Consider the following 56,274-nt stretch of genomic DNA (forward strand, 5'->3'; position numbering starts at 1 on the left):
ACCCACGCATAACACCAGAATTAAGCCGACCCGCGAAGCGGGTTCGGCTTGAATGAATTGTTATGCGCGCCAAGGTAAACCCGAAGCCCGCGACTCGCAACGGGTCCGGAAAGCCAGGGAGCACGGACAAAGCATCCGCCAACACGGGGCGGGTCGAGGCCAGCAAAGACCGAAGCCGACAGTGCCGCAAGTCCGAAGGTCATGAAGCTATCCTTTGCCGCGCGGCACGAACGCGATGCGTCCGAAGCCGAGTGAAGCGAAGTGCGGAACTGCCAGTCGTCCGGATGAGTCAGCGAGCGACCAACGCCGAAGTCAAAGGTGCGGCGGAAGTCGCAGCATTACCGAAGCCGACAACACCAACACACCTACCCACGCATAACACCGGAATTAAGCCGACCCGCGAAGCGGGTTCGGCTTGAATGAATTGTTAGACCGCACCGCGCCTACCAAGGCAAGAACGGTCACTCCGACAGCTAGCCAGAAGCCACCTTTCACGGCGCCCCACAACTGCATGCTGGCGAAGTACAAGCCTACACAGAACACGATTGATGCAAAAAAGCCTAACCACGCACGACGATAGAGCAGAAGCACTGCAAGGGCTCCGATAGCGCAAGTCGCGGCCCATAGCATCTTTGCCCAAACGGCAATCCCCCACATGGCTAGGAACTCAGGGGTTGCCGGAAAGAATTTGAAGAACAGGTCAAGTGTAACCAGAAGGTGCATGGCAATCAGGAGCGCTAGAAACAATGCGGCTAGTCGGCTTGCGAATGGCGTCTTGGCTTGCATGTCTCTCCTGTGCGGTCTAACACCTGAATTAAGCCGAGCCGCGAAGCGGCTTCGGCTTGAATGAATTGTTAGGCGCGTATGTAAGCTGACAAGACAGCGCCGGGCAAACCGAAGATGAATCCGAAGTAGGGCAAGACGAAACCAGCAATGATTGGCCTTGACTCAACTTTTAGAAGTTTCCAGCGATAGGCTAGGCGAAACGCAAGAGTGTCTGGGAAGCCAATGATTGAGGAGTCGTCAAGGAGTTCTTGCACGTTTCTATCTGGCGGTGGTTTCAAGAAAAGCCGCACGCGTGCCGCGCATGAAATGAAGAACAAGGCAAGTGCTATGGCGAGCACATAGCCCTCTGCGGCGCCACTGACGTCGATTCCTCTGATCACAATGCCGGGACCTTCATTTGCTAGCGCCTAACACCAGAATTAAGCCGACCCGCGAAGCGGGTTCGGCTTGAATGAATTGTTAGGCCTCTCCACCGGGAAGGCCCGCCGCTATAAGCTTAAGCCTTGCGACCGCGTCAGTGGAACCAAAGCGGCCAGCCGCACGATAGCTCTCTTTTACCGCGTCAGTGTCGGAGCAGATCTTGGCAAGAATGGTGTCTGCCACTTGCTGATGGAGGGCAATGCGCGCGGCGTACTTGGCAAGCACGGCTTGACCTGGCTGATCCGACTCGTGGCCGTCCAAGGCAAATGACCAATAGAAGTTGTCGTACTCGGCGCAGAATTCAGCGAACGACGCGTGTCCAGCAGCACACTCGCGCACCAGGTCATCAGCGCGATCTAGGGCTGCAAGGAGATCCATCTCTGTCGGGTAAGAGTTCATTTCTTGAGAGGCCTAACACCTAGTAGACCCCATACATGGGGTGATAACGCCGAGTATTGAACCTTGGCGGAGGGGCGTCAATCGCGGGTTTCATTTGTGACATCAATGTCTTGCGCGAGCGCGCTCCCGTATCGGCTGTTGCTGGCCCGGGCGTTATCGGAACTCGTCGGGAGGCGGGATTATCAGGGGCTTGATGGGGTGATAACGCCGATTACCCCGGGAGTGCGGGTGCCCGATGGAGGTGGGTCCGTGTGCGGCAAGCCTCACTCGCTGGGGGCGGGCATGGCGCTGGGCACGTGGTGGGCGGCGAGGAAGGCGCGCAGGGAAGCCGGCTTCACGGGCTTGGTGAGGAGGCGGTAGCCGCGTTCGCGGGCGTCGCGCTTGAGTTCGTCGCGGCCGTCGGCGGTGAGCAGGGCGCCGGCGACGGGACCAGGACTGGCGGCGCGCAGGGCGTCGAGGGTGGCCAGGCCGTCGAGGCGGTCGTGCAGGTGGTAGTCCACCAGCATCACGGACGGGCCCTCGGCGATCTTCTCCAGGGCTTCGTCGACGGTGGTGGCGGTGATGACGTCCACCTGCCAGCGTCCGAGCAGGGCCTGCATGCCGTCGATGATCTCGCGGTCGTTGTCCACGCAGAGCACGCGCAGGCCGGCCAGCGAATCGCTGGCCAGAGTGTTGCGCCGCGCGGACGCGCGTCGTTCGATCACCTGCGTGCCGCGTGGCACGATGATGCAGAACATGCTGCCGCGATCAACGGTACTGCGGGCATCCAGCTCGTGCTGAAGCAGGCGCGAGATGCGCTGGCAGATGGACAGGCCCAGGCCCAGCCCGCGTTCGCCCCAGTCGAACGGCTGTTGGTAGCGGTGGAACTCGTCGTAGATCTGCCGCATGTGGTTCTCGGGAATGCCGGGGCCGGTATCCCAGACCTGCAGGGCGACCCGTTCTCCCTGCGCGCGCATGCCGATGACGATGCGGCCTTCGCGCGTGTACCGCAGTGCGTTGGCGAGGAAGTTCTGCAGCACGCGACGCAGCAGGCGACGGTCGCTGCGCACGGGGATGGCACGCGCATGAACGCGGAGCTTCAGGCCGCGGCCGGCCGCGACCGGGGCGTACTGCGCCGCCAGCTCGCGCATCAGTTCGCCGGCATCGAAGTCGGTGATCTGGGTCTGCAGCCCGCCGGCATCAAGGCGCGACACGTCGAGCAGGCCGTCCAGCAATTCCTCGGCGGCGCGCAGGGAGGCATCGACGCGTTCGGCCAAGTGCTGGCGCTCCTGCGCCTGTGCATCGGTGCCCTGTTCGCTGTCGCGCAGGGCGCTGACGAACAGGCGCGCGGCATTGAGCGGCTGCAGCACGTCGTGGCTGATCGCCGCCAGGAAGCGCGTGCGCGATTGCTGCGCGTGTTCTGCGGCCTTGCTGCGCTCGGCCACGCGCTGTTCCAGCGTTTCGTTGGTTTCCAGCAGCAGCGCTTCGGCGTGCTTGAAGTCGGTGATGTCGTTGTAGCTGGTGACGTAGCCGCCGCCCGGCAGGGGCTGGCCGCGCATCTCGATCACCTGGCCGTCGGCGCGCACGCGCTCGAAGATGTGCGGTGAACCGGCGCGCATGTAGCGGATGCGCTTGTTGATCTGCGCATCGATGTCGCCCTCGCCCAGCTCGCCGCGCTCGGCGTTGTAGCGGATCAGGTCGGCGACGGGACGGCCGACATAGAGCATGCCGTCGGGATAGCCGAACATCTGCTGGTAGCGCCGGTTCCAGGCGACCAGGCGCATGTCGGGATCCACCACGCTGACGCCGGCGCTGATGTTCTCCAGCGTGGTCGACAGGATCTCGCGGTTGAACCGCAGTTCCTGGCCGGCCTGATCGAGCACCGCCACCACTTCGCCCAGCTCCATGCCCGAGCCGCGCAATACGCTGGTCAGCACGAGGCGCGCGGAGGCGGCGCCGATGGCGGCGGCGAGCAGGCGCTCGGTGAACTGCACCCAGGCGCGGTCGGCCGGGACGTTGGGCTGGTACTCGCGTCCCAGCGCCTGCGCCTGTTCGGCGAATGCGCGGCGCGCATGACGCTCGCCGACCACGCGCTCGGCCAGCGTGCACAGATCGCCGACGCGCACGCTGCCGGGCCATTCGCCGGCGACCAGCGCCGGGCGCTGCGCGTACGGGTCGAGGAACGGCGCGGCACGCAGCCGTTCGTCCACGCCGGGGCGCGAGCGCGCGGACACGATCATCATCGCGCCGGTGTTGACCAGCAGCGACCAGAACGTACCGTGCGTCAGCGTGTCCCAGCCGCTCAGCCCGAACAGCTGCTGCGGGCGCAGCCAGCGGATGCCGAACGGGCCGTCGTGCAGCCACAGCACGTCGAACCAGCCGGCCTGGGTCATGGTCGGCAGCAGCAGCGTGTAGATCCAGGTGGCGAAGCCGAGCACCATGCCGACCTCCACGCCGCGCCGGCTGGCGCCGCGCCAGTACAGGCCGCCGATCAGTCCCGGCGCGAACTGCGCGACCGCCGCGAACGCCATCAGCCCGTACGACGCCAGCGTGCTGTCGTTGCCGCTGCTGCGGTAATAGCTGTACGCCGTCAGCGCCAGCAGCAGGATCGCCACGCGGCGGATCCACAGCACGCGCGAGGCGACGTCCGCTTCGGCGTGATGCTGCGCCCACCCGCGACGCAGCAGCAGCGGCATGACCAGGTCGTTGCTGACCATGGTGGCCAACGCGATGCTGGCCACGATCACCATGCCCGTGGCGGCGGAGAATCCGCCCACGTAGGCGACGATGGCCAGCGCGGTGCGCCCTTCCGCCAGCGGCAGCGCCAGCACATAGCTATCGTCGGCCACGCTGGTGCCGCCGAACAGCGTGGCGCCGGCGGCGGCGATCGGGACCACCATCAGCGAGAACAGCGCCAGGTAGCCGCCGAACAGCCAGCGGGCCTTGCGGATGTCGCCCACGTCGCTGCATTCCACCACCGCCACGTGGAACTGGCGCGGCAGGCAGACGATGGCCAGGAAGCCGAGCAGGGTCTGCGCGATGAAACCCACCGGCGGCGCGTTCTCGAACAGCGTGCGCGCGGAGTCGGTGACGCGGAAGGTGTTCTCGCCCAGCCACAGGTAGGCGAACACGCCCACCGCGATCATCGCCACCAGCTTGACCACCGATTCCAGCGAGATCGCCAGCATCATGCCGTGGTGGTGTTCGGTGGCATCGACCTGGCGCGTGCCGAACAGCGCCGCGAACAGCGCCATCAGCAGCGCGACGTACAGTGCGGGATCGGTGAAGAAGCCGTGCGTGCTGTCGCCGCCGTCGCCGCTGAGCACGCTCAGGCTCATCGCCACGGCCTTGTACTGCAGCGCCAGGTAGGGCACCACGCCGATCAGTGCGATCACCGTCACCAGCGCCGCCAGCCGGCGCGAGCGGCCGTAGCGCGAGGAGATGAAGTCGGCGATGGAGACCGTGTTCTCGCTGCGCGCGATCAGCGCCAGCCGCTCGATGATGCGCCAGCCGAACAGCAGCAGCAGGACCGGTCCCAGGTAGATCGGCAGGTAACCCAGGCCGTTGCGCACCGCGCTGCCGACCGCGCCGTAGAACGTCCACGACGAGCAGTACACCGCCAGCGCCAGGCTGTAGACCACCGGGCGCAGCCACGGACGGTCGGGATACATCGGTCGGCGGTCGCCCCACCACGCCACGCCGAACAGCAGCGCGGCGTAGCCGACGGACACCAACAGCAGGATCCAGCTGGAAACCAACGCCCTCTCCCCGGGGCCCGACCCGTCGCCGAGTGTACCGGCTGCCGCGCGTCGCGGCGGCGGGTCAGGGCGCCGGGACTGCCAGCAGTTCGCGCACGGCCGTCTCGGCCTGGCCGCGCAGTTCGGGGATGGCGATGCTTTCCCAGACGCAGCCGATGCGCAGGCTGCCGAGGATGAAGATGCGCGGCTGCGGACGGCCCTCGGCATCCACCATGCGGCCGTCGCGCGCCGCCTTCAGGCCGATGCCGTGCGGTCCGGGCTGTGCGTGGCCCCTGCCGAGCAGGTCGTGCAGGAGCGGGTTGCGCATGGTCTGCGCACGCATCTCCACGCCGGTGGCGTTGACCACGTAGTCGACGTCGAACTCGTCGGTACGGCCATCGCGGGTATGCGTAGTGATGCGCAGGCGGCGGCCTTCGTCCATCACCGTGTCCAGCCGGCCGCGGTGCAGGCACAGCTGGCCGCGGTCGAGCAGCGCCTGCAGCGTGGCATGCACCTCCGGCGCGATGCGGTGGCGGTGCACGTCCCACTGGCGCACGACATGGCGCAGGAAGCGGCGCTGGTCGGGCAGCGACATCGACTGCCACAGCGCCTGCACGTGCGGACGGATCCGTTCCATCGCCGCCTGCCACGGCAGCCCGTCGGCGACGGCCTGTTTCGCCGCTGCGCGCAGGAAGCGCATGCGCGCGCGCAGGTCCATGACCTGCAGCGGGGCGGGATCGAAGGTCGCCGCGCCGCCATGGCAGTGCGGCAACGGCAGCAGGGCGTGGCGCGACAGCACGTGGATCGTGCCGGTGTGGCCGTTGTCGTGCAGGCTCAGCACGGTATCCACCATGCTCAGGCCCGAACCGACGATGCACAGCTCGGCGTCGACCGGGATCGCCTTCACCGCATCGAAGTCCCACGCCGCCAGCGAACGGCCAGCCGGCAGGTGCGGTGCGCCGCGTGCCGGCAGCGGCTTGGGCGTGTTGCCGACCGCCATCACCACGCCGTTCGCGTGCAAGGCCCCGTGTTCCGCCAGGTGCAGCGTCGCGCCGTCGTCGCGTGCCTCCAGCTCGCATACGCTGTCGCGGATCACCTGCAGCGAGGCGGGGCTCGCGGCGATGGCCTCCTGCAGTCGCGTGCGCAGGTACTCGCCGTAACGGCGGCGTGCGATGAAGGCGTGCGCCAGCGTCTCCCGATCCGCGCCGCCGGGCGGCGTGGTGGCGACCACATAGTCGAGGAAGTCCGCAGGACGGTCATCGAAGGCGCTCATGCGCGCGGCCGGCACGTTGAGCACGTGCTCGCCGTAGGTCGTCGCATAGGCGACGCCCTGCGCCAGCACCTGGCGCGGTTCGATCATCACGATGCGCAGCGGCGTGGTGGCCAGGCGCAGCGCCTGCATCGCCGCCAGCACGCCGCCGGCGCCGCCACCGATGATCGCGAGGTCGCAGGACGGCGGGGGCGTGTCGATCGTAGCGGTCATGGCGCCATTGTAGGCGAACGGCCCGCGGCGTCCGTGCGACGCGATGCCGCTACATCAGCGAATCCGCCAGCCGCGCGACGCCTTCGCGGCTGCGCTGCCAGCCGGGGCGGCGTCGCCACGCATCGCGGTCCACGTGGTCGGCGTGGGCCAGGTACTCGGCCTCGATCGCGCGGATGCGCGCCACCACGTCCGCGTCGTAGCAGACCAGGCCGATCTCGGCATTCAGCGCGAACGAGCGGATGTCCAGGTTGATCGAGCCGACCAGGGCGATGCCGTCGTCCACCGTCAGGTGCTTGGCATGCAGGAAGTGCGGCCGGTACAGTGCGATCTTCACCCCGCAGGCCAGCAGCTCGTCGTAGTACGACTGCTGCGCCCACGCCGTCAGCGTCTGGTTGTTGGTGGCCGACAGTACCAGCTGTACATCCACGCCCGACAGCGCGGCGATGCGCAGGGCGCTGAGCGTGGCATCGTCCGGTACGAAGTAGGGCGTGGTCAGCACCACCTTGTGGCGGGCGAGATGGATCAGCGCATTGACGGTGTCGCGCGCGTTCTCGAACGGATACGCCGGGCCGCTGGGCAGCAGCTGCGCGGCGACGTCCTGCGGCTGCACGCCGAGGTCGGGCTGCACGATCAGGCGCTCGCCGGTCTCGAGGTACCAGTCGCTGGCGAACACGCCTTCCAAGTGGGACACCACCGGTCCCTGCACGCGTGCGACCAGCTCGCGGTTCGGATGCCCGGGCACGAACACCGCATCCGCCAGGTTCTGCGAGCCCACGTAGCCGATCCGGTTGTCGATCACCGCCACCTTGCGGTGGTTGCGCAGGTCCATGCGCCCGCTGCGGCGCCACTGCAGTCCACCCGGCAGCATCGCATGCACCTGCACGCCGGCCGCACGCAGCCGCGCGGTGTAGGCGCGCAGCCCGCGCTTGGCCCCGACCGCATCGAGCAGCAGTCGGCAGGTCACGCCGCGCGACGCGGCGCGGCACAGCGACGCGGCGACGGCGTCGCCCACCGCATCGTCGAACATCAGGTAGTAGAGCAGATGGACCTGCTGCGTGGCGCCGTCGATGTCCTCGAGCAGGGCGCGCAGCGAGGCCTCGTAGTCGTCCAGCAGCACCACCGCGTTGCCATGCGTGGGCATGAAGGCGCCCTGGCGTTCGATCAGCGGCGCCATCTCGGCGGCGGCGCCGCCGTGCGGCGTCCAGCGCAGCGCGCTGAGCGGGCGCTGCTCCTCGCGGATCACATCCGACGCGCGCGCCTGGCGTTCGATCCGCTCGCGCGAAAGCCACGGGTGGCCGAGCAACAGGTACAGCGGCAGCCCGAGTAGCGGGACGAAGCCGACCAGCAACAGCCAGCTGCGCGCGGCCGCCGGCGTGGTCCGGCTGGGAATCCACCACAGCGCCGCAAGACGGATCAGCCAGTCGACGATCAGCAGGGCGGTGCCGTAGGACCAGTCCATGGGGTGGGGGTGTTTGGGGAGGGGGTGGCCGGATTCTGCGTGCAGGAGCGTACAAAGGAAAATCCGGCTTCTCACGGTGGCAGAAACCCCCGCTCTATTCCTTCTCCCCGTGCGCGGGGAGAAGGTGCCCGGAGGGCGGATGAGGGGCAGCTTTCGACTCGCCGAAGCCGGAAAGCAGAAAACCCCGCCGGGGCGGGGTTTTCCTTGAGGCGCTGGATGAACCGCCATGCGGCGGTTGAAAAGCGCTTCCCGCTTTCGCGGGGATGACCTAGTGGCAAAGGCGTTCGCTTCGCGAACGCGCCACTAGGTCACTTGATCTTGCCTTCCTTGTAGATCACGTGCTTGCGCACGACCGGGTCGTACTTCTTGATTTCCATCTTGCCCGGGGTGTTCTTCTTGTTCTTGTCCGTCGTGTAGAAGTGGCCGGTGTTGGCCGAGGAGATCAGACGGATCTTGTCGCGCTTGGATGCCATGGTCGGTTACTCCTCAGATCTTCTCGCCGCGCGCACGCAGCTCGGCCAGGACGGAGTCGATGCCGTTCTTGTCGATGGTGCGCAGCGCGTGCGCGGACACTTTCAGCTTGACCCAGCGGTTTTCGCTGGCGACCCAGAAGCGGCGCTCGTGCAGGTTGGGCAGGAAACGACGACGGGTCTTGTTGTTGGCGTGGCTGACGTTGTTACCCGTCATCACACGCTTGCCGGTCACTTGGCATACGCGGGACATACGCACCTCGATAGATATTCTGTCGCCCATAGCCTGGGAGACGGCGGCCCCACCGCGAGCCAGCGCGGTGCACGAAACGGGCGGAATTTCCGCTGTCGGGAGCAGGCAGGAGACGTGCTTCCTGACCTGCACGGTCATGGACCGGACACAGCTAGCCGCGCATTATGCCGGCGTTTCCCTTGCCCCGCAAGCACTTAGGCGTCCCGCCGGACCGCGGGGGTGGTGGGCCAAGGCCCACCCTACGGGGCCTACGAGGCCACGTTGCAGCCGCCGATGGCCTGGCCGGCCCTGGTCTCGGCGATGCACGGCGCGGATCTGGCTTTCCGCGGCGCAGGTCGGGCCCTGGCCCGACATCGGAGTGCTTCGGGGTCCGCAAGGCCGGACGGGCATGGTGGGCCGAGACCCACCCTACGAGGCCGTGTCGCAACTGACGATGGCCTGGCCGGCCCTGGCCTCGCCGATGTACGGCGCGGATCTGGCCTTCCGGAGGCGTAGGTCGGGCCTTGGCCCGACATCGGAGTGCTTCGGGGTCCGGAAGGCCGGACGGGCACGGTGGGCCAAGGCCCACCCCGTGGTCACGGCGCCGCGGTAGCTGCCTTGCCCGGGCCTGCCTTGCTCTCGGCGATGAAGGCACGGATCTGTTCCTCCAGCACCGGCAGGGTCACCGAGCCCTGCTTCAGCACGGCGTCGTGGAAGGCCTTGATGTCGAATTTCGGGCCCAGCGCCTGCTCGGCCTCGGCGCGCAGGCGGACGATGGCGATCTCGCCCAGCTTGTAGCTCAGTGCCTGCGCCGGCCAGGAGATGTAGCGGTCGACCTCGGTGGTGACTTCGTGCTCGGACAGGGCGGTGTGGTCGCGCAGGTAGGCCAGGGCCTGCTCACGCGTCCAGCCCTTGTGGTGCACGCCGGTGTCGATCACCAGGCGCGCGGCGCGCCACATCTCGTAGGTCAGGCGCCCGAAGTCCTCGTACGGCGTCTCGTAGATGCCCATCTCCTTGCCCAGCTTCTCGGTGTACAGCGCCCAGCCCTCGCCGTAGGCGGAGATGTAGTTGTCGCGGCGGAACGCCGGCTGCTCGCCCTGTTCCTGCGCCAGCGCGGCCTGCAGCGAGTGGCCCGGCGAGGATTCGTGCAGGGTCAGCGCCGGCAGGTTGTAGAGCGGGCGCGAGGGCAGGTCATAGGTGTTCAGCCAGTACGTGCCCAGGCCGCCGCGGCCGGCGGTCCAGAACGGGGCGATGTCGGCCGGCACCTCGACGATGGTGAAGCGCCCGCGTGGCAGCGTGCCGATGTATTTGCCGACCTCGCCGTCGACGCGCTTGGAGATCCACGCCGCGCGCTCGAGCAGTTGCTGCGGCGTCTTCGCGTAGAACTGCGGGTCGGTGCGCAGGAAGGTGAGGAACTCGGCGAACGTGCCCTTGAAGCCGGTCTGCTTGATGACGTCCTGCATCTCGGCCTGGATGCGCGCGACTTCCTTCAGGCCGATCTGGTGGATCTGCTCGGCACTGAGGTCCAGCGTGGTGTACTCGCGGATCTGCTGGGCGTAGAACGCCTTGCCGCCCGGCATGGCTTCGGCCGCCAGCGTGGTGCGCGCCTGCGGCACGTATTCGTTGCGGAAGAACGTCAGCAGCGTGCCGAATGCGGGCACCACCTGCTGGCCGATCGCGTCGCGCACTTCCTTTCGCAGCGCTTCCTGCTCCGCCGCCGGGATGCTGGCGGGCATTTTCTTGTACGGCGTGTAGAACGTGGACTGCTCGGGATCCTTCAGGTCGGCGACGGCGGCGATCGACACGTCGCGGCCGTCCAGCACCGCGCGCGGCACCGTGAAGCCACGCTTCAGGCCGCGGCGCATGTTGGCGATGTGCTGGTCGAAGTAGCGTGGCACGTCGCGCAGGCGCGCGGCATAGGCGCGGTAATCGTCGGCGGTCTTCATCGGCCGCCGCGCCATGAACGACAGGTTCGACCAGAACGACGAGTCCGAATTGAACGGCATTTCGTACGCGCCCAGGCGCACTTCATCGGCCAGGTTTTCCACCTGCGGCCGGTAGATCGCCAGGTTGATGCGGTTCTCCGGCGACAGCTGGCTCGCGTCGATGGCGTCGAGGTCCTTCAGTACCTGCTCCCAGACCTTCAGGCGCGCCTGCTGCGCGTCGGCGCCGACGTCCGGCAGCCGGCGCCGGTTGCCGGTGGTGTCCGCGTCCTCGTCGGCCTGGCCGGTCTGTTCCTGCCGCCATTTCCATTCCTTCTCGTACAGCGCCTGGAAGCGCTGGTCGGCATCGGACGGAGCGAAGGCGAGCGCGTGTAGCGGAGCCAAGGCGAGCAGCAGGGCGGCGGTGCGGAGGTTCAAGGCGGGCCATCCGGTGGAAGCGGAAAGCGGATGGTAATGCAGGGGCGCGATCAGCGCTTTTCTGTAGGAGCGACGTCAGTCGCGACCGCGGGGCACCAGCACCGGGATGCCTTTATCGATCGCGTTGACGCGGGCGATATGCCTCGGTTCTACCGCGTGGTCCAGGGAGGCCGGCAGCGGAAGGGTGCGGTCGCGACTTACGTCGCTCCTACAACAAGCACAAGCCTCACGCCTTCGGACGCAGGCGTTCCAGCACGCCGTCCAGCGTGTCCAGGTCGGTGTACTGGATGATCAGCTTGCCCTTGCCGCCGCGGCCGTGGGCGATGGTGACGCGGGTGCCGAGGGTCTCGGAGAGTTCGGTTTCCAGCGAGGCGATGTCCGGCTGCGGCGCGGCCTTGGCCGGCTTGGCCTTCTTGCCGGTCACCGGCACCTTGCCGGCGGCGAACTGCTGCGCGCGGTGTTCGACTTCTCGCACCGACCAGCCCTGTTCGGCGGCGTCCGAGGCCAGCTTGCTGGCCAGGTCCGGCGACAGCGTCAGCAGGGCGCGGGCGTGGCCCATTTCCAGGCGGCGCGCTTCCAGCAGGGCACGGATGGCCGGCGGCAGTTCCAGCAGGCGCAGCAGGTTGGAGACCGCAGCGCGCGAACGGCCCACCGCTTCGGCGGCTTCGGCATGGGTCAGCGAGAATTCGTTGATCAGGCGCTGCAGCGACTGCGCCTCTTCCAGCGGGTTCAGGTCTTCGCGCTGGATGTTCTCGATCAGCGCCATCGCGATGACGGTACGGTCATCCAGTTCGCGCACGACCACCGGCACTTCGGCCAGGCCGGCTTCCTGCGAGGCGCGCCAGCGGCGTTCGCCCGCGACGATCTCGAACTTGCCGGGCGACAGCTCGCGCACGACGATCGGCTGGATGACGCCCTGCGCCTTGATCGACTCCGCCAGCTCGGTGAGCTTGGCGGCATCCATCTGCATGCGCGGCTGGTACTTGCCCGGCTGCAGCTGCTGCACCGGCAGCGTGCGCAGGGCTTCGCCCGGCTGCGCTTCCGCCGGCGGCGTCTCGGCGCCTTTCGGGCCGAGCAGGGCTTCCAGTCCGCGACCCAGGCCGCGCTTCTTCGGGGCGCTCATCACGCGTGCTCCATGTGCTGCTGTTGCTTCTTGCGGTCGGCCGCGCGACGCAGGATCTCGCCGGCCAGGCCCAGGTAGGCCACGCCGCCGCGCGAGGCGCGGTCGTAGCCGACGATGCTCTGGCCATGGCTCGGCGCTTCGGCCACGCGCACGTTGCGCGGCACGATGGTGCGGAAGACCTTGTCGCCGAAGTGCGTGGTCAGTTCACCGGAGACGGCGTTGGCCAGGTTGTTGCGGATGTCGAACATCGTGCGCAGCACGCCTTCAATCTCCAGGCCGGGATTCAGGCGCGCGCGCAGCGCTTCGATGGTTTCCATCAGCGCCGACAGGCCTTCCAGCGCGTAGTACTCGCACTGCATCGGTACCAGCACCGAATCGGCGGCGGTCAGCGCATTGAGCGTCAGCAGCGACAGCGCCGGCGGGCAGTCGATGATGATGAAGTCGTAGTCGCCGCGGATCGGCTGCAGCGCGCTCTTGAGGCGCTGCTCGCGGCCGTCCACGTCCATCAGCTGGATCTCGGCGGCGGTCAGGTCGATGTTGCCCGGCATCAGGTCGAAGCCCTCGGGCGTGGTGACCACCGCGGCCCGCGCGTCCACTTCGCCCAGCAGCACGTCGCAGGTGGACGCATCCACCTCGCGCTTGTCCACGCCGCTGCCCATCGTCGCATTGCCCTGCGCATCCAGGTCGACCAGCAGCACCCGTTGCGGCGCGCGCGCCAGCGCGGCGGCCAGGTTCACGGCGGTGGTGGTCTTGCCGACTCCGCCTTTCTGGTTGGCGACGGCGATGATGCGGGCCATGCGAGGGCGCCTTATCGGATCCGGGGTGAGGGGGGATTATGCGGGCTGGGGCGGGGCCGTGCGAAATCAGGAGTACGGGCAACGCGGCGATGGCCGGTCACCTGCCCGGAAGAACGCGGTGAACGATCAGGGCAGCGCCAGTCTTTTCAACGGCTTAGGCGTGCAGGTGGACGGCGGGCGCCCTCAGTCTCGGCGCACGACGACCATGTGGCGCTCGCCGACCAGGCCCGGCACGGCCAGCGGCTCGATCCTGTCCACCGACCAGCCGGCCGGCAGCGCCGCGATCTCCTCATCGGGCCGCACGCCTTTCATGGCCAGCAGCGCGCCGCCGGGCTTCAGTAGGTGACCGCCGACCTCGATGATGCCGGCCAGCACGTCGAGCGCGCGCGCGGTGAGCGCGTCGTAGGCCTGCGGTTCGTCCAGTGCTTCGGCACGCGATTCGGCGACGCGCGCGTTGTCCAGCTTCAGCGTACGCACGGCTTCGCGCAGGAAGCGCGCCTTCTTGCCGTTGCTCTCCACCAGGGTCACCCGCAGGCCGGGCTTGGCGATGGCCAGCGGAATGCCGGGCAGGCCGGGACCGGTGCCGAGGTCGGCCAGCGCGCCGCCGTTCGCGGCCAGGTCGTCGACGAACGGGTACATCGCCAGCGAGTCCAGCAGGTGGCGGGTGACCATCTCGCGCGGGTCGCGGATGGCGGTGAGGTTGTAGGTCCGGTTCCAGCGGTCGAGCAGGGCCAGGTAGGCGAGCAGGCGCGGCGCCAGCGCGTCGGCGTCCAGCCCCAGCGCGGCGAGGCCACGGTGCAGCTCGTCGCGCAGGTCGGCGGAAAAGGCGGTGTCGTTCATCGCGCCATTATCGCAGGCCGCCAGGCGGCGCCGCGCGGATGCCAGGCGAGCGCGGCGCGATACCCTGGCGCGGCGCTCCACTCGTGCAGGTGCCAGTCGTCGGCGCGACCAAGCGACGGATCGCAGGCGGCCAGGCGTGTGCCGTCGTCTTCGAGCCGGACATGGAAGCGATGGAGGCCGAAGGAGATGCCCTGACCATGCGCCTTCAGCACCGCTTCCTTGACGCACCACAAGCGCAGGAAGGCCAGCGTCCGCGCCTCCTCGTCATCGAGGGACCGCAACCATGCGGTCTCGTGTGGATGGTAGAAGCGGTGCGCCAGCTCCATCGCGCGTGGACGCGGCCGCAGGCGTTCGATATCCACGCCCAGTTCGATGTCTTCGCCCAGGGCGAGCAGCAGGCGCTCGCCGCTGTGGCTCCAGCCGGTTTCCAGACGGTGCAGCGGGGCGATGAAGTGCGGGCGTCCCTGCGCATCGCGGGTGATCGGCAGCGCGCTCGGCGGCATGCCGAGCGCACGCGACAGGTGGGCGCGGGCGGTCGGCTCGCCGCGCTGTCGGGGCGCGTGCGGCAGCAGCCAGAGCGAGATGCCGTCCCGATGCCAGTCCGCAGGCGTGTCGCGCCAACTCACGTTGACGACCCGGTCCCGTGGTGCGCCACAGCGTGCAAGCCTGCGGCGATGGCGTTATCAAACACGGGCACGGAGGCTTCCCCCACAGGATTAACGACGGTTTCACGCAGTGCGTTGGAGATTGAAGCGTGCCCCGCGCCAAGGGGTCCTGTCCATCGAGGGAGAAGCGACGCAATGAATTTTCTCATCTATCTGATCGTGGGTGGCATCGCGGGCTGGCTGGCGAGCATCGTCATGAAGCGCGATGGTTCGCAGGGGATCATCCTGAATGTGGTGGTCGGCATCATCGGCGGTTTCCTCGGCGGCTGGCTGCTGCCGATGCTGGGGCTGGGCCTCGGTGGGGGCTGGGTGGGCTTCCTCATCACCGCCTTCATCGGCGCCGTGGTGCTGCTGCTGATCGTCAACCTGTTCACCCGCGGTCGCGCGAGGTAACGGTTCCGCTGCGGCCGCGTGCGCGTTCGAGACGCACCCAAGGCCCGTGGCACGGCAAAGGCCCGGCAGCGATACCGGGCCTTTGCTCGTTCTGGGTGCCGGGAATCCAGGGGTTTTCGACACGGATCAAAGCGAAGAAAGGCGGATAAAGAAAGAATGCTTTTTATCCGTTTCGATCCGCTCTTATCCGTGTCTGTCTCTCTCTCGGGTCTGCAATCGCGAGCGATGCGTTGGGTTCAGCCGCCCAGGCGGACCCATGCCGGGGCGTGGTCGCTCGGGCGTTCCCAGGTGCGCGGCTCGCGGTCGATGCCGGATTCCACCGCGCTTCCGCGCAGCGCATCCGACACCAGGGTCAGGTCGATGCGCAGGCCCAGGTTGCGGCGCAGGCCGCCCATCCGGTAGTCCCACCAGCTGTAGACGTTGGCCTCGTCGCTGTGCAGGCGGAAGGCGTCATGCAGGCCCAGCGCATACAGCCGCTGCAGCGCCGCGCGTTCGGCGGTGGACGTGAGGATGTGGTCGTCGTTCCACACCTTCGGATCGAACACGTCGCGGTCGTCCGGCGCGATGTTGAAGTCGCCCATCACCACCAGCTTGGGATGCACCTGCAGTTCGGCGGCGATCCAGTCGTGCACCGCGTCCAGCCAGCGCAGCTTGTAGGCGTATTTGTCCGTGCCCACGTCCTGCCCGTTGACCACGTAGAGGTTGACGATGCGGACGTCGCCCACGGTCGCGGCGATCACCCGCTTCTGCTCGTCCTCGAAGCCGGGAATGCCCACCTGCACGTCGCCGATGGGCCCGCGCGCCAGCAGCGCCACGCCGTTGTAGGTCTTCTGCCCGGCGAACACGCTGCGGTAGCCCAGCTCCGCCAGCGCAGTGTCGGGAAAGCGGTGATCCTCCAGCTTGGTTTCCTGCAGGCCCACGATGTCCGGCGCGAACGCGCCCAGCCACTGGGTGAGGTGCGGCAGGCGCACGTTGAGCGAATTGACGTTCCAGCTGGCGATCTTCATGGCGCCGATTCTAAGCGAGGACACCCGCTCACGCGCCCGGGGTGTCGTCGGCCACGGCCATGCTGTGGGCGGCGCCTTCGCCGTCGCGCATCAGCCGCGCCGCCATCCATGCGGCCAGCAGCATCATCGCCATGCCGAACACGGCGATGGCGCGCATGGCATCGGTGAACGCGGTGCGCGCGGTATCGACGACGCGCGCGCCGGTCGCGCCGCCGAGTTCGCCGGCCACGGTCACCGCGCCGCCCAGCGTCGACAGCGCGCGCGTCGCGTCGGCATCGCCCAGCGTCGCCGGTAGCGCGGGATCCAGCCACAAGCGGTAGGCCAGCATGCCCAGGCTGCCCAGCACCGCGATGCCGAGCGCGCCGCTCAGTTCGGCGCTGGTTTCCGCCAACGCGGACGCCGCGCCCGCGCGCTCCGGCGGCGCGGTGGTGATGATCAGCTCGTTGCCCACCGTGAACACCGGCGCCATGCCCAGGCTCATCGCCAGCATGCCGGCGATCAGGATCCACAGCCCGTAGGGCGGCACCACCAGCGCGGTGATGGCGAAGCCCGCCGCGGCCAGCAACAGGCCGCGCACCATCACCCGCCGCGCGCCCCAGTGCCGCGCCAGCCTGGGCGCCAGCAGCGAGCCGACGGTGAAGCAGAGCGACCACGGCACCGTGGCGATGCCGGCCTGCAAGGGCGTCAGTCCCAGTACCAGTTGCAGGTACTGGGTCATGAAGATGTACATGCCCATCATCGACAGGCCGGCCAGCGCGTAGGCGACGATGGCGGCGGAGAACGCCGGCCGCTGGAACAGGGTCACGTCCAGGAACGGGTAGGCCAGGTGCTTCTGCCGGCGCACGAACAGCACGCCCAGCACGATGCCGGACACGAACACGGCGATGCCGCGCGCATCCATGCCGTACTCGGCGATGCGCTTGAGTCCGTAGACCACGGCCAGCACGGCGAACAGCGACTGCGCCATGCTGGTGGGGTCGAGCCTGCCGGCGTCGGGATCGCGGTACTCCGGCAGCAGCTTCGGTCCCAGCACCAGCAGCAGCACCATCACCGGGACCGCCGCCAGGAACGCGGCGCCCCACCACCACCATTGCAGCAGCAGGCCGCCGACCAGCGGCCCGATGGCGCCGCCGACCGAGAACGCGGCGATCCAAACGCCGATGGCGAACTGCCGCTCGTGTTCGTCATGGAACATGTTGCGGATCAGCGACATCGTCGACGGTGCCAGCGTCGCGCCTGCCACGCCGAGCAGGGCACGCATCGCGATCAGCATCTCCGCGCTGCGCGAGAACGCCGCCAGCACCGACGCCACCGCGAACGCCGCCGCGCCGATCAGCAACAGCTTGCGCCGGCCGATGCGGTCGCCCAGCGTGCCCATGGTGATCAGGAAGCCGGCGACGAGGAAGCCGTACACGTCGACGATCCACAACAACTGGCTGGCAGTGGGATCGAGTTCGGCGCTGATCGCCGGCAGCGCCAGGTTCAGCACGGTCAGGTCCATCGCATAGACCATGCAGGGCAGGGCGATGATCGCCAGCCCGATCCATTCGCGACGGGTGGCTTTGGCGGGGATAGTGGTGGTCGACATGCGGATCCTTGCGGCGGGGTCTGACCATTCGACGGACGGGAGCATCCATTTTCGACGAAGTCGAGGGCGCCACGTGACCCCAAGTGCCGCCGTCTCCCAGGTCGCTCCAGACGCTGGGACCCCTGGAGCCCGCGCGTAACAACCCGATCCCGTCATCCCAGCGCATGCCGGGATCCATTTCGCGTTTGCGGTTGCGCCTTCCCGATGACCCGCGGCCGCCATGGGCCGTTCAAGGCAACCGCAGGATCAAACTGGGTCCCAGCTTTCGCTGGGACGACGGCAGCTGCGTCATCCCGGCGGCATTCGACCGCCCAGATGGCAACGCGTCATCCCGGCGAACGCCGGGACCCAGCGTCTTTCGCACGCGCCAGGCGCCGGGCATCCACACCGCACGCAACAACCCGATCCCGTCATCCCAGCGAAAGCTGGGATCCATTTTTGCGTCTGCGGTTGCGCCTGCCGAAGAGCCGCGGCCGCCATGGGCCGTTCAAGGCAACCGCAGGATCAAACTGGGTCCCAGCTTTCGCTGGGACGACGGCAGCCTCGTCATCCCTGCGGCATTCGACCGCCCAGATGGCAGCGCGTCATCCCGGCAAATGCCGGGACCCAGCGACTTTCGCGCGTACCCGGCGCCGGGCACCCACACCGCACGCAACAACCCGATCCCGTCATCCCAGCGCATGCTGGGATCCATTTCGCTCTTGCCATTGCGCCTTCGCGATGGGTACCAACACGGGGCTTGCCCGGCTGCGCGACGCTCCCGTTTCCCATCACCGGGCGGGTGGGTTCCCACCTTCGCGGGAACGACGGAAGCCATGTCGTTCAGGGGTGGCGCTAGCGGATGATGAAGTCGATGAAGCGCGCGACCTTCGAGTACGGCGGCTTCAGCAGGTCGCTGCCCGCGCGCCGCGGCTGCCACAGCACCGGCAGTGCCTTGCTCATCGCATCGAAGCCGGCACGGCCATGGTAGGCGCCCATGCCGCTGGGGCCGATGCCGCCGAAGGGCAGGGCGTTGATGCCGAAGTGCAGCACGGTGTCGTTGACGGTGATGCCGCCGGCCAGCGTGGTGCCGAGGATCTTCTCCACCCGCGCGCGGTCGTGGCTGAAGGGATACAGCGCCAGCGGCCGGTCGTGCGCGTTGACGTAGGCCAGGGCCTGGTCCAGCGAATCGACGGAGCGGATCGGCAGGATCGGACCGAAGATCTCGTCCTGCATCACCTTCGCGTCATCGCCGGGCTCGATCACCAGGGTCGGCGCGAACAGCCGCTGCGCGCGGTCGTGCGTGGGCGCCAGTGTGATCACGTCATGGCCGCGTTCGCGCGCATCGTCCAGATAGCTTTCCAGCCGCGCGAACTGGCCGTCGTTGATGATGCGGGTGAAGTCGCCGGCGTCGGACAGGTCGCCGTAGCGCGCCGCGACCTGCTCGCGCAGCGCCTGCACCAGCGCGTCGCGCCGGCTGCGGCCTATGAGCAGCACGTAGTCCGGTGCGATGCAGGTCTGCCCGCCGTTGAACCACTTGCCGGTCGCCAGGCGTGCGGCGGCCTGTTCCACCGGGAAATCGTCGCAGACGATGGCCGGCGACTTGCCGCCCAGTTCCAGCGTCAGCGGCGTCAGGTTCGGCGCCGCGGCGGCCATCACCTTGCGGCCGACGGCGGTGGAGCCGGTGAACACCAGGTGGTCGAACGGCAGCGCGGCGAACGCGCCCGCCACGTCGGCACCGCCGGCGGCGACGCTCACTCGGTCGGGTGGAAACACCTCCGCCAGCAGCGAGCGCAGGAAGGCGGTGGTGCGCGGCGTGTGTTCCGACGGCTTCAGGTAGACATGGTTGCCGGCGGCGATGGCGGTCGCCAGCGGGATCAGCGCCAGGTTGACCGGATAGTTCCACGGCGCGATCACGCCGACCACGCCCACCGGCGCCTGCCGGACCTCGGCGCGTGCGGGCCAGAAGCGCCAGCCCACGCCGACGCGCTTGGGCTTCATCCAGCGGCGCAGGTGCGAGGCCAGGTGGTCGATCTCGTTGAGCACGGTCATGCCGTCGGCGATCAGCGATTCGTGTCGCGAGCGGTGGCCGAAGTCGGCGGCGATGGTGTCGGCCACCTCCGGCAGCCGGCGCTTCAGCACCTCGCGCAGCCGCTGCAGGTCGTCGCGACGCTGGGCGTAGTCGGGCTTGCGCAACTGCCAGGCCTGGCGCAGACGGTGCAGGGTCGGGGCAAGATCGGCCACCGGCGTCTCGCTGTCCGGCGCGGGCGCGGTGGGTCGCGAACCGGTGGCGGTCTCCGCCGAGGCCGCCGTGATCGCGGCGTTGGCGGCGGTGATGGCCGCGTTGGCGGCGGTGGTGGCGGCGTGCGGAAAGGTCGTCATGGGCCGAGTGTATGCCTTCGTTCCGGAGCGGGCGCACTACAATCCCGGCATGGATCCGAATCTGACCGCGCTGCGCCCCTACCTTGACCGCTTTCCCGTCCTGGGGCCGCGCGTCTATGTCGACCCGGCCGCGACGGTCATCGGCGACGTGGAACTGGCCGAAGACGTGTCCGTCTGGCCGGGCACCATCCTGCGCGGCGACGTCAACTACATCCGCGTCGGCGCGCGCACCAACGTGCAGGACGGCACCATCGTCCACGTCAGCCATCACAGCCCGTACAACAAGGCCGGCTACCCGACGCTGATCGGTGCCGACGTCACCATCGGCCACGGCACCATCATCCATGCCTGCACCATCGAGGACCTCTGCCTGATCGGCATGGGCGCCTGCATCCTCGACGGCGCGACGGTGAAGAAGTACGGCTTCCTGGGTGCCGGCGCGGTGCTGGGCCCGGGCAAGGTGGTCGGCGAGGCCGAGCTGTGGCTGGGCAATCCGGCCCGCCTGGTACGCATGCTCAGCGAACGCGAAATCGAAAGCCTGCATTACTCGGCCGGCCACTACGTCAGGCTGAAGGACCGTTACCTCTCGCCCACGCCGCCTGTCGCATGATCAGTGGTGGCGCACCCCGCGCCGCCCGGGAGACCCGCATGGACTGGAAACCGGAGGGCTACACCTCGGTGGCCCCGTATCTCGTGGTCGACGGCGCGCAGCGCACGATCGACTTCCTCGTCGCCGTGTTCGGTGCCGAACCGTTGCGCCTGCATCCGATGGGCGAGCGGCTGGGCCATGCCGAAGTGCGCATCGACGACACCGTGCTGATGCTCGCCGACGGCATGGACGGCTGGCCGCCGGTGCCGTCGCACGTGCATCTCTACGTGCCCGACGTCGATGCCGCGTGGACGCGCGCGCTGGCGGCCGGCGGCGAACCGGTGCAGGCGCCGGAAGAAAAGGGCGACGGCGACCGCCGTGGCGGTGTCCGCGATGCCGGCGGCACCACCTGGTGGATCTCCACGCAGGTGCGGTGACGGCGGCGCGCCGTCATGGCGCCGTCGCCTGTTCCAGCGCGGCCAGCAGGGCCATCGCCTCGGCGCGGCTGGCGCCGCACATGTCGGGCCCGGGTTTCAGCGTGCGGCAGAAGGCGGGGCGTTCCGGCGCGCCGAACAGCCGGCAGCGCAAGGCGTCGTCCAGTTGCACGCAGGGCACGCCCACCGGCTTGCCCCGCGGCATGCCGGGGATCGGCGAGGTGATCGACGGCGCGGTGCAGCAGGCGGCGCAGCCGGGGCGGCAGGAGAAGGAAGTGTCCACGTCGGCGCGCAGTGTAGGGCCTGGCGTGGCTGGGCAAGGATGGCGTTCGCGGCTAAAGTCGCCCGACATGGGGAAGACGCATGGACAGCGGGACACACGGGTTCCACCACCTCGATCCGGTCACGGCCATCGCGCCGCCAGGGCAACCGCGCCCGTGGTGAGCGCCTGATGCTGGATACCTATCGCGAAGTCGTCACGCCGGAGGGCGTGGGCCTGCACCTGCCGGCGGCGGGTCCGGTGCCGCGTGCGCTGGCGTGGGGCATCGACCTGGCCATCCGGCTGGGCATCGTGCTGGTGATGGCCATGCTGCTGGCCCTGCTGGGCAAGGTGGGCCAGGGCCTGCACCTGATCGTGATGTTCCTGGTGTTCTGGGCGTATCCGATCGTGCTGGAGTCGGTCTGGCGCGGACAGACGCCGGGCAAGAAGGCGCTGGGGCTGCGTGTGGTGGCGATCGACGGCGCGCCGGTCGGCTGGCTGGCGGCGATCACCCGCAACCTGTTGCGGACCGTCGACATGCTGCCGTTCGGTTATGCCGCGGGGCTGGTCGCCTGCCTGGCCGACGCGCATTCGCGCCGCCTCGGCGACATGGTCGCCGGCACGCTGGTCGTGCATGCCGGACGCGAGCGCGACCACGCGCCGGCGCCGGTCAACACGGTGTTCGTTCCGCCGGCGCAGTTGTTGCCGGAGGAACAGGGTGCGGTCGTCGCCTTCGCCGAGCGCGCGCCGCAGCTGACGCCGTCGCGCCAGGAAGAACTGGCCAACCTCGCCCAGCCGATCACCGCCGCGCAGGGGCAGGCCGGCGTGCAGCGGCTGTACGGCATGGCCAACTGGCTGCTGGGCCGGCGATGAGGCAGGAACAGTTCGTCGCGCGCCACCAGGCCGAATGGCTCGCCTTCGAGTCGTGGCTGCACGCGCGCGGCGACAGCGCGCGGCGCGCACGGCGCGAGCACAACCAGGGCGAGCTGACCGACGAGGACGTGCCGGCGCGCTACCGCCGCATCTGCCAGCACCTGGCGCTGGCGCGCCGGCGCGGCTACAGCCCGGTGGTCGTCGATCGGCTGCAGGCGCTGATGCAGGCAGGCCACGGCGTGCTGTACCGCACGCCGCCGCCGCGCTGGCAGCGGGCGGCGCGCTTCCTGCTGGCGGACTTTCCGCGGCTGGTGCGCAGCGAGGCCGGCTGCATGTGGGTGGCGGCGGTGGTGTTCGTGGTCCCGCTGGTGCTGATGTTCGTGCTGCTGCAGGTCCGCCCGGAGCTGGTGTACAGCCTCGCCTCGCCCGAACAGGTGGCGATGTACGAGCGCATGTACGACCCCAGCGATCCCAGCCATGCGCTGGGCCGCGAAAGCGGCACCGACTGGCAGATGTTCGGCCACTACATCTGGAACAACATCGGCATCGGCCTGCGCACGTTCGCCGGCGGACTGCTGGCCGGCGTGGGCGCGCTGTTCGTGCTGGTGGTCAACGGCATCGGCATCGGCACGGTGTTCGGCCACCTGCAGCAGATCGGCTACGGCGATCCGCTGTGGCGGTTCGTGTGCGGGCATGCGCCGTTCGAGCTGACCGCCATCGTGCTGGCCGGCGGCGCCGGCCTGCGGCTGGGCCTGAGCCTGGTGGCGCCCGGCCGGCACCGACGCATCGACGCGCTGGCGATCGCCGGTGCCAAGGGCGCGCGGCTGTGCCTGGGCGTCGCCTTCATGTTGCTGGTCGCCGCCTTCATCGAAGCCTTCTGGTCCTCGACCCAGTCCATTCCGGCGGCGGTGAAGTACAGCGTGTCCGGCGTGCTGTGGACGCTGGTGGCGCTGTGGCTGGGCTTCGGCGGACGCGGGGTGGCCGATGAGGATTGAACAGTTGACCGTGCGCCTGCGCGCGCGCTCGGACTGGGAAGCCGTCGAGCTGGGCATGGCGCTGGTGCGCCAGCATGCGGGCGCCATCTGGAAGCCGTGGCTGTGGTTCACCCTGCCGGTGTTCGCGCTGCTCAACCTGGCTGCGTGGTCGATCGACCGGATGTGGGTCGCGGCGCTGCTGATGTGGTGGCTGAAGCCGGCGTTCGACCGCATCCCGCTGTACGTCATCTCGCGCGCGGTGTTCGGCAGCGTGCCGGGCACGCGCGAGACGCTGCACGCGCAGGCGCACTGGGGCCTGCGCACCCTGCCGCACCTGCTCACGTGGCGCCGCTTCAGTCCGGTGCGCTCGCTGTACATGCCCATCGACCTGCTGGAAGGCGTGCAGGGCGAGCGCCTGCGCCAGCGTCGTCGCGTGCTCGGCGGGCAGGCCTACGGCACGGCGATCCTGCTGACCTGGATCTGCCTGCTGTTCCAGGGCGTGCTGGTGCTGGGCGGCATCGTGGCGGTGGTCATGTACCTGCCACGGGACGTACTGCCCGACAGCGTGCAGGCGGCCTTCGAGATTGCCGCCATCGCGTGGCCCGCCTGGTTCGAGCTGGCCTGGAATGCGCTGGCCTGGGCGGCGATCAGCGTGATCGAGCCGTTCTATGTCGGTGCCGGCTTCGGCCTGTATCTCAACCGGCGCACGCAGATCGAGGCCTGGGACCTGGAGATCGTGTTCCGCAAACTGCGCGCCCGTCTGGCCGCCGCCGTACCGTTGGTGCTGGCGGCGGTGCTGTGGGCCGGTGCGGGCACGGCCGATGCGCAGGAGCGCCACGGCGCGCCGCCGGTGGCACCGGCGCCTGTGGAGACGACGGAAGCAGAGAAGCCGACGCCGCCGACCCTGCCGCGGGTGTTCGGCGACCAGCGCGTGGACGATCGTTCCTTCCGCGAGGCCGCCGACCGCGCGTACCGCGATCCCCTGCTCGGACGACAGCACGTGCAGTCCGGCTGGGAGCGACGCACGCCGGAGGAGAAGGAACAGGACGAGGAGGCACAGGACAGCGACCATGCCCTGCTGGCCGGCATCGGTACGGTGCTGGCCTTCATCGGCGAATGGGGCCTGTGGCTGGTAGCCGGCGCACTGCTGGTGGTGCTGCTGGCGAGCGTGCGCTACTGGTGGCCGTGGATGCGTGGCCTGGCCCGCGCACCGGTGGCCGACCCGGGGGCGCCGCAGACCGAAGCGCTGGTGCTGCCCGACGTCCTGCCCGAGGACATCGCCACCGCCGCGCGCCGGTTGTGGCGCGAGGGCCGTCCCCGCCACGCCCTGGCCCTGCTCTATCGCGCCAGCGTGGACAGCATGAGCCGGCGCGCCGACCTGGTGCTGCCGCCGGGTGCGACCGAAGCCGAATGCCTGCGCGCGTCCCGGCGCATGCCGCTGGCGGAGGACCGCCAGGTCTTCGCGCGCATCGTCCGCACATGGCAGTACGCCGCCTATGCGGAACGGCTGCCCGGCGATGACGAGTTCGACGCACTGGTCGGCGAACTGCAGCAGCGCTACGGGTGGGCGGCATGACGTCCGCGCGCCGCAACGGCCGGCTGGTGGGTGCGGCCCTGATCGTGGGGGTGGTGCTGCTGGTGCTGGTGGGCCTGTGGTTCCGGCACAGTTTCCACCGTGTCGAGAAGACGCTGTACCTGCCGCCCTCCGGCGAGGCCGCCTACAACCCGCTGTATGCGCTGGCCAGGACGCTGGACGCCGACGGAGTGAAGGTCGACGCACGCCAGCGCCTGATGCTGGACGACCACCCGCTCGCGCCCGGCGACACGCTGCTGCTGTTCAACGATCCGCGCGCGCTGTCGCCGCCCGAGGCCGAGCGGCTGCTGGCGTGGGTGGAGGAGGGCGGCCACCTGCTGATCCGCACGCCGGTGTACTCGCCCGGCGAGGACACCTCCGGTCCCAACGCGCCGCAGTCGGCGATGCTGGACCTGCTGTCGGCCTGGCTGGTGGACGAGGTGCCGTCGTGCGAGGACTTCCAGGTGGAAGGCGAGGACCATCACGTCGAGTTCTGCCGTGGCCGGCGCTTCGCCTTCGACGGCGTGGTGCCGGAACTGGCGTGGGGCGATCTGCAGAACGGTTACGTGTACGCCCGCATCGCCGTGGGCAAGGGCCATGCCGACGTGCTGGCCGACTTCGATTTCCTCGCCAACACCGCCACGCGCGGTCCGCTGCAGGAGGCGCTCGACGCACCGCCGGACGGCGGCCTGCGCGACGGTCCGCACCGTGCCCTGGCGCGGCAGGTGCTGGCGCCCAACTACCGCCAGGGCACCATGCACCTGGTCTACGCGGCCGAAATGCCGTCGCTGTGGCGCACGCTGTTCCTGCGTGGCTGGATGGTGTGGGCGCCGCTGCTGCTGGCGCTGGCCGCATGGCTGTGGATGCGCATGCAGCGGTTCGGGCCGCCGGTGCCGTCGCCGGCGGGCGAGCGCCGTTCGCTGCTCGAACACGTGCGCGCCAGCGGCGAACATCTCTATCGCTACGGCCGTGGCGTGATGCTGTATTCGGCGGTGCGCGCGGCCTTCCTCGCGCGGCTGCGCCGCCGCGATCCGGTCGCCGCCGCGCTCACCGGCGAGCCGCAGGTGGCCGCCATCGCCGAACGCACCGGCCAGCCGGCCGAACGCATCCGCACCGCCCTCAACGTTCCTGCCTCGCACGACCGGCAGGCCTTCCGCGACCGCATCGCCCTGCTGATCCAACTGAGAAACCGCCTATGAACGACGAGACTGCCGCCGCGCCGCCTGCGCTGCCGCCGATGCCGCGCAACGCCCTGTCCGACCGCGTCGAGGCGGTCCGCGAGGAAGTGTCGAAGTCCTTCATCGGCCAGCCCGACGTGCTGGACCAGATCCTCATCGCGCTGCTCGCCGGTGGCCACGTGCTGATCGAGGGCGTGCCCGGGCTGGGCAAGACGCTGCTGGTGCGCGCGCTGGCGCAGGCGCTGGAACTGACCTACGCGCGCGTGCAGTTCACCCCCGACCTGATGCCCAGCGACGTCAGCGGCCACGCCGTCTACGACCCGAAGACCGAGAGCTTCCAGATCCGTCGCGGCCCGGTGTTCACCCACATCCTGCTCGCCGACGAGATCAACCGCGCGCCGGCCAAGACCCAGTCCGCGCTGCTGGAAGTGATGCAGGAAGGGCAGGTGACCATCGAGGGCACCTCGTTCCCGCTGTCGCCGCCGTTCATCACCCTGGCCACGCAGAACCCGGTGGAACAGGAAGGCACGTATCCGCTGCCGGAAGCGCAGCTGGACCGCTTCCTGCTGAAGGTGCTGATCGACTACCCGTCGGTCGAGGACGAGAAGCGCATGGTCGACGCCATCACCACCGGCCGCACCGCCGCCGACTTCGACCTGTCGCAGGTCAGGCGCGTGCTCGGCGCCGCCGACATTGCCGCGATGCAGCGCGAGACCGCCGCCGTGCGCGTGGATCCGGAAGTGATCGACTACGCCGTGCGCATCGTCGCCGCCACCCGCAAGTGGCCGGGCATCGCGCTGGGCGCGGGGCCGCGCGGCAGCATCGCGCTGGTGCGCGCGGCGCGCGCGCAGGCGGTGCTGCAGGGCCGCGACTTCGTGACGCCCGACGACGTGCGGGACATCGCCCGTCCCGCCCTGCGCCACCGCATCACGCTGGCGCCCGAGCTGCAGATCGAAGGCCAGTCGCCGGACGACGCACTGCGCGCCCTGCTGGCGAAAGTGGACGCGCCGCGCAAATGATCCCCCACGCGGTCGCCCCCGCTCGCGCAATCCGCTCCCTCCCCCGCGTGCGGGGGAGGGTGGGGGTGGGGGCGCGCGGCGAGCTTGAGCGTTCGCCGACCTGTCCCGTCTCCGTTCGCCCCCATCCCAGCCTTCCCCCGCAGGCGGGGGAAGGGGCGCGTCCATGAGGCCTGCACCGCTGCTGATCCTGCTGATCGCGTGCTGGGGACTGGCCGGCCTGGCGGTGCCGTTCCTCGGTTGGCCGCTGTGGCAGTGGCAGGCCGTCGGCGCGGCGTTGCTGGTGCTCGCGGTCCTCGATGCGTGGCGGTTGCGGGGTCGGCCCACGCCGGAGACCGTGCGCGAGGTGCCCGAGGCGTTGCCGCTGGGCATCGAACGCGACGTCACGCTGTCGTTCGAGTCGCGGGTGAAGCAGCGGCTGGAGGTGTTCGATCTGCATCCGGGGGCATGGTCGTCGACGGGACTGCCGCGCGCGCTGACGCTGGCCCCGATGTCGGCGACCCGCATCACCTATCGCCTGCGCCCCGCCGTGCGCGGCGATGCGCAGTTCGACGGTGTGCAGCTGCGCCTGCGTTCGCCATTGGCGCTGTGGCGGCAGTCGCGCGTGGCCGGTGCGCCGCAGCGGGTACGCGTGTATCCGAACTTCGCACCGCTCACGCGCTTCGCACTGTTCAGTGCCGAACAGGCCTCGCGCCTGGTCGGCGCGCACCTGAAGCGCCGCCGCGGCGAAGGCACCGACTTCCACCAGATGCGCGAATACCGCGTCGGCGACAGCCTGCGCCAGGTCGACTGGAAGGCCACCGCACGCGCGCGCAAGTTGATCTCGCGCGAGTACCAGGACGAGAAGAACCAGCAGTTGATGATGCTGATCGACACCGGCCGCCGGATGATGGCGCGCGAGGATGCGCTGGGCCACTTCGACCATGTGCTCAATGCCTCGCTGGTGGTGTCCTACCTGGCGCTGCGGCAGGGCGATGGCGTGGGCCTGTTCGCCGCCGGCGGCGACAGCCGCTGGGTTGCGCCGCAGCGTGGCATGGCGGCCATCGATACGCTGCTGCGCGCCAGCTACGACCTGCAGCCGCGCCCGGTCGCCACCGACTACCTGGCCGCCGCCACGGAGCTCAGCCTGCGGCAGCGCCGCCGCGCGCTGGTGATGCTGGTCACCAACGTGCGCGACGAGGACATCGAAGACCTGCTCGCTGCCGTGCGCCTGCTGCAGAAGCGGCACCTGGTCTGCGTCGCCAGCCTGCGCGAAACCTCGCTGGACGAGGCGCTGGACGGCGACGTGCGCGACCTGCAGGGCGCGATCCATGCCGGCGCGGTCGCCCGCTATCTGGAACAACGCACGGCCGCGCACGACGCATTGCGCAGTCATCGGGTCATGGTGCTGGACGTCACCGCGGACGAACTGCCGGCGGCGCTGGTGGAACGCTATCTGGCGGTGAAGCGCGACGGCGTGTTGTAGGCGCTGTTGCGCGGGCCTGCGTCACCCGCGTCGGGACGCTACCTCAGGCGCGCGCCGCCGCTCCGGCCTGCATCGCCTGGCAGGCGCCCCAGATCAGCATCACCAGGCCGATCGCGGACACCACCCCCAGCAGCATGCCGACCGCGCCGAACAGACCCATCGCACCGCTCAGTGCGGCATAGCCATCGGTGGCGCTGTTGATCATCCACGCCTGCCATACGCCCATCACGCCACGGAGCAGGGTGGTGAGCAGCATCAGCACCGCCCCGGCCAGCGCCAGTGTGCGGCCGGGTGCCGCAGGCGCCCACATCGCCAGCATCGCGACGCCGGCCACGCAGGCGAGCAGATCGGGAAGCTGGTAGCCCAGCATCGTCAGCATCTGGGTGAGGAATCCGTCCATGCATTTTTCTCCAATAGTGTTCTGTCGCAGCCTAACCTAGTCGGCGGTAACGCTCGGTTTCACACGGGCGAGATGGTCAACCAGAGGAAGCAGCGCAGGCGGGGCGTGCCCTCGAACGCATCTAGGGTGAGCTTCTCGAGCTGGACGTCGGCTACACGAAGGCGATGCTTGGCGAGCGCTGCCCGGTACCCGGTGACCATCTGCGAGTCTGAAACCGCCTGCAGGAAGGGGCGTCGCAGCGCCAGCAAGGCGGGGTCGTCGTGGTTGCCGGAAGGTCGCTGTGCATCTTCAAAAGCCTGCGGTGCCGATGTCCGCAGGAGCGCGAGCAGTTCCTCCTGAAAGTCGGCTTCGAGCATGCGCTCGTGCAGTACCGCGAGATCCAGTCGAGTCGTTGTCCGAGCGTCGGCAATCGCATCGAGCGCGTCGGCGAAATTCGTGAAGCCGACGTCGGCAGAGGCTTCGTAACGCAGAACGTGGACGGCAGGCAGGGTGTCGGAGGCCGTACGCACCTCATGGATCCATCCTGCTTCAGCGCGGGGAATCGCACAAAGCAGCGTGAGGAAGAGCGCGGATGTCAGGCGCAGCGCCATTCAATCCGCCGTCACCAGCACCTTGTCCCGGTCGCGCAACGCGGCGTACACGGCATCCGTCTCCGGTCGCACGCCGTGCCAGTGCTCGAACGCTTCGGCGGCCTGTTCCACCAGCATGCCCAGGCCGTCCACCGCGTCGTGGCAGCCGGCGGCGCGTGCCCAGGCGAGGAAGGGGATCGCGGCTTCGCCATAGTTGAGGTCCACCGCCAGCGTGCGCGGGGTGGCCAGCGTGAAGGGCAGGGTGAAGGCGCCCTGGTCCTGGCGCGCGGCGGAGGTCGCGTTGACGATCAGCGAGAAGTCGCCGAGGTCGCGCAGGTCGTCCCAGTAGCGCGAGTGCGCGCGATCCGGTTCGCCCAGCGCGTCGGCCAGCGCGTCTGCGCGCTCGGCCGTGCGGTTGACGATGATCAGTTCGCTGACGCCGGCGTCCAGCAGCGCCGGCGCCACGCCACGCGCGGCGCCGCCGGCACCGAGCAGCAGCGCGCGGCGTGCGCGCAGGTCCAGGCCGTGGCGCTCCGTCAGGTCGCGGACCAGGCCGGCGCCGTCGGTGTTGTCGCCATGCCACTGGCCGTCGTTGCGGGTCAGCGTATTGACCGCGCCGGCGCGCCGCGCTCGGTCGCTGGTCTGGGCGCAGATCGCGAAGGCGGCTTCCTTCAGCGGCAGGGTGACGTTGGCGCCCGCACCCCCGTCGTCGGCAAAGCGGTCGAGGCCGGCGACGAAGTCGTGCGCGGGGGTGTCGATGGCGGTGTAGTCCAGCGCGATGCCGACCTGCTGCGCGAAGGCGGCATGGATGCGCGGCGAGAGCGAATGGGCGACGGGATGGCCGAAGACGGCGTAGCGCTGGCTGGACATGGCGTGCGGAATCCCCGGCGTTGGAGGGAGGCGACGGGGACGGGCACAGGCGCCGTCCCCGCTGGTTGCCGGCAGTCTACTCCGCGCCGTAATCGCTGCGCAGCCACCGCACATACACATGCTGGGTCTTGGCGAGCGTGAAGCCGGCGGACGGATAGAACGCGTGCGATTCCGGCCGTGCGACGTTCGAACGCACGAAGACGTCGTGGCCGCCCCGGTCGCGGATCCAGCCGCAGGCCGCGTCCACCAGCCGCTGACCCAGGCCCAGGCGACGCGCCCGCGGATCGACGATCAGCGCGGTGATCTCGGCACGGTGGCCGAACTCGATCATCAGCCGCCACTCCGCGGCCACCATGCCCAGCAGATCGCCATCGTCGTTCGACGAGGCCGCCACCTTCACCGCATGCGCGGGCGATGCCAGCAGGGTGGCCAGCCGTTTAGTCATGCCGCCGGCGTCCACCGGGTAGGCCAGCAGCGTGCACAGGCGCGCCAGTTCGCCCGCAACGTCATGCCGCGCATCGCCGCTGACGACGGACGTAATGTCAGCCGTTCCGCAACCAGTGCGCCGCATCCAGCGCGAAGTAGGTCAGCACGCCATCGGCGCCGGCGCGCTTGAACGCGGTGAGCGCTTCCAGTGCGCAGGCCTTCTCGTCCAGCCAGCCGTTCGCCGAGGCGGCCTTGATCATCGCGTACTCGCCGCTGACCTGGTACGCGAATGTCGGCACGCCGAACTCGTCCTTCACCCGCCGGATCACGTCCAGGTACGGCAGGCCCGGCTTCACCATCACCATGTCCGCGCCTTCCTCCAGGTCCAGCGCGATCTCGTGCAGGGCCTCGTTCGAGTTGGCCGGGTCCATCTGGTAGGTGAACTTGTTGCCCTTGCCGAGGTTGCCGGCGCTGCCCACCGCGCTGCGGAACGGGCCGTAGAAGGCGCTGGCGTACTTGGCGGCGTACGACATGATGCGGGTGTTGATGTAGCCCGCGTTCTCCAGCGCCGCGCGGATCGCGCCGATGCGGCCGTCCATCATGTCGCTGGGCGAGAGGATGTCGACGCCCGCGGCGGCATGCGCGAGGGACTGCTTCACCAGCGCTTCGATGGTCTCGTCGTTGAGGATGTAGCCGGTGTCGTCGATCAGTCCGTCCTGGCCGTGGGTGGTGTACGGGTCCAGCGCCTGGTCGCTCATCACGCCCAACTCGGGGAAGCGCGACTTCAGCGCGCGGATCGCGCGCGGGATGATGCCGTCCTCGTCCCAGGCGATGCGGCCGTCGGCGGTCTTGGCCGCCGGATCGGGCACACCGAACAGGTCCAGCACCGGCACGCCGAGTTCCAGCGCTTCCTCGCCCACGCGGAGCAGTTCGTCGATCGACAGCCGTTCCACACCCGGCATCGAGGCCACCGGCACGCGGCCTTTTTCCTCGTGCACGAACACGGGATAGATCAGATCGTTGGTGGTCAGCACGTGCTCGCGCATCAGCCGACGCGAAAACTCGTCGCGGCGCATGCGACGCGGGCGGATATGGGGATAGGCCATCACGGGCTCCTGGCAGAGCGGCGAATGATACGCCGGTGACCCCGGGAGCGGCCTGCGGCAGGCGGTCGCAGCGCGGAACGCTGCGTCCGCCGCGGGATCAGACGATGCCGCCGCCCAGCGACAGGCGGATGATGCCGACCACGATCACGATGCCGTTGAGCAGCAGCCCGGCCTTGGCACGGCCGCGGTTCCCGGTCCGCGTGAACAGGATGCCGATGGCGGCGATGATGGCGCCGACGGCGGCGAACGGGATCACCAGCCAGTTCGCGGCTCCCAGCAGGGGAATAAGGGCGAGGATCATCAGGATCATCGCGACGATGCCCCACAGCAGGCTGATCAATCCCATCGAACGTACTCCGGCATCGGGCGCGCGAGACGGCGCCTCATGCCCTCACTATGTGGTCGGCCGGCAGGCGCTTCAAGCACCGACGCCGTGCATGCCCTCGATCTCGACCAGCAGTTCGCGGCGGCAGACATCGGCGTGCAGCATCAGCCACGGCACCCGCGTGCCCAGTCGCGCTTCCAGCTGGGCGGCGACGGCATCGGCATCGTCGGCATCGCTGACGTAGACCTTCAGGCGCGAACTGGCGTCCATGTGCGGCGGCAGCGACGGCGCATGCGCGCGCGCGGCGCCGAGCAGGCTGTCGAGGTTGGTCAGGGTTTCGTCCAGCTGCGCGCGCAGCGAGTCGGCGTGCTGCGACGCGTGGCCGACGATGCTGGCGGTGCCGGACAGCAGCAGCGGCACGCGCGGCGACGGCGGCAGCAGCGCCCGCGCGAACGTGGGCGACTGTGGACCGTATTCGCGTGGATACCGGTAGGCGCTGACCTGGCGGGGATTCTCCAGCGGCAGGCCCGGCTCGCGGGCGGCCAGCCAGTACACCTGCAGCACGCGACGGCCGTCGCGGCTGCCGATCGCGGTGGCGGCCGGCAGCAGGCGCGTGTCGACGTCGCCCAGCCCCTGCACGCGGCCCACGCAGAACTGCCGGTAGCGCTCGGCATCGCCGTCGCCGTCGGTGATCGCGTCGAAGTAGTTCCAGATCCGCAGCAGGTGCGGATAGCCGCTGTCGCGCCAGAACGCCGCCATCGTCGCATAGGCATGGGCGCTGGCGTGCAGGATGCCGCCTTCGGGCTCTTCCCACTCCACCACGCCGAACATCAGGGCACCGTCGTGACTGTAGCGCACGGCGCCGTCGCGTCCCGTCGTCACCGGCCCGCTCGCGCGCCAGACTTCGTAGGGCGCGGCGGCTTCCCGCAGCGGCGACAGCGGCACGCGCAGGTAGCGGGGATCGTCGATGCTGGCGGTGGCCGGCGCCAGCGCCCCGAAGCCGAAGACCGCCAGCGTCTCCGGCAGACCCAGCAACGCCTGCGGCGAGGGGGCATGGATGTAGTCGACGGCCAGCCGCTGCGGCGCGGGAGGCTGGTCGGGGGCGGCGCTCATCGTGCGGGAAACAAAGGCATGTCGGGCCGAAATGATAACCCGCCCACCCCGTCACGCCGGCGCTGCCCGGGCTGTGCCAACATTCAGGGCATGCGGCGGAAGATCGCCCTGACTCCCGTGGAGAAGCCGTCATGACGTTCCGCCTCGTTCCCGTCGTGTTCGTCGCGCTGCTGGCCGCCGGCTGCGCCAGCAGTTCCAAGGTCATGCTGGGCCAGGCGCGCCCGGCCATCGATCCGTCGCAGGTGCAGGTCTACCGCACCGCGCCGGCCGGTGCGCAGGAAATCGCGCAGCTGGAATCGAAGAGCGCGGTCGGCTTCGGCACCCAGGGCCAGACCGACGCCGCCGTGGCCCGCCTCAAGCGCGAAGCCGCCGCCCTCGGCGCCAATGGCGTGGTTCTGATCGGCGTCGGCTCCAGCGGCTCCCCCGTCGGCATGTCGGTGGGCGCCGGCAGCTACGGCCGCCACTCCGGCGGCGGCCTCAGCATGGGCATCCCCACTACGCAGAAGCAGGCCGCGGGCGTGGCGATCTACGTGCCGCCGGGGACGGTGGTGGATCCGACCAGCGTGGTACCGGCGCCGGCCCCGAAGAACTGAGGCGGCCATGGCGAGATTCCCGAAGATAGAAATGGCCTGTCCGCTGCCCGCCGAACGGCAGCGATGCCTGGCGGGCTTCTGCGGCCATTGCGGCAAGTCGGTCCAGCGACTGGACGGCATGGACGATGTGCAGCGGGCCGAGTGGCTGGCCCAAGCCTCCGGTCCCGTCTGCGTGTCCTACCACTTGCCGCGGCCGATGATCACCGTACTGGCTGTCGCCGCATTGCTGGCCACCGCACCCGCGATGGCCGACCAGCCTTATGCGTCGCTCGCCCGGACGAATGCACCGGCAGTAAGCGCTGTCGACGATGGCGAGGACAGAGGGCTGGAGCTCATCATGGTCGGTGGTATCGCCGATCCGGATGCGTTCGAGTGGATCGACGAGACGGGCCTGCCCGACCTGCCGCAGCGTCAGGTGGAAGGGACGCTCGAGGAGCGTGCCGGCGCGCCATCGCGGCCGGCGGGACCTGTTTCTGGCGAAGTCACCGGCGCGTAGGCATCCACGATGCGCAATCGACGGATGCCGTCCAGCAGGCGAGGCATCCCTGCCGGATTGCCATCGCCGACGTGCAATGCGATGTGGCCGGCGTCGAACGCGCCCAATCCGGCGTCGTAACTGGTCCAGCGGCGGCCATCCCAGGCCTGCACCCACATATGCGGGCTGAAGACATGGGCCTGTCCGGTGAAACGGCTCGAATACGCGATACCGGATACCACCCGAGTGGGAATGCCACGAGCACGCGCGACTGCCGCCAACAGCACGGCACTTTCGGTGCAGTCGCCCGAACGCTTGGCGAGGGCATCACTGGCGGACCGGTATTCACTGAACGAGATGGGACCCGTCATGTGCTCACGCACCGCATTCGCCAGCGACTGCATCCGTGAGTGGGTGGTCCAGCCGCGCGAATGCGTCCTGGCAAAGCTGCGAACGGACGCGTTGTCGCTGTCCACGTAGCGGTTGTTCCGGCTGTAGCGGTCCAACGCCTCCGCATCAGGCGGGGGTTCGTCGCCGCAGTCGCGGCAGATGCGCAACAGCACGGTGTCGCCGACGGAGGCAACCTGCTGTTCGTGAGTGCGGGGCCAGGACCAGGCAAGGCCTTCCTGCGTCAGTCGATACTCGATGACACCGTGCCGTGCGGCGCTGGAGAGGCGGTACGGAGATGGCACAAGCAGCGGGCGAAGCCAGGCGCGGCTGCCCTCGCGCGCGTCCTGTGCATGCGCTTCCTGTGCCTGCACGCCGACGGGCGCCCCGCAGGTCAGCAGCAGCGCGAGCGCTGCCCGGTATCGCCGACGCGCTGAGCCTGTCCGACCTCCAGTCCTCAAGGGGTCGGCTCGGGAGAGGCTGAGCCGCCCTCCAGCACGACCCGCTCGCCGCCGTCCACGTTCACCGCGAGCGTCTCGTAGCGCCACTCACCGGCGCGCTTCTCCGCGACCACGTAGAGCGTGCCGTCCGCTCGTGCACCGTCGAGGGGAATCGCCAGGTCGGCTTCGCCGCTGGCTCCACTGGTACTGATGTTTCCCTGTACGAAAAAGCCCGCACGGATCGGTTCGCCAAGCGCGGCGATGACGGCAGGGTCGGACTGCGCACGCGTGAGGGCTTGCTGATACGGGGCGGAGGATTTGATGGCGCCGAAGACCAGCGCCACGATGCCGAAGACGAAGGCGGCGAACAGCGCCAGCAGCAGTGCGCCCAGCACCGGTACGCACCACTTCCAGTTGCGTTGCCACCAGTTGGGGTGAGCGGGGACGTGCGTCGACATCGCGATGCTCCTGGTGGGTGCGGAATCAGGGCTTCAGGCAACGGGCGAAGAAATCCTCGGTCAGGCGGTAGCGGTGCAGCAGGTCGCTGCCGCGCAGGCCGTGCTTGGCGCCCGGGTAGGTCATCAGCTCGAACGGCGTACCGCGCTTCTGCAGGTCGCTCATCAGCCTGGTCGAGTTGGTGAACAGCACGTTGTCGTCGGCCATGCCGTGGATCAACAGCAGCTTCGAGCGCAGGCCGTCGAGGTGGGTGAACACACTGGCTTCGTGGTAGCCGGCCTCGTTCGCCTTCGGCAGGTCCATGTAGCGTTCGGTGTAGTGGGTGTCGTACAGCGCCCAGTCGGTGACCGGCGCGCCCGACACGCCGCAGGCGTAGGCCTCGCTGTGCTTGGCCAGCAGCATCAGCGTCATGTAGCCGCCGTTCGACCAGCCGTACACGCCGATGCGCGCCGGATCGACGAACGGCTGCGCCTTCAGCCATTCCACGCCGCGCAGCTGGTCGTCCACTTCCACCGTGCCCTGCCTGCCGTACAGCGCGCCGCCGAACGCCGCGCCGCGCCGCGGCGTGCCGCGGTTGTCCAGCGAGAACACCACATAGCCCTGCTGGGCGAGGTACTGGTTGAAGAAGGCGTCGCTGCGGCCCGGCCAGGCGCGGGTGACGGTCTGTGCGGCGGGGCCGCCATAGACGAACACGACGACGGGGTACTGCTTCTTCGGGTCGAAGTTCGCCGGCTTGATCAGACTGTAGTGCAGCGGCGTCTCGCCGTCGGCCGCCGTCAGCGTGCCGAACGTGGTCGGCTGGTGCGCGGCGAGGTACTTCGCATACGGATGGCCTGCATCGGTGGCATCGTTTTCCAGCAACGTCGTCAGCCGGGTGCCGTCCGCCTTGAACAGTTCGATCTGCGGCAGCGTGGTGTCGCTGGACCAGCTGTCGACGAAGACGCTGGCGTTGCGCGCGAAGCTGGCGGCATGCACGCCGGGCGCCGCCGTCAGTCGACGGGGTTCGCCACCGGCGAGCGGAACGGCATAGGCATGGGTTTCGGTCGCACCGTCGCGGGTACCGCTGACGTAGGCCAGGCCGGCGGCTTCGTCGACCGCCAGCACGCCGTCGACCACCCACTCGCCCTGCGTCAGCGCGGTCAGCGCAGAGCCGTCTTCGGAGGCGACATACAGATGCTCGAACCCGCTGCGTTCGGACGACCACAGGAAGCGCCCATCCTTGAGGAACCTCAGGTCGTTGTGCAGCGGCACCCACGTCGTCGAGGTCTCGGTCACCAGCGTGCGCTGCCGGCCGGTCGCCAGCGTGGTCTCGATCAGTTCGAGCGTCTTCTGGTCGCGCGACTGACGCTGGAACGTCAGGCGCTGCGGGTCACGCCAGTCCACGCGGGCCAGGTAGATGTCCGGGTTCTTACCGAGGTCGATCCAGCGCGGCCTGGCGCCGGCCTTCGGCGCGATCACGCCCAGCTGCACCAGCACGTTGTGGTCGCCGGCCGCCGGATAGCGCTGCTCGATCACCTCCGTGCGGTCGGGATAGACCTCGTAGCGCTTCTGGATCGGCACCGGCGTTTCGTCGATGCGCGCGAAGGCGATGGCGGAGTCGTCCGGCGCCCACCAGTAGCCGGTGTGGCGGTCCATTTCCTCGTCGGCCACGAATTCGGCCACGCCGTTGCCGATGGTGTCGCTGCCGTCCCCGGTGAGCTGCACTTCCTTGCCGCTGACCAGGTCGATGACCCACAGGTTGCGGCCGCGGATGAAGCTGACGAAGCCGCCCTTCGGCGAGATCTTCGGATCGGTGGCGAAGCCGCCGCCGTTCGTCAGCTTTCGCACGGCCTCCTTGCCCGTCTTGGACAGGTCGTAGAAGTACAGCTCGCCGCCGAGCGGAAACAGCATCGCCTTGCCGTCGGGCGACCACTGATAGTCGACGATGCCGGACAGCGCGGCGATGCGCTGGCGCTCGCGGCGCGCCTTCTCCTCGTCGCTCAGCACTTCCTCGCCCGGCAGCACCACCGACGCATCCACCAGCAGGCGCGTCTGCCCGCTGGCGATGTCGTATTCCCACAGGTCCAGCCGATTGCGGTCGGTGTCCTTGCCGCGCAGGAAGGTCACCCGCGATCCGTCCGGCGCCACCTGCGGCCTGGTCAACGTGGGGCCGGTCAGCGGCGCGCTGCCGGTGATGGCCTCCAGCGTGAGTTTTTCGGCGTGGGCGGGCAGGGTGGTGGCGAGGGTCATCAGGGCGAACAGGGCAAGGCGCATCGGATTTCTCGGGCGGCGGGGCCGGTCAGGCCCGGATTATTGCACCCGTGCACCGCTGCGTGCGCGACGCGTACGGCGGCGCGAACCGACACCGCGCATCGTGCGCATGGCGCACGCTACCGGCCGAACAGGTGCTTGCGCTCCTCGTCGGTCAGCGGCTTGCCGGCATCCGGATTCACCTGCGTCTTCAGCGCGTACGCGCGCTGTACGGCCGGGCGCGCGGCGATCTCCGCATGCCACCGCTGCAGGGCGGGATAGGGCGTCATGTCCAGCGGCGCCTTGTCGTAGGCGTTGACCCAGGGATGGATCGCCATGTCGGCGATGCTGTAGTCGTCGCCTGCCACGTAGGCATGCTTCGCCAGCTGCGTGTCCAGCACGCCGAGCAGGCGCTGCACTTCGCGCGTGTAGCGATCGATGGCGTAGGGGATCTTCTCCGGCGCATACACGGTGAAGTGGCCGTACTGCCCGCTCATCGGGCCCAGGCCGGCCATCTGCCACATCAGCCACTGGTTCACTGCCACCTTCTGGCGCGTGTCGCCGCCGAAGAAGCCGCCGCTCTTGTTGGCCAGGTACAGCAGGATGGCACCGGACTCGAACACGCTGATCGGCTCGCCGCCGTCGGCGGGCGCATGGTCGATGATCGCCGGCATCTTGTTGTTGGGCGAGAACGCCAGGTAATCCGCCTTGAACTGGTCGCCCTTGCCGATGTTGACCGGCACGATGCGGTAATCGAGCCTGGCGCCGGCCTCGGCCAGTTCTTCCAGCAACAGGGTGATCTTGTGGCCGTTCGGGGTAGGCCAGTAATGGAGGTCGATCATGGCGGATTCCGGAGGGAGGGGAGGCTTGCGAGTCTAGCGACCCCGGCAGACTTGGCAGCGTCAAATCCGGCCGCTACCCTGCCGCATCCTTGGAAAGCACTGTTCCCCATGACGCTCCCGGCCAGCCCCCGCCCCACCTTCCTGCCCAACCTGATCTTCGCGTCGCGATGGCTGCAGCTGCCGCTGTATCTGGGCCTGATCATCGCCCAGTGCGTCTACGTGTTCCTGTTCGGCAAGGAACTGTGGCATCTGATCCATCGCGCGCCGGGTCTCGGCGAGCAGGAAATCATGCTGATCGTACTGGGCCTGATCGACGTGGTGATGATCTCCAACCTGCTGGTGATGGTGATCGTCGGCGGCTACGAGACCTTCGTGTCGCGCCTGCGCCTGGAAGGCCACCCGGACCAGCCGGAGTGGCTGAGCCACGTGAACGCCTCGGTGCTGAAGGTCAAGCTGGCGATGGCGATCATCGGCATCTCCTCGATCCACCTGCTGAAGACCTTCATTGCGGCGGGTGCCCTCAACGGTCTGCCCTTCTGCTCTCCGGACATGTTGGCGCAGATGAAGGCCGAACTGGCCATCACCAGTACGCAGTGCACCCAGCTGACACCCGACGGCGTGCTGTGGCAGACCATCATCCACTGCGTCTTCATCCTGTCGGCCATCGGCATCGCGTGGACCGACAAGCTGATGAACGGCGGCGCACCCGCCAAGCACGTCGCGCACTGATCCGGTGACGGCCGAGCTGCTGATCCGGGACGCGGGCGAGGGCGACGATGCCGCCATCGTCGCCCTGAACACGGCAGAAGTCCGCCACACCAGCCCGATGGATGCGGACAGGCTGCGCCAGCTGGCGTCCCTGTCGGCCTACCATCGCGTGGCGACGCGGGATGGTCGCGTCGTCGCCTTCCTGCTGGCGATGCGCGCCGGCGCCGACTACCGCAACGACAACTTTGCCTGGTTCACCGCGCGCTACCGGGACTTCCTGTACGTGGACCGCATCGTCGTGGACGCCGCGGCGCAGGGACACCGGCTGGGATCGCGCCTGTACGCCGATCTGTTCGCGTTCGCCCGTGAGCGCGGCATCCCCCGCATCACCTGCGAGTTCAACGTAGTGCCGCCCAACGAGCCCTCGCGCCGGTTCCATGAACGGCACGGCTTCGTCGAAGCGGGCCGGCAATGGCTGGACGAGGGCCGCAAGCAGGTCTCGATGCAGGTCGTCGAGCTGGCCTGAACGGCCAGCGTCTCAGGGTATGGGCCGCCGCAGGCCGTAAAATGCCCGGATGGATGTCTCCCACCTGCTCGATGATCTGAATCCCGCCCAGCGCGACGCCGTCTCCGCCGAACCCGGCCACTACCTGGTCCTGGCCGGCGCCGGCTCCGGCAAGACCCGCGTGCTGACCCACCGCATCGCCTGGCTCAACGAAGTCCACGGCGTACCGACCCACGGCATCCTCGCGGTGACCTTCACCAACAAGGCCGCGGGCGAGATGCGTGCGCGCGCCGACGTGCAGCTGCGCAACGGCAGCCGCGGCATGTGGATCGGCACCTTCCACGGCCTGGCGCATCGCCTGCTGCGCCTGCACTGGCAGGAGGCGAAGCTGCCCGAGACCTTCCAGGTGCTGGACAGCGACGACCAGCAGCGGCTGGTCAAGCGCGTGGTGCAGGCGATGGAGCTGGACGAGGGCAAGTACCCGCCCAAGCAGCTCACCTGGTGGATCAACGAGCAGAAGGACGAAGGGCGCCGGCCCGAGCACATCCAGCCCGCGCCGAACGACGACTGGCTGGACGTGCGCCGGCAGGTCTATGCCGGTTACCAGGAGCGCTGCGACCGTGCCGGCCTGGTCGATTTCGCCGAACTGCTGCTGCGCGCGCACGAAGTGCTCCGCGATACGCCGGCGCTGCTGGCGCATTACCGCACGCGCTTCCGGCAGATCCTGGTGGACGAGTTCCAGGACACCAATGCCATCCAGTACGCCTTCGTGCGTGTGCTGGCCGGCGACACCGGACATGTCTTCGTGGTCGGCGACGACGACCAGAGCATCTACGGCTGGCGCGGGGCGAAGGTGGAGAACATGCAGCAGTTCCTGCGCGACTATCCGTCGGCGCGGACCATCCGGCTGGAACAGAACTACCGCTCCAGCGCCAACATCCTGGGCGCCGCCAACGCGGTGATCGCGCACAATCCGGACCGCATCGGCAAGCAGCTGTGGACCGACACCGGCGACGGCGAGCCGATCGACCTGTACGCCGCGTACAACGAGATGGACGAAGCCCGCTTCGTCGTCGAGCGCATCCGGCAATGGGTGCGCGATGGCGGCAGCCTGGGCGATGCCGCCATTCTCTACCGCAGCAATGCGCAGTCGCGCGCGTTCGAAGAAGCGCTGCTGTCCGAACAGGTGCCGTACCGCGTCTATGGCGGCATGCGCTTCTTCGAGCGCGCCGAAATCAAGGACGCGCTGGCCTACCTGCGCCTGATGGCGAACCGCGCCGACGATGCCGCGTTCGAGCGCGTCGTGAATACGCCGACGCGCGGCATCGGCGAGCGCACGCTGGACGAGGTGCGCCGGCTGGCGCGCGGTGCGCGCGTGTCGCTGTGGGGTGCGGCTTCGCTGGCGGCGCAAGGCACGGAACTGGCCGGGCGCGCACGCAACGCGCTGGCCGCCTTTGCCGCCCTGGTCGACCAGCTCGCCGAGGAAACCGAGGACATGACGCTGGCCGAACGCGTCGACCACGTGCTCGCGCGCTCGGGCCTGCGCGAGCACTGGGCGCGGGAAAGCCGGGGCGGGCTGGATTCGGAATCGCGCACCGAGAACCTGGACGAACTGGTGTCGGTCGCCTCGCGCTTCGTGCGCCGCGAGGACATCGCCGCCGAAGAGGACGGCCAAGAAGGCATGAGCGAGCTGGTGGCGTTCCTGTCCTACGCCGCCTTGGAAGCGGGCGAAGGCCAGGTCGAGGCGGGCGAGGACGGCGTGCAGCTGATGACGCTGCACTCGGCCAAGGGACTGGAATTTCCGCTGGTGTTCCTGGCCGGGCTGGAAGAGGGGCTGTTCCCGAGCAACCGGTCGCTGGACGAGAGCGGGCGGCTGGAGGAGGAGCGCCGTCTGGCCTACGTCGGCATCACCCGCGCGCGCCAGAAGCTGGTCCTGAGCTATGCGGAGGCGCGCCGCCTGCATGGCCAGGACATGTACGGCATCCCGTCGCGCTTCCTGCGCGAGATCCCGGCCAGCCTGCTGAACGAGGTGCGGCCGCGCGTGCAGGTCAGCCGGCCGGCCTCCGGGTTCGCCACGCGGGTGACGCCCGGCCATGCCAGCCTGGAGGCGCCGGGCCTCAAGCTGGGCCAGACGGTCACCCACGCCAAGTTCGGCGCGGGCGTGGTGACGGATTACGAGGGCAGCGGCGCGCACGCGCGGGTGCAGGTCAACTTCGACAGCGAAGGCAGCAAGTGGCTGGTGATGGCCTACGCCAACCTGCAGGCGGTGTAGCGGCCCGATTGATCCAGATCACGGCGTCCTAAGCCCGTCGGGCGTGTAATGGCCGCACTCCATCAGCGTGAGGTGCGGCATGTACCGGCATATCCTGATCGCGACCGACGGCTCCGAGCTTGCCACCAAAGGTGTCCAGCACGGCCTGACCCTCGCCGGCAGCCTGAAGGCCAGGGCGACGGTACTGACCGTCAGCGAACCCGTCAGCACCGGCTTCGACGATGCGCTGGGCTGGAGCGCGGTGGCGACGTCGCTGCCCGATTTCCAGAAAGCGCGCGAGGACGCCGCACGCAAGGTGCTCGATGCCGTCACCGTGCAGGCGCAGCAGGCGGGCGTGACGCCGCAGCTGCTGCATGTGGCCGATCGTTATGCGGCCGAGGCCATCGTCGATACCGCCGAACGCGAGGGCTGCGACCTGATCGTGATGGCCTCGCATGGCCGCCGCGCACTTGGCCGTCTATTGCTGGGCAGCCAGACCAGCGAAGTGCTAGCGCGCTGTGGCGTGCCGGTGCTGGTGATCCGCTGAGCGCGGCGGATCACCAGCCGTAGAGCTTCCAGTACACCGGCGAGACGTCGCTGTTGTCCTTGCTCTTGTCCAGGCGGCCGTCGCCGTCGGAGTCGTACAGGTAATACGGCGCACCGCGCGCGGGCGTCACCTTGACCATGCGCAGGTTGCCGGCCACGCGGTACTCCTCGATGGTGTCGCCGTTCTTCTCCGTGCGCACCGCGACTTGCGCATTGGCCAGGTCCACGTCGGCGGGATTGCTGCCGGTCGAGGCGCAGCCGGCCATCGCCAGCAGGCAGGACAACGGCAGGGCAAGGGTCGTCATGCGGTTCATGATGGCGTCCGGTCGTGGGAGTGACGGCCCGATTATGCCCCCAATGCGCTGCGGCGCGCGTGACGCCGCGCGCAGGAGCGGGGCGTAGAATGCGAGCATGACACGACTCGTACTGATCGACGGCTCCAGCTACCTGTTCCGCGCGTTCCATGCGCTGCCTCCGCTGACCAATGCGCAGGGCGAGCCGACCGGCGCGCTGTTCGGTGTGGTCAACATGCTGCGTGCGACATTGAAGGAGCGTCCGGATTACGTCGCCTTCGTACTCGACGCCAGTGGCCCGACCTTCCGCGACGAGCTCTATCCCGACTACAAGGCCAACCGGCCGCCGATGCCGGAAGAGCTTCGCGCGCAGGTCGAGCCGATGATCCGCATCGTGCAGGCGCTCGGGTTTCCGTTGCTGCGCGTGGACGGCGTGGAGGCCGACGACGTGATCGGCACGCTCGCGCTGCAGGGCGCGGCGCAGGGCATGGAGGTCACCATCTCCACCAGCGACAAGGATTTCGCCCAGCTGGTGCGTCCGGGCGTGGCGCTGGTCAACACGATGAGCGGCAGCCGGATGGATTCGGCCGAGGCGGTGGTCGAGAAGTTCGGCGTGCGGCCGGAGCAGATCGTCGACTTCCTCGCCCTGATGGGCGACACCATCGACAACGTGCCCGGCGTGGAGAAGTGCGGCCCGAAGACGGCCGCCAAGTGGCTGGGCGAGTACGGCACGCTCGACGCGATCATCGAACGGGCGGGTGAGATCAAGGGCAAGATCGGCGACAACCTGCGGGCCGCGCTGCCGCGGCTGCCGTTGAACCGCACGCTGGTCACCATCAAGACCGATGTGGCGCTGGACGGCGGCCCGGAGACGCTGCCGTTGCGCGAACGCCACGTCGACGAACTGCGCGAACTGTACGCGCGCTACGGCTTCAACCAGGCCCTGAAGGAACTGGAAGGCGGGGCGATCGACACCGCGTCCGTCGCCGAGAAGGAACCCGGCCGCGCGCGCGGTACCGGGCGCGTGGCATCCGCCGGCAGCGATGATGCGCCGGTCGATGCCGCGCTGGGCGTGGCCGGCGAGTACGCCGCCGTCACCGAGCCGGCGCAGCTCGATGCCCTGGTCGCGCAGCTGCGCCAGGCGGACGAATTCGCCTTCGACACCGAGACCGACAGCCTCGACCCGATGCGCGCCAACCTGGTCGGCCTGAGCTTCGCCACGGAGCCGGGGAAGGCCGTCTACGTACCGGTGGGGCACGACTATCCCGGAGCGCCGCCGCAACTGGCGCGCGCGGCCGTCCTCGCTGCGCTGGCGCCGGTGCTCGCCGACGGCGGCAAGCGCAAGCTGGGCCAGCACGGCAAGTACGACCTGCACGTGCTGCGCCGGCATGGCGTCGATGTGCAGGGCTACGCCGACGACACGATGCTGGAGAGCTTCGTGCTGAACTCGGGCAGCAACCGCCACGACATGGACAGCCTGGCCAAGCGTTTCCTCGGCTACGACACGATCAAGTACGAAGCGGTGGCCGGCAAGGGCGCCAAGCAGATTCCGTTCTCGCAGGTCGCCGTCGACGACGCCACCCGTTACGCGGCCGAAGACGCCGACATCACGCTGCGCCTGCATCGGGTCATCGCGCCGCAGCTGGCGGCCGAACCCGGCCTGGAGCGTGTCTACCGCGACATCGAGATGCCGCTCGTACCGGTACTGGCACGCATCGAGGCCAATGGCGTGATGATCGACGGCGACGAACTGCGCCGGCAGAGCGCCGACCTGTCCAAGCGCATGCTGGCCGCACAGCAGAAGGCGACCGAACTCGCCGGCCGCACGTTCAACCTGGATTCGCCCAAGCAACTGCAGGCGTTGCTGTTCGACGAACTGAAACTGCCGGTACTGGTGAAGACGCCGACCGGCCAGCCCAGCACGAACGAGGAAGCGCTGGAAGCCATTGCCGACCAGCACGAACTGCCGCGCGTGATCCTGGAATACCGCGGCCTGGCCAAGCTGCGCAGTACCTACACGGACAAGCTGCCGGAGATGGTCAACCCCGACACCGGCCGCGTGCACACCAGCTACCACCAGGCCGGCGCCGCCACCGGTCGGTTGTCGTCCACCGACCCGAACCTGCAGAACATCCCGATCCGCACCGACGACGGCCGCCGCATCCGCAAGGCCTTCGTCGCGCCGCCCGGGCGCAAGCTGGTGGCCTGCGACTACTCGCAGATCGAGCTGCGCATCATGGCGCACCTGTCGCAGGATCCCGGCCTGGTGCGTGCGTTCGAATCCGGCACCGACGTCCACAAGGCGACGGCGGCGGAGGTGTTCGGACGCAAGCTGGAAGACGTCACCGGCAACGAGCGTCGCGCCGCCAAGGCCATCAACTTCGGCCTGATGTACGGCATGAGCGCGTTCGGCCTGGCACGCCAGCTCGGCATCGGCCGCGGCGAGGCGCAGGACTACATAGCGCTCTATTTCAGTCGCTATCCCGGCGTGCGCGATTACATGGAGCGCACCCGCCAGCAGGCGCGCGAGCACGGTTACGTCGAAACCGTGTTCGGTCGCCGCCTGTACCTGGAGTACATCAACAAGGGCACGCAGGGCCAGCGTGCGGGCGCCGAGCGCGCGGCCATCAACGCACCCATGCAGGGCACGGCGGCGGACATCATCAAGCGCGCGATGATCGGCGTGGATGCATGGCTGGCGGACCACCGCGAACGCGCGCTGATGATCCTGCAGGTGCACGACGAACTGGTGTTCGAAGCCGATGCCGATTTCGTGCCGACATTGCTGCAGGAAGCCACCCAGCGGATGGCGGCGGCGGCACAACTCAGCGTTCCGCTGGTGGTCGACAGCGGGGTCGGCGACAACTGGGACGAGGCCCACTGAGCGGGGCTGGAACCGGTTTCCCTTCCGGAACAATCGCTTGCGAAATGTTCGGGAAAATCCTGTCAGGTATATTTGTATACCGATCAGTTCAATAAAATGAATTGCCCCTGAATCTTACGGATTTTTAACCGGAATCTTCACGAACTATCCATGTGCGGAGTGGTCATATAGCCCGTGACAGATGCAACGTCTGTCACTGATCTCTCCCATCCCCTGGAGCGATCTCCCCCGGAGCGACGACCCCTCCCCAGGTCCCGCTCCCCTGGCCCCGCCGACCTCCCCCTGGTCTGCGGGGCTTTTTATTGCCCGTCGTCCGCCGGACCGTGCCTGCGCTACCGTGCGCGAAGTCCGGACTGGGGTTCAACCATGAGTGCGACGTTCGCCGACATGTTTCAACTGGCCATGCCCTGGTGGGCCTTCGTGCTGCGGGCCTGCGTGGTGTACTTCCTGTTGCTGGCGATGATCCGGATGACCGGCAAGCGCACGATGGGACAGTTCACGCCGTTCGACATGCTGCTGGTGGTGCTGCTCGGCAACGCGGTGCAGAACGCGCTGCTCGGTGCCGATACCTCCGTTGGCGGCGGTCTGTTGCTTGCGGCCACGCTGATCGCGCTGAACTGGACCGTGGGCCTGGTCTCGGCGCGTTCGCCGAAAGTGGAGCGCTGGGTCGAAGGTTCGCCTGTCCTGCTGGCCCGCGACGGACAGGTCTATCGCGACGTGCTGCGCCGCGAACTGATCAGCCGCGAGGATTTCGAGAAGGCGATGCGCGAAGCGGGTTGCCTGGACATGGCCGACATCCGCCTGGCCGTGCTGGAGAACAACGGGCACATCACGGTGGTGGGCCGGCAGCCCTGACAGCGGTTGTAGGAGCGACGTCAGTCGCGACCGAACGTCATCCGATGCGGCAGGAACCGGTTCAGCGCGGACGAGCCGCCGTGGCGTCGCTTTCGAGGGCGCATCGACTGCCTGGCGGCAACAGGATTGTCGAGGGCACGCGGTCGCGACTGACGTCGCTCCTACAGGAGAGCGAGCTCAGGCGAGTTCGGTCAGCCAGTCGCGCGGGCGCAGGTAGTCGAGCAGCCGCTGCTCGTCGCTGCCGTCCTGCGGCGCATAGCCGTATTCCCAGCGCACCAGCGGCGGCAGGCTCATCAGGATGGATTCGGCGCGGCCGCCGCTCTGCAGGCCGAACAGCGTGCCGCGGTCGTAGACCAGGTTGAACTCGACATAGCGGCCGCGACGATAGAGCTGGAACTGCCGCTCGCGCTCGCCGTAGGGCGTGTCCTTGCGGCGCGCGACGATGGGCAGGTAGGCGTCGAGGAAGCCGTCGCCGACGGCGCGCAGGTAACCGAAGTCGCGTTCGACGTCCTCGCTCAGGTCGTCGAAGAACAGTCCGCCCACGCCGCGGGTCTCGTTACGGTGCTTGAGGAAAAAATACTCGTCGCACCAGCGCTTGTGCGCGTCGTAGCGCGCCTGCCCGCCGAAGGGCTCGCACAGGTCGCGGGCGGTCCGGTGCCAGTGGCGGACATCCTCGTCGACCGGATAGAACGGGGTCAGGTCGAAGCCACCGCCGAACCACCACGCCACCGTTTCACCCTCGCGCTCGGCGCGGAAGTGGCGCACGTTGGCGTGGGTGGTGGGCAGGTACGGATTGCGCGGATGGAACACGAGCGACACGCCGACCGCGCGCCACGATGCGCCCGTGAGTTCCGGACGATGGGCGGAGGCCGACGGCGGCAGCCGGTCGCCGGACACGTCGGAAAATCCGATGCCGGCCTGCTCGAACACCGCGCCGTCGCGCAGCACGCGCGTGCGGCCGCCTCCGCGGATCGGCGAAGGGTCGCCCGGCGGACGCGCCCACGCATCCTCGCGGAAGCGCGCGCCCCCGTCGGCGGCTTCGATGGCGGCGCAGATGCGGTCCTGCAGGTCGGTCAGATAATCGCGGACGGGCGTGATGTCGTTCATGCCGCGCATTCTACCGGGGCGTCCGGAGCAGCCCGAATTCCGCCCGCACCTCCGGCCTGCACAGCTGCCAGACCACCAGTCCGTGCAGCACGGCGAACACCAGCGCGCTGACCCACAGCGTCGCCAGCGTCAGCAGGCGCAGCGCGGCGAGTTCCTGCTGCATCTGCGCGAGTCCGGGCTGAGCGGGCAACGCCTGCACCCACGAGAAGGTCGCGTCGATCGCCGCGATGCCGGCGAAATTGGCCGCGGCGCCCAGCACCATGAACAGCACGAAGCCCCACCAGCCCCACGCGCGGCGGCGCAGCAGTCCCACCGATGCCGCGAGAAACGCGAGGCTGACCGCGAGGAAGCCCACCGCGATCATGGTCAGGTGCGTGAGGACCCACAGCGCGGGCGCGGGGATCTGCTGGGTGGCCAGGAAGCCCAGCACCGCGTCGGTATCCACCTGCCCGAGCAGGACCAGCGCCGCGATCACCTGCACCACGGCGTACAGCGTGGCCAGGAGACCCAGCGCGATCGACACCTTCGCGGTGACGGTGACGAAGGCCGACGGCGTGGCGACGGACGGAGCGCGTGCCATCGCCTACTTCAGGGTCTGCTCGAACAGCTTGAGCACGCGCTTGTACTGGTCCAGCCACGAATCCGCGCGGGTGTAGCCATGGCGTTCCAGCGGATACGCGGCCAGTTCCCAGTTGTCCTTGCGCAGTTCGATCAGCTTCTGCGTCAGCACCACCGAGTCCTTGAAGAACACGTTGTCGTCCATCATGCCGTGCGCGATCAGCAGGTGGTCCTGCAGGCCGGCGGCGTATTCGATGGGCGAGGAGGCGCGGTAGGCCTCCGGATCCAACTCCGGTGTATTGAGGATGTTGCTGGTGTACTCGTGGTTGTACTGCGTCCAGTCCACGACCGGGCGCAGCGCGGCGCCGGCCTTGAAGGTGCCGGGCTCGCGGAACAGCGCCATGAACGTCATGAAGCCGCCGTAGCTGCCGCCGTAGATGCCGGCGCGGTCGCGGTCGCCCTGCTTCTGCTCGACCAGCCAGTCCAGGCCGTCCAGGTAGTCCTCGAGCTCCGGATGACCCATGTTGCGGTAGATCGCGGTGCGCCAGTCGCGGCCATAGCCTTCGCTGGCGCGGTAGTCCAGGTCGAGCACGATGTAGCCGCGTTCCACCAGCAGGTGGTGGAACATCTGCTCGCGGAAGTAGTTGGGATAGCGCGCGGTGACGTTCTGCAGGTAGCCGGCGCCGTGCACGAACATCACGATGGGATAGCGCTTGCCGGGCTCCATCGTCTTCGGTCCGTAGTACTTGCCCCACACCACGCCAGCACCGTGCTTGGACGGCACCTGCACGTACTGCGGCTCGATCCACTCGCGCGCCTTGAACGCCGCCGTGCGCGTGTCCGTCAGCGGTTTCGCCTGGCCACCCTCGATGCCGACCACCGACAGCTGCGCCGGCGTGTAGCTGCGCGAATGGCGGACCAGCAGCTGGCGTCCGTCGGGCGAGGCGCTGAAGCTCTCCACGCCGTCCAGCGCGGTGACTTCGCGCAGCTCGTTGCTGGCCAGGTCGAGCCTGCAGACTTCGTAGTCACCCGGCCAGGCGCGGTTGCACAGGAACAGGAAGCCGTTGCCGCCCGGTGCGATCTCTGGATCGGAGACCTCCCACTTGCCCGAGGTGCGTGCGCGGAATTTCTCCGTGCCGGTGGCGGTGTACAGGTGCGAGTAGCCGGACTCTTCCGAGAGCAGCCACAGCGTACGGTTGTCGGGGAGCCAGCCGAACTCGTTGAAGCCCCAGTTGATCCAGGCGTCGTCGGTCAGGCGGTGCCGCGGCTGCAGGCGCGCGCCCGGCAGGTCGACGGTGGCGATCCAGCGGTCCTTGTTGTCGACGGCGTGGAGTTGCACCGCGACCTGTGCGCCATCGTCCGTCCACGCGATGGGGTCGCCGCCACGGCCGCCTTCCACGCGGACGTCGCGGTTGCCCTTCAGGGGCTCCTTGCCGGCGCGCTTGCGCAGCGCGGCCAGCGGGTCCTTGTCGATGCCGGGCAGCGGGTCGAAGGCGAGCGGCTTGACGCTGCCGTCGGCCAGGTCCACGCGCCACAGCGCATGCGGCAACGGCGCGTTGCGACCCACCCGGGTGCGCACGTTCTGGAATTCCTCGTAGCCGGACTCGGTGACGTACAGCGGCATCCTGCCGCCCTGTCCGGCATCGGCGCCCTTCTTGCGCGTCACCACCAGCAGCCAGCGGCCGTTGGGCGACAGCGAACTGGCTTCGATCTCCACCTCGGCGCCCAGGTAAACCGGCGCAGGGGCGCGGGTCGGGTCCGCCTTGCGCCAGGCCTCGGCCTGCTTCTGCGCGGCCTCGCGCTGGGCACGGTCGTCGGCGAGCGTGCGGATCGTGCGCAGCTGCTGCTCGCGCAATGCGTCGGCTTTCGGCGGGGCGAGCGGGTCGCGCTCGGCCTTGAGCTCGGCGACCGTCGAGGTGCCGCTGCCCGCGGTCCACCGGTACCACGTGGCGCCGGCGCGCCAGATCACCGCGCCGTCCTGGGCGAAGCGTGCCTGCTGTTCGGTTTCGTTGGTGCGGGTGATCTGGGTCAGCGCACCGTTGCGCAGGTCGCGCACGAACAGGTCGCCGTTGCGCGACAGCAGCATACGCTGGCGGCCTGTGTCGTAGGCCGGGTTGGCCGCGTCCAGGCCCGCACGCTGGTCGTCGCCCACGCGGCGGGCGGCGCTGCCGTCGAGCGACTGCTCGAAGGTGTCGCGCACCGGGCTGGCATCGCGCTTGAGTTCGTACTGCACCTGCCTGCCGTCCCACGTCCACCACGCGCGCTCGACGGGCGGCCCGATCCAGTCCGGTTCCGCCATCGCCTGTTCGATCGTCAGCGGTGCGGAGGTCTGGGCGTGCGCGGACGGTGCAAGGGCGAACGGCAGCAGCAGGGCAAGCAGGGCAGGGCGCATCGGGCATCCGTTAGTGCGAGGTGAAGGCGGCAAGATTACCAGTCCCGCCGCGCGGTTCCGGCCGCCGATGGTCATGCGCCGGCGTGAACGCGTGCGGGTTTCGCGCCTATCGCATTTCCCGCACAATCCCCGCTTGTCCACACGCGGGGCGCGACACGCGCGGATGCAAGCCTACGTCTACAAGAGCCTGCGCAAGGCCGATACGTTCGTCTACCTGGCGAAGCGCGACGATTTCAGCGTCGTGCCCGAGCCGCTGCGCACCCCGTTGGGCGAGTTGTCGTTCGTGCTGGAAGTGGCCCTGACTCCCGACCGCACGCTGGCGCGCGAAGACGCCGCCGTCGTCCGCGAGAATCTCGCCGCGCGCGGTTTCCACATCCAGTTTCCGCCGCCGCCCGATCCCCGCGTCCGCGCCGATGCCTGAGTCGCGCCTGCAGACCCGACCGGTCGCCATCGCCGCCGTCCTGGCCGGCGTGCTGCTGGCCGCCGCCGGCGGATGGGCCGGTGGCGTGGTCGCGGCGCTCGCCGCCTGCCTAGCGCAGCCGGCGGTGGCAATGGGCGTGTCGTGGCTGCGCGGTACCCGCGTGCTGGCGCCTGCCCATGCGTGGCGCGAGGATCTGCCCGCGTTGCTGCTGGCGTGGGCGGTCGCCTTCGCCGGCAGTGCCGCCCTGCTCGCCTGGCCGCTGGCGTCGCTGCGGGACAGCGGCAGCCTGCCGGCGGCGCTGGGCGTCAGCGCGGTGGTGGGCGCGGTGATCGTCGGGCTGTGGCGGACCTGGCCGCTGTGGCACGGGCTGGAACGCGATGGCGGGTCGCTGGCCGCGCACTGGCGCGGCCTCGTGGAACGCGACTTCCACGCCTGGCGCGGCCTGGCGGTGGCGACCCTGTTGGCGTTCGCGGTCGGCGGCGGCCTCTGCCTGGCCTGGCCCGCGCTGCTGCCCGAGGCCGCACGCGCCGGCCTGGCGGTGGCCTATGCGCTGCTGCTGCCGGTGCTGCACTGGGGCGTCCAGCGCCTGGATGGCGCCGGCGCGCTGCCGGTGGTCGAGATGCCGGACCACCGCCAGGACGACGCGTTCGCGACACCCGTCGAGGAGCCGGCCGACGTCGGGTTCGATCTGGAGCAGGCGCTGTTCGATGCCGCCCGCTCCGGTCGCGTGGACCGCGCGCTGGAACTGATCGAAGCGGGCGCGGACCCGCATGCGCTGCCGGCCGAAGGCGCGCGCGACCAGCGCAGCCTCGGCGCGCTGGCGGCGGTACTGCCCGACCTGCGCCTGCTGCGCGCGCTGATCGCGCACGGCGTCGACCTCAACCACGCGCATGCCGGCGTCACCCCGCTGCTCGCCGCCACGCGCGACAGCTGGCACGGCCGGCCCGACGCCGTCACCACGCTGCTGGCCAACGGCGCCGACCCGCGCATCGCCGACGCCGAAGGCAACACCCCGCTGCATCACGCCGCCCGCAGTTCCGACCCCGGCGTGGTCGCGCTGCTGCGCGATGCGGCGGCGGAACTGGATGCGCTGAACCACGACGGCCTCACGCCGCTGGGCGTGGCCTGCGTGGCGGGCAACTGGCGATTGGCGAAGTTCCTGCTCGAACGCGGCGCGCGGCCCGATCCTCAGGGCGGCCAGCCGGTGCTGCTGGCCGCCGCGTCCACCGAAGAAGACGATCCGGCCGGCGTCCAGCTGCTGCTCAAGCACAAGGCCAAGGTCGATGCGCGCGATGCGCAGCGCCGCAGTGCGCTGCATGAGGCCGCGTTCGCCGGACATGCCGATATCGCCACCGCGCTGATCGCCGCCGGCGCCGACGTGCACGCCCGCGACGGCCAGCAGCGCACGCCGTGGCTGGACGCCGCGCGGGGTGCCCGCCTGACGGTGCTGGAAAAACTGGCCGAGGCCGGCGCCGACCGGCAGGCCGTCGATGGCGACCGGCGCAACGCGCTGATGCTGGCCTGCATGGCCGAGCAGGTGTCGCCTGTCGTCGTGCGCCGATTGCTGGAGTGGGGTGTCGATCCCGCATCGGCCGATGCGCACGGTCGGCGCGCGGTCGATGTCGCGGCGGAAGCAGGGCGCTGGGCGCTGGTCTCCGCGCTGGACCCGGCTTACGCGCTGCCGACCGCCGTGGCGAGCGCCGACGACGAAACGCCGGCCGACCGCGCCCCCGCCGCGCTGCTGCGCGAGGGACTGGCGAGCGGGCAGTTCGATGGTCTGGATGCCCTGGCGCGCCTGAGCTCACGCGAGGAACTCGGCGCACTGCTGCACGACACGGACATGCAGCGGCCTGCGCGGCTGTCGTGGCTGCTGCGCCACGGCGCCGACCCGGACAGCCGCAATGCGCAGGGCGACACGGTGCTGTTTTCCCTGCTCGCGCAAGGTCCTGCGGGGCAGCCTGCGCTGGCCACGCTGCTGGCGCGCGGCGTCTCGCCGGCGGGCGCGGGCGGACTGGCGCGCTTCATGGCGGCGTGTGCGGCGGACGACCGTGCCGCGCGCGCGCTGGAATCCTGCGCGCTGGATCTGCTGGAACGCGGCGCCGATCCGTTCGCGCCGTCCGTGCAGGGTGATCCGGCGCTGTCGCTGGCGGTCCGCCTGGGCTGGCAGCGCGTGCTCGACCGCCTGCTCGACCTCGGCGTGGATCGTGAGGCGCGCGACAGCCATGGCATGACGGCGCTGCACCTGGCGGCCGTGCTCGGTCGCGAGACCGCGCTCAAGCAGCTGATCGCCAAGGGCGCGTCGCCGGATGCCCGCGCCGCCGACGGCCAGACGCCGCTGGGCGTGGCGCTGGCGTGCGGGCGTCGCGACCTGGCCGACTGGCTCGACTGGCGCGTCTGGTCGCTGCCGCGCCGCGCGCTGCGCCCCGCCGACCTGCCTGCGGCGGCGATGGCCGGCGACCGCGATGCCGTGCGCCGGCTGCTGGACCTCGGTTTCGATGTCGATTCCCCGGACGCACAGGGGTGCACGGCGCTGCTGCGCGCGGCCGGCGGCGGTGCCGCCACCACCGTCGAACTGCTGCTGGCCCGCGGCGCCGATCCGCAGCGTGCCGCCAACACCGGCGCCACGCCGCTGTCGGCGGCGGTGAGCATGCGCCAGGTCGAGATCGTCGGCGCGCTGCTGGCCGCCGGTGCCGACATCGAACATCGCCTGCCCGGCGGCGTCACCGTGCTGATGCTGGCCGCCGCGCTCGGCCTGCCGGAGATCGCCGCCCGCCTGATCACCGCCGGCGCCAACGTGCAGGCCGGCGACGCGCAGGGGCTCACGCCGCTGCATTGCGCTGCGCTGTACGGGTTCACCGCACGCGAGAAACCGCGCCTGCTGGCCCTGCTCGACACGCTGCTGCTGTCCGGTGCCGAATCCGAACAGGTCGCCGCGGGCGCGGTCACGCCGTTGCTGTTGCTGCTGGGCGCGCGCGCCGAACCCGGCACCGCCTGCGACGAGGAGGTCGTGCTGGCCGGCCTGGAGCGCCTGCTCGACGAAGACGTCTCGCTGGACGTGCAGGACCCGCGCGGCTTCGGTCCGCTGCACCTGGCCGCGCTGCACGGCCTGCTGCGCGTGGTCAGCCGGCTGCTGCGCGCCGGCGCCGACCCGGAACTGCGCGACACGCTGAACCGCACGCCGCGCGAGATCGCGGTGATGCGCGGCTTCATCGACGTGGCGGCCGAATTCGTCCCGGCCACGCCGGGCGCGGGCGCCTCGATGGCCCGCTTCCTGCGCGACCGCGGCTAGCGCGCCGGCGGCGCGTCCCCGCCCGTCGCGTCGGCCTCGAACAGCTTCTCCAGGTCGCTGACCGCATCGCGCGCGGTCTGGATCACCGCGCCGTCGTCGTCGTAGACCAGGTACTGCGCGCGCAGCAGCTTCTCGTCGTGCTGGCGGAAACGGCGCGCGTGCTCGGCGGCGGTTTCCGGCGGAAGCCCCAGTTCCACCAGCACCTGTTCGGCCATCTCCAGGCTGGACCCCAGCGTCTCCCGGTACGCCTCGGCGCTGAGGTCCATCAGCCGCCACGCATGCTGGCGATTGCGCGCACGCGCCAGCACGCGCGCCTCCGGGTACATGCGGCGGATCAGGCGCGTCGCCTTGATGTTGGTGTCCGGATCGTCCATCGCGATCACGAACACCTTCACGTGCTGCGCGCCGGCCGCGCGCAGCAGGTCCGGTCGCGTCGGGTCGCCGTAGTACAGGCGGATGTTGCCGAAGCGGCGCAGTGTGTCGACGGTCTCCGGACTGTGCTCCAGCGCGACGAACGGGATGCGCTGCGCAGTCAGCAGGCGCGCGACGATCTGGCCGAAACGGCCCATCCCGGCGATCAGCACCTGCGGCTGCTCGTCGGGAATCTCGTCGAACGTGCGCGGCGTGGTGGACGGCCTGGGCTTCACTTCGGCCAGCAGGCGATGCAGGCCCAGCAGCAGCAAGGGCGTCAGCGCCATCGACAAGCCGACGATGGCGCTGAGCTGGTTGCGCAGTTCCACGTCGATCAGGCGCACGCGGTTGGCTTCGCTGAACACCACGAACGCGAACTCGCCGCCCAGCCACAAGGTGCCCGCCAGCATCAGCGCGCCGCGCGGATCCAGCCGGCCCGGCCAGCGGCCCACGCCGAACAGCAGCGCGAACTTCACCGTCAGCAGGATCAGCACGCCGGCGGCGATCAGCTCGGGCTGTTGCGCCACCGCGTCCAGGTCGAGGTCCATGCCGACCGCGATGAAGAACAGACCCAACAGCAGTCCCTTAAACGGGTCGATCTGCGATTCCAGCTCGTGGCGGAACTCCGAGTCCGACAGCAGCACGCCGGCCAGGAAGGCGCCCAGGCCGGCGCTCAGGCCGGCCAGCTGCATGAACCAGGCGATGCCCAGCACCACCAGCAGCGCGGTGGCGGTGAACACCTCCGGCATGCGCGTGCGCGCGACGATGCGGAACAGCTGCCGCAGCACCAGCCGGCCACCGAGGATCACGATGGTGATGGCGCCGATCGCATGGAACACCATGGTCCAGGTCAGCGTCTCGTTCTTGGCGCCACCGAGCAGCGGGATGGCGGCGAGCAGCGGAATGGCCACCAGGTCCTGAAACAGCAGGATCGCGAAGCCGAGGCGCCCGTGCTCGCTGGTCAGCTCCTTGCGCTCGGACAGCAACTGCAGACTCACGGCGGTGGACGACAGCGCCAGACCCAGCCCGATCACCAGTGCGGTCTTCCAGTGGTGCTCGAACACCAGCGCGATGCCGCCCAGCAGCAGCGCACTCAACAGCACCTGCAGTCCGCCCGCGCCGAACACCGGCTTGCGCATCACCCGCAGCCGCGACGGCGACAGTTCCAGGCCGATCACGAACAGCATCATCACCACGCCGATCTCGGCCGCGTTGAGGATGCGGTCCGCATCCCGCACCAGCGCCAGGCCGTCCGGGCCCAGCACCACACCGGCCACCAGGTAGGCCAGCACCGCGCCCAGTCCAAAGCGCTTGAATACCGGCACCGCGATCACCGCGGCCAGCAGAAACACCAGCATCAACT

At 69.3% G+C, this 56,274-nt stretch carries 51 protein-coding genes (1 of these 51 only partly in view); 19 read left to right on the forward strand and 32 right to left on the reverse strand.

All coding sequences use genetic code 11. The features are described from left to right. Positions 1-387: 387 nt before the first annotated feature. The 12 genes from VGN58_RS00650 to VGN58_RS00705 form a co-directional block, all read right to left on the reverse strand. Positions 388-786 (reverse strand): hypothetical protein, encoded by a 399-nt coding sequence (locus VGN58_RS00650; protein ID WP_327480630.1) that lies wholly within the window; start codon positions 784-786, stop codon positions 388-390. A gap of 459 nt (positions 787-1,245) precedes the next feature. Next, on the reverse strand, positions 1,246-1,584 hold the full coding sequence (locus VGN58_RS00655) for a hypothetical protein (protein WP_327480632.1): 339 nt from the start codon (positions 1,582-1,584) through the stop codon (positions 1,246-1,248). Between the two features lie 284 nt (positions 1,585-1,868). Next, complete coding sequence (locus VGN58_RS00660) at positions 1,869-5,342, reverse strand: PAS domain-containing hybrid sensor histidine kinase/response regulator (protein ID WP_327480634.1); 3,474 nt, start codon at positions 5,340-5,342, stop codon at positions 1,869-1,871. A gap of 64 nt (positions 5,343-5,406) precedes the next feature. After that, positions 5,407-6,804, reverse strand: a complete 1,398-nt coding sequence (locus VGN58_RS00665) for an FAD/NAD(P)-binding protein (RefSeq protein ID WP_327480636.1) — start codon at positions 6,802-6,804, stop codon at positions 5,407-5,409. A gap of 49 nt (positions 6,805-6,853) precedes the next feature. After that, a complete protein-coding gene (gene cls, locus VGN58_RS00670) occupies positions 6,854-8,263 on the reverse strand; it encodes a cardiolipin synthase (RefSeq protein ID WP_327480638.1) in 1,410 nt (469 codons plus the stop codon). A 308-nt stretch (positions 8,264-8,571) separates the two neighbouring features. Then, a complete protein-coding gene (rpmG, locus tag VGN58_RS00675; protein WP_027070918.1) occupies positions 8,572-8,736 on the reverse strand; it encodes a 50S ribosomal protein L33 in 165 nt (54 codons plus the stop codon). Between the two features lie 13 nt (positions 8,737-8,749). Next, a complete protein-coding gene (gene rpmB, locus VGN58_RS00680; RefSeq protein WP_055939185.1) occupies positions 8,750-8,986 on the reverse strand; it encodes a 50S ribosomal protein L28 in 237 nt (78 codons plus the stop codon). A 575-nt stretch (positions 8,987-9,561) separates the two neighbouring features. Continuing rightward, positions 9,562-11,367: a DUF885 domain-containing protein gene (locus tag VGN58_RS00685; RefSeq protein ID WP_414710738.1), complete on the reverse strand. Its 1,806-nt coding sequence runs from the start codon at positions 11,365-11,367 to the stop codon at positions 9,562-9,564. 184 nt (positions 11,368-11,551) lie between these two features. Beyond that, positions 11,552-12,448, reverse strand: a complete 897-nt coding sequence (locus VGN58_RS00690; RefSeq protein WP_327480643.1) for a ParB/RepB/Spo0J family partition protein — start codon at positions 12,446-12,448, stop codon at positions 11,552-11,554. Further along, on the reverse strand, positions 12,448-13,245 hold the full coding sequence (locus VGN58_RS00695) for an AAA family ATPase (protein ID WP_327480645.1): 798 nt from the start codon (positions 13,243-13,245) through the stop codon (positions 12,448-12,450). The genes VGN58_RS00690 and VGN58_RS00695 overlap by 1 nt, the downstream gene beginning before the upstream one ends. 183 nt (positions 13,246-13,428) lie before the next feature. Further along, the gene (gene rsmG, locus VGN58_RS00700) at positions 13,429-14,085 is read right to left on the reverse strand and encodes a 16S rRNA (guanine(527)-N(7))-methyltransferase RsmG (RefSeq protein ID WP_327480647.1); all 657 of its coding nucleotides are present in this window, start codon (positions 14,083-14,085) and stop codon (positions 13,429-13,431) included. Beyond that, on the reverse strand, positions 14,082-14,711 hold the full coding sequence (locus VGN58_RS00705; RefSeq protein ID WP_327480649.1) for a 4'-phosphopantetheinyl transferase family protein: 630 nt from the start codon (positions 14,709-14,711) through the stop codon (positions 14,082-14,084). The genes rsmG and VGN58_RS00705 overlap by 4 nt, the downstream gene beginning before the upstream one ends. Before the next feature lie 174 nt (positions 14,712-14,885). Here VGN58_RS00705 and VGN58_RS00710 point away from each other — a divergent pair, with 174 nt between their 5' ends. Then, on the forward strand, positions 14,886-15,143 hold the full coding sequence (locus tag VGN58_RS00710) for a GlsB/YeaQ/YmgE family stress response membrane protein (protein ID WP_327480651.1): 258 nt from the start codon (positions 14,886-14,888) through the stop codon (positions 15,141-15,143). Between the two features lie 236 nt (positions 15,144-15,379). Here the strand turns inward: VGN58_RS00710 and xth are convergent, their stop codons facing one another. The 3 genes from xth to VGN58_RS00725 form a co-directional block, all read right to left on the reverse strand. Further along, the gene (gene xth, locus VGN58_RS00715) at positions 15,380-16,150 is read right to left on the reverse strand and encodes an exodeoxyribonuclease III (RefSeq protein WP_327480653.1); all 771 of its coding nucleotides are present in this window, start codon (positions 16,148-16,150) and stop codon (positions 15,380-15,382) included. Positions 16,151-16,178: 28 nt separating this feature from the next. Next, complete coding sequence (locus VGN58_RS00720) at positions 16,179-17,738, reverse strand: MFS transporter (protein WP_327480655.1); 1,560 nt, start codon at positions 17,736-17,738, stop codon at positions 16,179-16,181. Positions 17,739-18,572: 834 nt separating this feature from the next. Then, on the reverse strand, positions 18,573-20,099 hold the full coding sequence (locus VGN58_RS00725; protein WP_327480657.1) for a coniferyl aldehyde dehydrogenase: 1,527 nt from the start codon (positions 20,097-20,099) through the stop codon (positions 18,573-18,575). Positions 20,100-20,148: 49 nt separating this feature from the next. Here VGN58_RS00725 and VGN58_RS00730 point away from each other — a divergent pair, with 49 nt between their 5' ends. Both VGN58_RS00730 and VGN58_RS00735 read left to right on the forward strand, forming a co-directional pair. After that, positions 20,149-20,709 carry a gamma carbonic anhydrase family protein gene (locus VGN58_RS00730; RefSeq protein ID WP_414710721.1) on the forward strand — a complete coding sequence of 187 codons (561 nt, stop codon included), beginning with the start codon at positions 20,149-20,151 and terminating at the stop codon, positions 20,707-20,709. A gap of 38 nt (positions 20,710-20,747) precedes the next feature. Beyond that, a complete protein-coding gene (locus VGN58_RS00735) occupies positions 20,748-21,125 on the forward strand; it encodes a VOC family protein (protein WP_327480658.1) in 378 nt (125 codons plus the stop codon). Between the two features lie 13 nt (positions 21,126-21,138). Here the strand turns inward: VGN58_RS00735 and VGN58_RS00740 are convergent, their stop codons facing one another. After that, positions 21,139-21,405, reverse strand: coding sequence for a YkgJ family cysteine cluster protein (locus tag VGN58_RS00740; RefSeq protein WP_327480660.1), 267 nt, complete (start codon positions 21,403-21,405; stop codon positions 21,139-21,141). 168 nt (positions 21,406-21,573) lie between these two features. Here VGN58_RS00740 and VGN58_RS00745 point away from each other — a divergent pair, with 168 nt between their 5' ends. The 6 genes from VGN58_RS00745 to VGN58_RS00770 all read left to right on the forward strand — a co-directional run bounded on the left by VGN58_RS00745 (position 21,574) and on the right by VGN58_RS00770 (position 28,460). After that, on the forward strand, positions 21,574-22,254 hold the full coding sequence (locus VGN58_RS00745) for an RDD family protein (protein ID WP_327480662.1): 681 nt from the start codon (positions 21,574-21,576) through the stop codon (positions 22,252-22,254). Further along, positions 22,251-23,249 (forward strand): stage II sporulation protein M, encoded by a 999-nt coding sequence (locus VGN58_RS00750; protein WP_327480664.1) that lies wholly within the window; start codon positions 22,251-22,253, stop codon positions 23,247-23,249. Before VGN58_RS00745 ends, VGN58_RS00750 begins: the two co-directional genes overlap by 4 nt. Beyond that, complete coding sequence (locus VGN58_RS00755) at positions 23,239-24,804, forward strand: DUF4129 domain-containing protein (protein WP_327480666.1); 1,566 nt, start codon at positions 23,239-23,241, stop codon at positions 24,802-24,804. Before VGN58_RS00750 ends, VGN58_RS00755 begins: the two co-directional genes overlap by 11 nt. Next, positions 24,801-26,000, forward strand: a complete 1,200-nt coding sequence (locus VGN58_RS00760) for a DUF4350 domain-containing protein (protein ID WP_327480668.1) — start codon at positions 24,801-24,803, stop codon at positions 25,998-26,000. Before VGN58_RS00755 ends, VGN58_RS00760 begins: the two co-directional genes overlap by 4 nt. After that, positions 25,997-26,998 carry an AAA family ATPase gene (locus VGN58_RS00765; RefSeq protein WP_414710722.1) on the forward strand — a complete coding sequence of 334 codons (1,002 nt, stop codon included), beginning with the start codon at positions 25,997-25,999 and terminating at the stop codon, positions 26,996-26,998. Before VGN58_RS00760 ends, VGN58_RS00765 begins: the two co-directional genes overlap by 4 nt. Before the next feature lie 163 nt (positions 26,999-27,161). After that, on the forward strand, positions 27,162-28,460 hold the full coding sequence (locus VGN58_RS00770; RefSeq protein WP_327480670.1) for a DUF58 domain-containing protein: 1,299 nt from the start codon (positions 27,162-27,164) through the stop codon (positions 28,458-28,460). A 43-nt stretch (positions 28,461-28,503) separates the two neighbouring features. On the opposite strand, the gene VGN58_RS00775 is transcribed toward VGN58_RS00770, so the two are convergent. From VGN58_RS00775 to VGN58_RS00805, 7 genes are all read right to left on the reverse strand, one after another. Further along, on the reverse strand, positions 28,504-28,860 hold the full coding sequence (locus tag VGN58_RS00775) for a hypothetical protein (protein ID WP_327480672.1): 357 nt from the start codon (positions 28,858-28,860) through the stop codon (positions 28,504-28,506). Between the two features lie 59 nt (positions 28,861-28,919). Continuing rightward, the gene (locus VGN58_RS00780; protein WP_327480673.1) at positions 28,920-29,450 is read right to left on the reverse strand and encodes a hypothetical protein; all 531 of its coding nucleotides are present in this window, start codon (positions 29,448-29,450) and stop codon (positions 28,920-28,922) included. After that, on the reverse strand, positions 29,451-30,299 hold the full coding sequence (aroE, locus tag VGN58_RS00785) for a shikimate dehydrogenase (RefSeq protein WP_327480675.1): 849 nt from the start codon (positions 30,297-30,299) through the stop codon (positions 29,451-29,453). A 76-nt stretch (positions 30,300-30,375) separates the two neighbouring features. Then, positions 30,376-30,870 carry a GNAT family N-acetyltransferase gene (locus VGN58_RS00790; RefSeq protein ID WP_327480677.1) on the reverse strand — a complete coding sequence of 165 codons (495 nt, stop codon included), beginning with the start codon at positions 30,868-30,870 and terminating at the stop codon, positions 30,376-30,378. Beyond that, positions 30,842-31,831 carry a porphobilinogen synthase gene (gene hemB, locus VGN58_RS00795; protein ID WP_327480679.1) on the reverse strand — a complete coding sequence of 330 codons (990 nt, stop codon included), beginning with the start codon at positions 31,829-31,831 and terminating at the stop codon, positions 30,842-30,844. Before hemB ends, VGN58_RS00790 begins: the two co-directional genes overlap by 29 nt. A gap of 97 nt (positions 31,832-31,928) precedes the next feature. Continuing rightward, a complete protein-coding gene (locus VGN58_RS00800; protein WP_327480681.1) occupies positions 31,929-32,177 on the reverse strand; it encodes a hypothetical protein in 249 nt (82 codons plus the stop codon). 72 nt (positions 32,178-32,249) lie between these two features. Continuing rightward, positions 32,250-33,269 carry a pteridine-dependent deoxygenase gene (locus VGN58_RS00805; protein ID WP_327480683.1) on the reverse strand — a complete coding sequence of 340 codons (1,020 nt, stop codon included), beginning with the start codon at positions 33,267-33,269 and terminating at the stop codon, positions 32,250-32,252. 131 nt (positions 33,270-33,400) lie between these two features. Between VGN58_RS00805 and VGN58_RS00810 the strand changes: the two genes are divergently transcribed. Continuing rightward, a complete protein-coding gene (locus VGN58_RS00810) occupies positions 33,401-33,862 on the forward strand; it encodes a hypothetical protein (RefSeq protein ID WP_327480685.1) in 462 nt (153 codons plus the stop codon). A gap of 7 nt (positions 33,863-33,869) precedes the next feature. Beyond that, the gene (locus VGN58_RS00815) at positions 33,870-34,358 is read left to right on the forward strand and encodes a hypothetical protein (protein ID WP_327480687.1); all 489 of its coding nucleotides are present in this window, start codon (positions 33,870-33,872) and stop codon (positions 34,356-34,358) included. Here the strand turns inward: VGN58_RS00815 and VGN58_RS00820 are convergent. The 4 genes from VGN58_RS00820 to VGN58_RS00835 all read right to left on the reverse strand — a co-directional run bounded on the left by VGN58_RS00820 (position 34,274) and on the right by VGN58_RS00835 (position 38,691). Continuing rightward, entirely contained in the window at positions 34,274-35,098 is an 825-nt protein-coding gene (locus VGN58_RS00820; RefSeq protein ID WP_327480689.1) for a transglutaminase-like domain-containing protein, read from the reverse strand. The two genes, VGN58_RS00815 and VGN58_RS00820, sit on opposite strands and share 85 nt — an antisense overlap. Positions 35,099-35,181: 83 nt before the next feature. Further along, positions 35,182-35,622 carry a cytochrome c oxidase assembly factor Coa1 family protein gene (locus tag VGN58_RS00825; RefSeq protein ID WP_327480691.1) on the reverse strand — a complete coding sequence of 147 codons (441 nt, stop codon included), beginning with the start codon at positions 35,620-35,622 and terminating at the stop codon, positions 35,182-35,184. A 25-nt stretch (positions 35,623-35,647) separates the two neighbouring features. Continuing rightward, positions 35,648-37,873, reverse strand: coding sequence for a S9 family peptidase (locus VGN58_RS00830; RefSeq protein ID WP_327480693.1), 2,226 nt, complete (start codon positions 37,871-37,873; stop codon positions 35,648-35,650). A gap of 116 nt (positions 37,874-37,989) precedes the next feature. Continuing rightward, positions 37,990-38,691, reverse strand: coding sequence for a glutathione binding-like protein (locus VGN58_RS00835; protein WP_327480695.1), 702 nt, complete (start codon positions 38,689-38,691; stop codon positions 37,990-37,992). Positions 38,692-38,799: 108 nt separating this feature from the next. Between VGN58_RS00835 and VGN58_RS00840 the strand changes: the two genes are divergently transcribed. The 4 genes from VGN58_RS00840 (at position 38,800) to VGN58_RS00855 (ending at position 42,702) form a co-directional block, all read left to right on the forward strand. Next, on the forward strand, positions 38,800-39,420 hold the full coding sequence (locus VGN58_RS00840) for a TIGR00645 family protein (protein WP_327480697.1): 621 nt from the start codon (positions 38,800-38,802) through the stop codon (positions 39,418-39,420). 4 nt (positions 39,421-39,424) lie between these two features. Then, on the forward strand, positions 39,425-39,925 hold the full coding sequence (locus VGN58_RS00845) for a GNAT family N-acetyltransferase (protein ID WP_327480699.1): 501 nt from the start codon (positions 39,425-39,427) through the stop codon (positions 39,923-39,925). Between the two features lie 49 nt (positions 39,926-39,974). Next, complete coding sequence (uvrD, locus tag VGN58_RS00850) at positions 39,975-42,176, forward strand: DNA helicase II (RefSeq protein ID WP_327480701.1); 2,202 nt, start codon at positions 39,975-39,977, stop codon at positions 42,174-42,176. A gap of 79 nt (positions 42,177-42,255) precedes the next feature. After that, complete coding sequence (locus VGN58_RS00855; protein ID WP_327480703.1) at positions 42,256-42,702, forward strand: universal stress protein; 447 nt, start codon at positions 42,256-42,258, stop codon at positions 42,700-42,702. A gap of 10 nt (positions 42,703-42,712) precedes the next feature. Here the strand turns inward: VGN58_RS00855 and VGN58_RS00860 are convergent, their stop codons facing one another. Beyond that, positions 42,713-43,015, reverse strand: coding sequence for a DUF2782 domain-containing protein (locus tag VGN58_RS00860; RefSeq protein WP_327480705.1), 303 nt, complete (start codon positions 43,013-43,015; stop codon positions 42,713-42,715). Between the two features lie 97 nt (positions 43,016-43,112). On the opposite strand from VGN58_RS00860, the gene polA reads away from it, so the two are divergent. Together polA and VGN58_RS00870 are read left to right on the forward strand one after the other, a co-directional pair. After that, positions 43,113-45,878 carry a DNA polymerase I gene (gene polA, locus VGN58_RS00865; RefSeq protein WP_327480707.1) on the forward strand — a complete coding sequence of 922 codons (2,766 nt, stop codon included), beginning with the start codon at positions 43,113-43,115 and terminating at the stop codon, positions 45,876-45,878. A 366-nt stretch (positions 45,879-46,244) separates the two neighbouring features. After that, positions 46,245-46,733: a DUF421 domain-containing protein gene (locus VGN58_RS00870; protein WP_327480709.1), complete on the forward strand. Its 489-nt coding sequence runs from the start codon at positions 46,245-46,247 to the stop codon at positions 46,731-46,733. Between the two features lie 177 nt (positions 46,734-46,910). Here VGN58_RS00870 and hemF read toward each other — a convergent pair whose 3' ends face one another. The 3 genes from hemF to VGN58_RS00885 are packed head-to-tail and all read right to left on the reverse strand — an operon-like array spanning position 46,911 to position 50,790. Beyond that, positions 46,911-47,840: an oxygen-dependent coproporphyrinogen oxidase gene (gene hemF / locus VGN58_RS00875; RefSeq protein ID WP_327480711.1), complete on the reverse strand. Its 930-nt coding sequence runs from the start codon at positions 47,838-47,840 to the stop codon at positions 46,911-46,913. Between the two features lie 10 nt (positions 47,841-47,850). Beyond that, positions 47,851-48,420 carry a hypothetical protein gene (locus tag VGN58_RS00880; RefSeq protein ID WP_327480713.1) on the reverse strand — a complete coding sequence of 190 codons (570 nt, stop codon included), beginning with the start codon at positions 48,418-48,420 and terminating at the stop codon, positions 47,851-47,853. A gap of 3 nt (positions 48,421-48,423) precedes the next feature. After that, the gene (locus tag VGN58_RS00885; RefSeq protein WP_327480715.1) at positions 48,424-50,790 is read right to left on the reverse strand and encodes a S9 family peptidase; all 2,367 of its coding nucleotides are present in this window, start codon (positions 50,788-50,790) and stop codon (positions 48,424-48,426) included. 163 nt (positions 50,791-50,953) lie between these two features. Between VGN58_RS00885 and VGN58_RS00890 the strand changes: the two genes are divergently transcribed. Next, positions 50,954-51,211, forward strand: a complete 258-nt coding sequence (locus tag VGN58_RS00890; protein WP_327480717.1) for a YcgL domain-containing protein — start codon at positions 50,954-50,956, stop codon at positions 51,209-51,211. After that, entirely contained in the window at positions 51,204-54,500 is a 3,297-nt protein-coding gene (locus tag VGN58_RS00895; protein ID WP_414710723.1) for an ankyrin repeat domain-containing protein, read from the forward strand. The genes VGN58_RS00890 and VGN58_RS00895 overlap by 8 nt, the downstream gene beginning before the upstream one ends. On the opposite strand, the gene VGN58_RS00900 is transcribed toward VGN58_RS00895, so the two are convergent. After that, a protein-coding gene (locus VGN58_RS00900) for a monovalent cation:proton antiporter-2 (CPA2) family protein (RefSeq protein WP_327480719.1) crosses the window boundary here: on the reverse strand, positions 54,497-56,274 show its 3' portion. It continues 19 nt past the right edge of the window; only the last 1,778 of its 1,797 coding nucleotides appear in the window; its start codon lies beyond the right edge, outside the window; the stop codon is at positions 54,497-54,499. The genes VGN58_RS00895 and VGN58_RS00900 overlap by 4 nt on opposite strands.

This window comes from Pseudoxanthomonas sp., assembly GCF_035999195.1.
Lineage (GTDB): Bacteria > Pseudomonadota > Gammaproteobacteria > Xanthomonadales > Xanthomonadaceae > Pseudoxanthomonas_A.

What these genes read in the sequence shown, in the direction of transcription:
- aroE (WP_327480675.1), bottom strand. Translation starts at nt 30,299, where the DNA reads ATGTCCAGCCAGCGCTACGCCGTCTTCGGCCATCCCGTCGCCCATTCG.
- VGN58_RS00780 (WP_327480673.1), bottom strand. Translation starts at nt 29,450, where the DNA reads ATGGCGCTGCGCCTGACATCCGCGCTCTTCCTCACGCTGCTTTGTGCG.
- VGN58_RS00730 (WP_414710721.1), top strand. Translation starts at nt 20,149, where the DNA reads ATGGATCCGAATCTGACCGCGCTGCGCCCCTACCTTGACCGCTTTCCC.
- VGN58_RS00885 (WP_327480715.1), bottom strand. Translation starts at nt 50,790, where the DNA reads ATGCGCCCTGCCCTGCTTGCCCTGCTGCTGCCGTTCGCCCTTGCACCG.
- VGN58_RS00830 (WP_327480693.1), bottom strand. Translation starts at nt 37,873, where the DNA reads ATGCGCCTTGCCCTGTTCGCCCTGATGACCCTCGCCACCACCCTGCCC.
- VGN58_RS00765 (WP_414710722.1), top strand. Translation starts at nt 25,997, where the DNA reads ATGAACGACGAGACTGCCGCCGCGCCGCCTGCGCTGCCGCCGATGCCG.
- xth (WP_327480653.1), bottom strand. Translation starts at nt 16,150, where the DNA reads ATGAAGATCGCCAGCTGGAACGTCAATTCGCTCAACGTGCGCCTGCCG.
- VGN58_RS00870 (WP_327480709.1), top strand. Translation starts at nt 46,245, where the DNA reads ATGAGTGCGACGTTCGCCGACATGTTTCAACTGGCCATGCCCTGGTGG.
- VGN58_RS00745 (WP_327480662.1), top strand. Translation starts at nt 21,574, where the DNA reads ATGCTGGATACCTATCGCGAAGTCGTCACGCCGGAGGGCGTGGGCCTG.
- hemB (WP_327480679.1), bottom strand. Translation starts at nt 31,831, where the DNA reads ATGGCCTATCCCCATATCCGCCCGCGTCGCATGCGCCGCGACGAGTTT.
- cls (WP_327480638.1), bottom strand. Translation starts at nt 8,263, where the DNA reads ATGGACTGGTCCTACGGCACCGCCCTGCTGATCGTCGACTGGCTGATC.
- VGN58_RS00655 (WP_327480632.1), bottom strand. Translation starts at nt 1,584, where the DNA reads ATGGATCTCCTTGCAGCCCTAGATCGCGCTGATGACCTGGTGCGCGAG.
- VGN58_RS00815 (WP_327480687.1), top strand. Translation starts at nt 33,870, where the DNA reads ATGGCGAGATTCCCGAAGATAGAAATGGCCTGTCCGCTGCCCGCCGAA.
- VGN58_RS00800 (WP_327480681.1), bottom strand. Translation starts at nt 32,177, where the DNA reads ATGGGATTGATCAGCCTGCTGTGGGGCATCGTCGCGATGATCCTGATG.
- VGN58_RS00805 (WP_327480683.1), bottom strand. Translation starts at nt 33,269, where the DNA reads ATGAGCGCCGCCCCCGACCAGCCTCCCGCGCCGCAGCGGCTGGCCGTC.
- VGN58_RS00725 (WP_327480657.1), bottom strand. Translation starts at nt 20,099, where the DNA reads ATGACGACCTTTCCGCACGCCGCCACCACCGCCGCCAACGCGGCCATC.
- VGN58_RS00650 (WP_327480630.1), bottom strand. Translation starts at nt 786, where the DNA reads ATGCAAGCCAAGACGCCATTCGCAAGCCGACTAGCCGCATTGTTTCTA.
- VGN58_RS00810 (WP_327480685.1), top strand. Translation starts at nt 33,401, where the DNA reads ATGACGTTCCGCCTCGTTCCCGTCGTGTTCGTCGCGCTGCTGGCCGCC.
- VGN58_RS00855 (WP_327480703.1), top strand. Translation starts at nt 42,256, where the DNA reads ATGTACCGGCATATCCTGATCGCGACCGACGGCTCCGAGCTTGCCACC.
- VGN58_RS00790 (WP_327480677.1), bottom strand. Translation starts at nt 30,870, where the DNA reads ATGCGGCGCACTGGTTGCGGAACGGCTGACATTACGTCCGTCGTCAGC.
- VGN58_RS00750 (WP_327480664.1), top strand. Translation starts at nt 22,251, where the DNA reads ATGAGGCAGGAACAGTTCGTCGCGCGCCACCAGGCCGAATGGCTCGCC.
- hemF (WP_327480711.1), bottom strand. Translation starts at nt 47,840, where the DNA reads ATGAACGACATCACGCCCGTCCGCGATTATCTGACCGACCTGCAGGAC.
- uvrD (WP_327480701.1), top strand. Translation starts at nt 39,975, where the DNA reads ATGGATGTCTCCCACCTGCTCGATGATCTGAATCCCGCCCAGCGCGAC.
- VGN58_RS00735 (WP_327480658.1), top strand. Translation starts at nt 20,748, where the DNA reads ATGGACTGGAAACCGGAGGGCTACACCTCGGTGGCCCCGTATCTCGTG.
- VGN58_RS00760 (WP_327480668.1), top strand. Translation starts at nt 24,801, where the DNA reads ATGACGTCCGCGCGCCGCAACGGCCGGCTGGTGGGTGCGGCCCTGATC.
- VGN58_RS00840 (WP_327480697.1), top strand. Translation starts at nt 38,800, where the DNA reads ATGACGCTCCCGGCCAGCCCCCGCCCCACCTTCCTGCCCAACCTGATC.
- VGN58_RS00880 (WP_327480713.1), bottom strand. Translation starts at nt 48,420, where the DNA reads ATGGCACGCGCTCCGTCCGTCGCCACGCCGTCGGCCTTCGTCACCGTC.
- VGN58_RS00695 (WP_327480645.1), bottom strand. Translation starts at nt 13,245, where the DNA reads ATGGCCCGCATCATCGCCGTCGCCAACCAGAAAGGCGGAGTCGGCAAG.
- VGN58_RS00890 (WP_327480717.1), top strand. Translation starts at nt 50,954, where the DNA reads ATGCAAGCCTACGTCTACAAGAGCCTGCGCAAGGCCGATACGTTCGTC.
- VGN58_RS00720 (WP_327480655.1), bottom strand. Translation starts at nt 17,738, where the DNA reads ATGTCGACCACCACTATCCCCGCCAAAGCCACCCGTCGCGAATGGATC.
- VGN58_RS00835 (WP_327480695.1), bottom strand. Translation starts at nt 38,691, where the DNA reads ATGATCGACCTCCATTACTGGCCTACCCCGAACGGCCACAAGATCACC.
- VGN58_RS00860 (WP_327480705.1), bottom strand. Translation starts at nt 43,015, where the DNA reads ATGAACCGCATGACGACCCTTGCCCTGCCGTTGTCCTGCCTGCTGGCG.
- VGN58_RS00710 (WP_327480651.1), top strand. Translation starts at nt 14,886, where the DNA reads ATGAATTTTCTCATCTATCTGATCGTGGGTGGCATCGCGGGCTGGCTG.
- VGN58_RS00665 (WP_327480636.1), bottom strand. Translation starts at nt 6,804, where the DNA reads ATGACCGCTACGATCGACACGCCCCCGCCGTCCTGCGACCTCGCGATC.
- rpmB (WP_055939185.1), bottom strand. Translation starts at nt 8,986, where the DNA reads ATGTCCCGCGTATGCCAAGTGACCGGCAAGCGTGTGATGACGGGTAAC.
- rpmG (WP_027070918.1), bottom strand. Translation starts at nt 8,736, where the DNA reads ATGGCATCCAAGCGCGACAAGATCCGTCTGATCTCCTCGGCCAACACC.
- VGN58_RS00770 (WP_327480670.1), top strand. Translation starts at nt 27,162, where the DNA reads ATGAGGCCTGCACCGCTGCTGATCCTGCTGATCGCGTGCTGGGGACTG.
- rsmG (WP_327480647.1), bottom strand. Translation starts at nt 14,085, where the DNA reads ATGAACGACACCGCCTTTTCCGCCGACCTGCGCGACGAGCTGCACCGT.
- VGN58_RS00825 (WP_327480691.1), bottom strand. Translation starts at nt 35,622, where the DNA reads ATGTCGACGCACGTCCCCGCTCACCCCAACTGGTGGCAACGCAACTGG.
- VGN58_RS00895 (WP_414710723.1), top strand. Translation starts at nt 51,204, where the DNA reads ATGCCTGAGTCGCGCCTGCAGACCCGACCGGTCGCCATCGCCGCCGTC.
- VGN58_RS00775 (WP_327480672.1), bottom strand. Translation starts at nt 28,860, where the DNA reads ATGGACGGATTCCTCACCCAGATGCTGACGATGCTGGGCTACCAGCTT.
- VGN58_RS00755 (WP_327480666.1), top strand. Translation starts at nt 23,239, where the DNA reads ATGAGGATTGAACAGTTGACCGTGCGCCTGCGCGCGCGCTCGGACTGG.
- polA (WP_327480707.1), top strand. Translation starts at nt 43,113, where the DNA reads ATGACACGACTCGTACTGATCGACGGCTCCAGCTACCTGTTCCGCGCG.
- VGN58_RS00690 (WP_327480643.1), bottom strand. Translation starts at nt 12,448, where the DNA reads ATGAGCGCCCCGAAGAAGCGCGGCCTGGGTCGCGGACTGGAAGCCCTG.